This is a genomic window from Escherichia sp. WS33 (assembly GCF_046486385.1).
In the GTDB taxonomy this organism is placed as follows: Bacteria; Pseudomonadota; Gammaproteobacteria; order Enterobacterales; family Enterobacteriaceae; genus ECMA0423.
Window position 1 is genome coordinate 115,344 of record NZ_JBJQLJ010000002.1, and the last position, 57,671, is coordinate 173,014.

Annotated in this window: 57 protein-coding genes and 2 tRNA genes (1 of these 59 only partly in view); 34 read left to right on the forward strand and 25 right to left on the reverse strand. The window is 50.8% G+C overall.

Annotation, left to right across the window (positions count from 1 at the left end; genetic code table 11):
• Together hdhA and malI are read right to left on the reverse strand one after the other, a co-directional pair.
• Positions 1–622, reverse strand: partial view of a 7-alpha-hydroxysteroid dehydrogenase gene (gene hdhA / locus ACJHXA_RS02610; protein ID WP_000483362.1) — the 5' portion only. The gene continues 146 nt to the left of window position 1, outside the view; only the first 622 of its 768 coding nucleotides appear in the window; the start codon lies at positions 620–622; its stop codon lies off the left edge, out of view.
• A gap of 111 nt (positions 623–733) precedes the next feature.
• A complete protein-coding gene (gene malI, locus ACJHXA_RS02615; RefSeq protein ID WP_000179513.1) occupies positions 734–1,762 on the reverse strand; it encodes a mal regulon transcriptional regulator MalI in 1,029 nt (342 codons plus the stop codon).
• A 174-nt stretch (positions 1,763–1,936) separates the two neighbouring features.
• On the opposite strand from malI, the gene malX reads away from it, so the two are divergent.
• The 3 genes from malX to add all read left to right on the forward strand — a co-directional run bounded on the left by malX (position 1,937) and on the right by add (position 5,816).
• Positions 1,937–3,529, forward strand: a complete 1,593-nt coding sequence (gene malX / locus ACJHXA_RS02620; RefSeq protein WP_283512251.1) for a PTS maltose transporter subunit IICB — start codon at positions 1,937–1,939, stop codon at positions 3,527–3,529.
• 9 nt (positions 3,530–3,538) lie between these two features.
• Positions 3,539–4,711 carry a bifunctional maltose regulon transcriptional repressor/cystathionine beta-lyase MalY gene (gene malY, locus ACJHXA_RS02625; RefSeq protein WP_000459406.1) on the forward strand — a complete coding sequence of 391 codons (1,173 nt, stop codon included), beginning with the start codon at positions 3,539–3,541 and terminating at the stop codon, positions 4,709–4,711.
• Between the two features lie 103 nt (positions 4,712–4,814).
• A complete protein-coding gene (gene add, locus ACJHXA_RS02630) occupies positions 4,815–5,816 on the forward strand; it encodes an adenosine deaminase (RefSeq protein ID WP_000567490.1) in 1,002 nt (333 codons plus the stop codon).
• 34 nt (positions 5,817–5,850) lie between these two features.
• Here add and ACJHXA_RS02635 read toward each other — a convergent pair whose 3' ends face one another.
• Positions 5,851–6,891, reverse strand: a complete 1,041-nt coding sequence (locus ACJHXA_RS02635) for an oxidoreductase (protein ID WP_001282516.1) — start codon at positions 6,889–6,891, stop codon at positions 5,851–5,853.
• A 242-nt stretch (positions 6,892–7,133) separates the two neighbouring features.
• Between ACJHXA_RS02635 and blr the strand changes: the two genes are divergently transcribed.
• From blr to gstA, 12 genes are all read left to right on the forward strand, one after another.
• Positions 7,134–7,259: a division septum protein Blr gene (blr, locus tag ACJHXA_RS02640; RefSeq protein ID WP_001300888.1), complete on the forward strand. Its 126-nt coding sequence runs from the start codon at positions 7,134–7,136 to the stop codon at positions 7,257–7,259.
• 272 nt (positions 7,260–7,531) lie between these two features.
• Positions 7,532–7,747, forward strand: coding sequence for a transcription modulator YdgT (ydgT, locus tag ACJHXA_RS02645; RefSeq protein WP_000217950.1), 216 nt, complete (start codon positions 7,532–7,534; stop codon positions 7,745–7,747).
• 85 nt (positions 7,748–7,832) lie between these two features.
• Complete coding sequence (locus tag ACJHXA_RS02650; protein ID WP_000214176.1) at positions 7,833–8,273, forward strand: DUF2569 domain-containing protein; 441 nt, start codon at positions 7,833–7,835, stop codon at positions 8,271–8,273.
• 76 nt (positions 8,274–8,349) lie between these two features.
• Complete coding sequence (gene rsxA, locus ACJHXA_RS02655; protein WP_000133193.1) at positions 8,350–8,931, forward strand: electron transport complex subunit RsxA; 582 nt, start codon at positions 8,350–8,352, stop codon at positions 8,929–8,931.
• Positions 8,931–9,509 carry an electron transport complex subunit RsxB gene (gene rsxB / locus ACJHXA_RS02660; RefSeq protein ID WP_000991809.1) on the forward strand — a complete coding sequence of 193 codons (579 nt, stop codon included), beginning with the start codon at positions 8,931–8,933 and terminating at the stop codon, positions 9,507–9,509. The genes rsxA and rsxB overlap by 1 nt, the downstream gene beginning before the upstream one ends.
• Positions 9,502–11,628 (forward strand): electron transport complex subunit RsxC, encoded by a 2,127-nt coding sequence (gene rsxC / locus ACJHXA_RS02665; RefSeq protein ID WP_000915770.1) that lies wholly within the window; start codon positions 9,502–9,504, stop codon positions 11,626–11,628. Before rsxB ends, rsxC begins: the two co-directional genes overlap by 8 nt.
• Positions 11,629–12,687 (forward strand): electron transport complex subunit RsxD, encoded by a 1,059-nt coding sequence (rsxD, locus tag ACJHXA_RS02670; protein ID WP_000231922.1) that lies wholly within the window; start codon positions 11,629–11,631, stop codon positions 12,685–12,687. It begins immediately after the preceding gene.
• A 3-nt stretch (positions 12,688–12,690) separates the two neighbouring features.
• Positions 12,691–13,311: an electron transport complex subunit RsxG gene (rsxG, locus tag ACJHXA_RS02675; RefSeq protein WP_000920778.1), complete on the forward strand. Its 621-nt coding sequence runs from the start codon at positions 12,691–12,693 to the stop codon at positions 13,309–13,311.
• A 3-nt stretch (positions 13,312–13,314) separates the two neighbouring features.
• A complete protein-coding gene (rsxE, locus tag ACJHXA_RS02680) occupies positions 13,315–14,010 on the forward strand; it encodes an electron transport complex subunit RsxE (RefSeq protein WP_001289664.1) in 696 nt (231 codons plus the stop codon).
• A complete protein-coding gene (nth, locus tag ACJHXA_RS02685; protein WP_001030339.1) occupies positions 14,010–14,645 on the forward strand; it encodes an endonuclease III in 636 nt (211 codons plus the stop codon). Before rsxE ends, nth begins: the two co-directional genes overlap by 1 nt.
• Before the next feature lie 610 nt (positions 14,646–15,255).
• Entirely contained in the window at positions 15,256–16,758 is a 1,503-nt protein-coding gene (gene dtpA / locus ACJHXA_RS02690) for a dipeptide/tripeptide permease DtpA (RefSeq protein ID WP_000100931.1), read from the forward strand.
• 105 nt (positions 16,759–16,863) lie between these two features.
• Positions 16,864–17,469, forward strand: a complete 606-nt coding sequence (gstA, locus tag ACJHXA_RS02695) for a glutathione transferase GstA (RefSeq protein ID WP_000765762.1) — start codon at positions 16,864–16,866, stop codon at positions 17,467–17,469.
• A gap of 43 nt (positions 17,470–17,512) precedes the next feature.
• On the opposite strand, the gene pdxY is transcribed toward gstA, so the two are convergent.
• The 5 genes from pdxY to anmK form a co-directional block, all read right to left on the reverse strand.
• Positions 17,513–18,376, reverse strand: coding sequence for a pyridoxal kinase (pdxY, locus tag ACJHXA_RS02700; protein ID WP_001307229.1), 864 nt, complete (start codon positions 18,374–18,376; stop codon positions 17,513–17,515).
• Positions 18,377–18,434: 58 nt separating this feature from the next.
• Positions 18,435–19,709 carry a tyrosine--tRNA ligase gene (tyrS, locus tag ACJHXA_RS02705; RefSeq protein ID WP_001295400.1) on the reverse strand — a complete coding sequence of 425 codons (1,275 nt, stop codon included), beginning with the start codon at positions 19,707–19,709 and terminating at the stop codon, positions 18,435–18,437.
• Positions 19,710–19,837: 128 nt separating this feature from the next.
• On the reverse strand, positions 19,838–20,494 hold the full coding sequence (gene pdxH, locus ACJHXA_RS02710) for a pyridoxamine 5'-phosphate oxidase (protein WP_001282313.1): 657 nt from the start codon (positions 20,492–20,494) through the stop codon (positions 19,838–19,840).
• Between the two features lie 58 nt (positions 20,495–20,552).
• Entirely contained in the window at positions 20,553–20,882 is a 330-nt protein-coding gene (gene mliC, locus ACJHXA_RS02715) for a C-type lysozyme inhibitor (protein ID WP_000061968.1), read from the reverse strand.
• Between the two features lie 97 nt (positions 20,883–20,979).
• Entirely contained in the window at positions 20,980–22,089 is a 1,110-nt protein-coding gene (anmK, locus tag ACJHXA_RS02720) for an anhydro-N-acetylmuramic acid kinase (RefSeq protein WP_000835094.1), read from the reverse strand.
• Positions 22,090–22,362: 273 nt separating this feature from the next.
• Here anmK and slyB point away from each other — a divergent pair, with 273 nt between their 5' ends.
• Entirely contained in the window at positions 22,363–22,830 is a 468-nt protein-coding gene (gene slyB / locus ACJHXA_RS02725; protein WP_000597196.1) for an outer membrane lipoprotein SlyB, read from the forward strand.
• A 46-nt stretch (positions 22,831–22,876) separates the two neighbouring features.
• Here slyB and slyA read toward each other — a convergent pair whose 3' ends face one another.
• On the reverse strand, positions 22,877–23,311 hold the full coding sequence (slyA, locus tag ACJHXA_RS02730) for a transcriptional regulator SlyA (RefSeq protein WP_001296943.1): 435 nt from the start codon (positions 23,309–23,311) through the stop codon (positions 22,877–22,879).
• Positions 23,312–23,511: 200 nt separating this feature from the next.
• Here slyA and ACJHXA_RS02735 point away from each other — a divergent pair, with 200 nt between their 5' ends.
• Genes ACJHXA_RS02735 through ACJHXA_RS02745 form a run of 3 tightly spaced genes read left to right on the forward strand, consistent with a single transcriptional unit; the run spans position 23,512 to position 26,620 of the window.
• A complete protein-coding gene (locus ACJHXA_RS02735; protein ID WP_000670998.1) occupies positions 23,512–23,748 on the forward strand; it encodes a DUF1656 domain-containing protein in 237 nt (78 codons plus the stop codon).
• Between the two features lie 2 nt (positions 23,749–23,750).
• Complete coding sequence (locus ACJHXA_RS02740; protein WP_001296942.1) at positions 23,751–24,608, forward strand: HlyD family secretion protein; 858 nt, start codon at positions 23,751–23,753, stop codon at positions 24,606–24,608.
• On the forward strand, positions 24,608–26,620 hold the full coding sequence (locus ACJHXA_RS02745; RefSeq protein ID WP_000994280.1) for an FUSC family protein: 2,013 nt from the start codon (positions 24,608–24,610) through the stop codon (positions 26,618–26,620). The genes ACJHXA_RS02740 and ACJHXA_RS02745 overlap by 1 nt, the downstream gene beginning before the upstream one ends.
• On the opposite strand, the gene sodC is transcribed toward ACJHXA_RS02745, so the two are convergent.
• The 3 genes from sodC to ACJHXA_RS02760 form a co-directional block, all read right to left on the reverse strand.
• Positions 26,621–27,142: a superoxide dismutase [Cu-Zn] SodC gene (gene sodC / locus ACJHXA_RS02750; protein ID WP_001296937.1), complete on the reverse strand. Its 522-nt coding sequence runs from the start codon at positions 27,140–27,142 to the stop codon at positions 26,621–26,623.
• A gap of 80 nt (positions 27,143–27,222) precedes the next feature.
• A complete protein-coding gene (locus ACJHXA_RS02755) occupies positions 27,223–28,119 on the reverse strand; it encodes an aldo/keto reductase family oxidoreductase (RefSeq protein WP_000250661.1) in 897 nt (298 codons plus the stop codon).
• A gap of 48 nt (positions 28,120–28,167) precedes the next feature.
• On the reverse strand, positions 28,168–28,407 hold the full coding sequence (locus ACJHXA_RS02760) for a DUF1289 domain-containing protein (RefSeq protein ID WP_000840481.1): 240 nt from the start codon (positions 28,405–28,407) through the stop codon (positions 28,168–28,170).
• A gap of 102 nt (positions 28,408–28,509) precedes the next feature.
• Here ACJHXA_RS02760 and nemR point away from each other — a divergent pair, with 102 nt between their 5' ends.
• The 5 genes from nemR (at position 28,510) to ACJHXA_RS02785 (ending at position 36,190) form a co-directional block, all read left to right on the forward strand.
• A complete protein-coding gene (gene nemR / locus ACJHXA_RS02765) occupies positions 28,510–29,109 on the forward strand; it encodes a DNA-binding transcriptional regulator NemR (RefSeq protein WP_001032936.1) in 600 nt (199 codons plus the stop codon).
• 36 nt (positions 29,110–29,145) lie between these two features.
• A complete protein-coding gene (gene nemA / locus ACJHXA_RS02770) occupies positions 29,146–30,243 on the forward strand; it encodes an N-ethylmaleimide reductase (RefSeq protein WP_000093582.1) in 1,098 nt (365 codons plus the stop codon).
• Between the two features lie 80 nt (positions 30,244–30,323).
• On the forward strand, positions 30,324–30,731 hold the full coding sequence (gloA, locus tag ACJHXA_RS02775) for a lactoylglutathione lyase (protein WP_001237796.1): 408 nt from the start codon (positions 30,324–30,326) through the stop codon (positions 30,729–30,731).
• A 102-nt stretch (positions 30,732–30,833) separates the two neighbouring features.
• Positions 30,834–31,481 (forward strand): ribonuclease T, encoded by a 648-nt coding sequence (gene rnt, locus ACJHXA_RS02780; protein ID WP_001282281.1) that lies wholly within the window; start codon positions 30,834–30,836, stop codon positions 31,479–31,481.
• A gap of 92 nt (positions 31,482–31,573) precedes the next feature.
• The gene (locus ACJHXA_RS02785) at positions 31,574–36,190 is read left to right on the forward strand and encodes an ATP-dependent helicase (RefSeq protein ID WP_001347925.1); all 4,617 of its coding nucleotides are present in this window, start codon (positions 31,574–31,576) and stop codon (positions 36,188–36,190) included.
• Between the two features lie 50 nt (positions 36,191–36,240).
• On the opposite strand, the gene grxD is transcribed toward ACJHXA_RS02785, so the two are convergent.
• Positions 36,241–36,588, reverse strand: a complete 348-nt coding sequence (grxD, locus tag ACJHXA_RS02790) for a monothiol glutaredoxin 4 (RefSeq protein ID WP_000108172.1) — start codon at positions 36,586–36,588, stop codon at positions 36,241–36,243.
• A gap of 334 nt (positions 36,589–36,922) precedes the next feature.
• On the opposite strand from grxD, the gene mepH reads away from it, so the two are divergent.
• Positions 36,923–37,738 carry a peptidoglycan DD-endopeptidase MepH gene (mepH, locus tag ACJHXA_RS02795; RefSeq protein WP_000101193.1) on the forward strand — a complete coding sequence of 272 codons (816 nt, stop codon included), beginning with the start codon at positions 36,923–36,925 and terminating at the stop codon, positions 37,736–37,738.
• Positions 37,739–37,865: 127 nt separating this feature from the next.
• The gene (gene sodB, locus ACJHXA_RS02800; protein WP_000007283.1) at positions 37,866–38,447 is read left to right on the forward strand and encodes a superoxide dismutase [Fe]; all 582 of its coding nucleotides are present in this window, start codon (positions 37,866–37,868) and stop codon (positions 38,445–38,447) included.
• Between the two features lie 145 nt (positions 38,448–38,592).
• On the opposite strand, the gene ACJHXA_RS02805 is transcribed toward sodB, so the two are convergent.
• Both ACJHXA_RS02805 and cydH read right to left on the reverse strand, forming a co-directional pair.
• Positions 38,593–39,762, reverse strand: a complete 1,170-nt coding sequence (locus ACJHXA_RS02805) for an MFS transporter (RefSeq protein WP_000701040.1) — start codon at positions 39,760–39,762, stop codon at positions 38,593–38,595.
• A gap of 165 nt (positions 39,763–39,927) precedes the next feature.
• Entirely contained in the window at positions 39,928–40,017 is a 90-nt protein-coding gene (cydH, locus tag ACJHXA_RS02810; RefSeq protein ID WP_000102278.1) for a cytochrome bd-I accessory subunit CydH, read from the reverse strand.
• A gap of 298 nt (positions 40,018–40,315) precedes the next feature.
• Between cydH and purR the strand changes: the two genes are divergently transcribed.
• Entirely contained in the window at positions 40,316–41,341 is a 1,026-nt protein-coding gene (gene purR, locus ACJHXA_RS02815; RefSeq protein WP_000190982.1) for an HTH-type transcriptional repressor PurR, read from the forward strand.
• On the opposite strand, the gene punR is transcribed toward purR, so the two are convergent.
• A complete protein-coding gene (punR, locus tag ACJHXA_RS02820; RefSeq protein WP_000269501.1) occupies positions 41,338–42,270 on the reverse strand; it encodes a DNA-binding transcriptional activator PunR in 933 nt (310 codons plus the stop codon). The genes purR and punR overlap by 4 nt on opposite strands.
• Positions 42,271–42,382: 112 nt before the next feature.
• On the opposite strand from punR, the gene punC reads away from it, so the two are divergent.
• Together punC and cfa are read left to right on the forward strand one after the other, a co-directional pair.
• Entirely contained in the window at positions 42,383–43,594 is a 1,212-nt protein-coding gene (gene punC / locus ACJHXA_RS02825; RefSeq protein WP_001182362.1) for a purine nucleoside transporter PunC, read from the forward strand.
• A 290-nt stretch (positions 43,595–43,884) separates the two neighbouring features.
• The gene (gene cfa / locus ACJHXA_RS02830) at positions 43,885–45,033 is read left to right on the forward strand and encodes a cyclopropane fatty acyl phospholipid synthase (RefSeq protein ID WP_000098911.1); all 1,149 of its coding nucleotides are present in this window, start codon (positions 43,885–43,887) and stop codon (positions 45,031–45,033) included.
• A 39-nt stretch (positions 45,034–45,072) separates the two neighbouring features.
• On the opposite strand, the gene ribE is transcribed toward cfa, so the two are convergent.
• Positions 45,073–45,714 (reverse strand): riboflavin synthase, encoded by a 642-nt coding sequence (gene ribE, locus ACJHXA_RS02835; protein ID WP_000493947.1) that lies wholly within the window; start codon positions 45,712–45,714, stop codon positions 45,073–45,075.
• 214 nt (positions 45,715–45,928) lie between these two features.
• On the opposite strand from ribE, the gene mdtK reads away from it, so the two are divergent.
• Positions 45,929–47,302: a multidrug efflux MATE transporter MdtK gene (gene mdtK, locus ACJHXA_RS02840; RefSeq protein ID WP_001174942.1), complete on the forward strand. Its 1,374-nt coding sequence runs from the start codon at positions 45,929–45,931 to the stop codon at positions 47,300–47,302.
• Between the two features lie 40 nt (positions 47,303–47,342).
• Here the strand turns inward: mdtK and ACJHXA_RS02845 are convergent, their stop codons facing one another.
• Entirely contained in the window at positions 47,343–48,599 is a 1,257-nt protein-coding gene (locus tag ACJHXA_RS02845; RefSeq protein WP_283512252.1) for an AIDA repeat-containing protein, read from the reverse strand.
• A gap of 307 nt (positions 48,600–48,906) precedes the next feature.
• On the opposite strand from ACJHXA_RS02845, the gene ACJHXA_RS02850 reads away from it, so the two are divergent.
• From ACJHXA_RS02850 to ACJHXA_RS02865, 4 genes are all read left to right on the forward strand, one after another.
• Positions 48,907–48,983: transfer RNA gene (locus ACJHXA_RS02850), tRNA-Val, on the forward strand.
• 4 nt (positions 48,984–48,987) lie between these two features.
• A tRNA-Val gene (locus ACJHXA_RS02855) sits at positions 48,988–49,064 on the forward strand.
• 107 nt (positions 49,065–49,171) lie between these two features.
• Positions 49,172–49,477 (forward strand): monooxygenase, encoded by a 306-nt coding sequence (locus tag ACJHXA_RS02860; RefSeq protein ID WP_000212657.1) that lies wholly within the window; start codon positions 49,172–49,174, stop codon positions 49,475–49,477.
• Positions 49,478–49,602: 125 nt separating this feature from the next.
• Positions 49,603–51,207 carry an FAD-NAD(P)-binding protein gene (locus ACJHXA_RS02865; RefSeq protein WP_000716922.1) on the forward strand — a complete coding sequence of 535 codons (1,605 nt, stop codon included), beginning with the start codon at positions 49,603–49,605 and terminating at the stop codon, positions 51,205–51,207.
• An 11-nt stretch (positions 51,208–51,218) separates the two neighbouring features.
• Here the strand turns inward: ACJHXA_RS02865 and ydhT are convergent, their stop codons facing one another.
• From ydhT to fumD, 7 genes are all read right to left on the reverse strand, one after another.
• The gene (gene ydhT, locus ACJHXA_RS02870; RefSeq protein ID WP_000587560.1) at positions 51,219–52,031 is read right to left on the reverse strand and encodes a protein YdhT; all 813 of its coding nucleotides are present in this window, start codon (positions 52,029–52,031) and stop codon (positions 51,219–51,221) included.
• Positions 52,032–52,034: 3 nt separating this feature from the next.
• Positions 52,035–52,820: a thiosulfate reductase cytochrome B subunit gene (phsC, locus tag ACJHXA_RS02875; protein WP_001069997.1), complete on the reverse strand. Its 786-nt coding sequence runs from the start codon at positions 52,818–52,820 to the stop codon at positions 52,035–52,037.
• Positions 52,817–53,485, reverse strand: coding sequence for a 4Fe-4S dicluster domain-containing protein (locus tag ACJHXA_RS02880; protein WP_001310861.1), 669 nt, complete (start codon positions 53,483–53,485; stop codon positions 52,817–52,819). Before ACJHXA_RS02880 ends, phsC begins: the two co-directional genes overlap by 4 nt.
• A gap of 63 nt (positions 53,486–53,548) precedes the next feature.
• Positions 53,549–54,187, reverse strand: a complete 639-nt coding sequence (locus ACJHXA_RS02885; protein ID WP_001297805.1) for a YdhW family putative oxidoreductase system protein — start codon at positions 54,185–54,187, stop codon at positions 53,549–53,551.
• Between the two features lie 12 nt (positions 54,188–54,199).
• Positions 54,200–56,302 (reverse strand): aldehyde ferredoxin oxidoreductase, encoded by a 2,103-nt coding sequence (locus ACJHXA_RS02890; RefSeq protein ID WP_001273528.1) that lies wholly within the window; start codon positions 56,300–56,302, stop codon positions 54,200–54,202.
• A 20-nt stretch (positions 56,303–56,322) separates the two neighbouring features.
• Complete coding sequence (locus ACJHXA_RS02895) at positions 56,323–56,949, reverse strand: ferredoxin-like protein (protein ID WP_001070230.1); 627 nt, start codon at positions 56,947–56,949, stop codon at positions 56,323–56,325.
• Positions 56,950–57,404: 455 nt separating this feature from the next.
• Complete coding sequence (gene fumD / locus ACJHXA_RS02900; protein ID WP_000528342.1) at positions 57,405–57,614, reverse strand: fumarate hydratase FumD; 210 nt, start codon at positions 57,612–57,614, stop codon at positions 57,405–57,407.
• Positions 57,615–57,671: the final 57 nt, after the last annotated feature.

Genomic DNA, 57,671 nt, shown 5'->3' on the forward strand with positions numbered 1-57,671 from the left:
TTTGTTCAATTTCTGGTGTAATAACGGATTTCAGGGCATCGGTTAATATTGCCCCCGGCGCAATGCCATTCACCCGAATATTTTTTTCACCCAGGTCAAATGCCATATTTCTGACCAGATGACTGGCCGCAGCTTTAGATGATGCATAGGAAGTCATGTTTATATTTTTATTTTCTGCCGCCATAGAAGTGATGGTCAGAATAACGCCACCGCCATTTTTTTCCATTTCTGGCGCAACAAGTTGTGACAGATGGAAAAAAGAAAACACATTCAGTTCATAAGCACGGCGAAAATCTGCCATTGGCATATCAAACGGTTTAGGACCACCGCCACCGGCGTTGTTAACCAGGATATCAACTTTACCCAGCTTACTGACGGCAAAGTCTGCCAGTGCAGAGAGTTCCTGTTCGGAAGTAATATCACAACGGCAGGCAAATGCCTGACCACCCAGTTGTTGAATTTCGTCTACAACATGGTTAGCTGCGTCGGCGTTAATATCACTGACCACCACAGATGCGCCAGCTGTCGCGAATGTAATGGCGATTTCTTTACCAATACCTGCACCCGCACCTGTGATGATGGCGCATTTTCCGTCGAGTCTCAGGTTGTCAGAATTAAACACATAAACCTCCTGTGAACTTCAGTAAAAATAAAAGGCACCGCCTGTGTGCCACATTTTTTATCATTAACCTTGAGGAAAGGACACTACCAGGTATAGCAGATAAAGAGAGGATTATTTCGCCGCAATGAGCCGGGCGGGAATAATAAGATTGCGTGAATGCGTCTCTTCATGGGTGATTTTTTGCATCATGCGATCCGCAAGTGTGGTACCAAGTTCCCGCGCAGGCGTGCTGGCCCAGGTAACGGGTATATCATCAAGTGTGGTTGGTGTCGCATCGGTAAATGCCGCCAGCGAAACTTGTTGCTCAAAGTAACGATCGACTCCGCTTTCCCCGCTTTGCCGCCCTGCTTTGAGCAAACCAAACCATGCCCCCATCGCAATAGTTTCGTTATAGCAAACCACAGCACTGATGGTCGGGTTATGACGTAAAAGCGCCGTGATAGCTTCCGCGGCTTGCTTCTGGCTGGATGTGCACTCCAGCACCCAATCGCTGTGAAACGGCAGGCCAAATTTTAGTAGAGTTGCACAATAGCCCCCCACCCGTTCTGCACGGGTTAATGAGGAACTTTGCCCTCCCAGCCAGGCGATCCGCTGATGCCCATTGCGAATGAGATGCTCCGTCAACAACTGTGCAGCCTGCATGTTGTCCGGGCGAACCGTATCAACATCATCAAGATAACTGGCACGGGAAGCGAAAATCACCGGGATAGCTTTTTCTTCTGCCATCCGTCGCAGGTCATCGCTGCTTCCTGCAGCCCCGGCAATTACCACACCATCCACACCCTGATTCAGTAACAGTGAAAACCGCTGTGCCAGCTGCTCGCCGTCTTTACCGCCGTGAAGCAAAAAAACCATCCGTCCCTGCGCTTCCAGAGCTTCCGTCAATCCGGCCGTCAATTCGGCGTAAAACGGCGCAGATAAATCACGGACGATCAAACCAATGACGCCGCTTTGCCCGCCGCGCAGCGCCGACGCCTGGCGATTGCGCACAAATCCCAGCTCTTCAATGGCGGCGTTAACGCGTTCTCCTGTGGCGGTAGAGATTCGCCCTTTGCCACTAAGCACCAGCGAAACGGTACTTACCGACACGCCCGCAGCCAGCGCAACATCATGAATGGTTATTTTTTTGGCGGTAGCCATGCAGATGACCTACTCCCTGATTATGTGACAGATAAAACGTTTTACCTTTTATTTATCTTATACCCGCTATTATCGTTGCGTAATGTGATTTATGCCTCACTAAAATTTGATAAAACGTTTTATCTTCTCGCGCAATTTACTGAATCCAGATTGTTCTCTACGAGGAGTCGTTTTATGACGGCGAAAACAGCACCGAAAGTCACGCTGTGGGAGTTCTTCCAGCAGTTAGGCAAAACCTTCATGTTACCCGTGGCATTATTGTCGTTCTGCGGCATTATGCTCGGCATTGGTAGTTCTCTTAGCAGCCATGATGTCATAACCCTGATCCCGGTCCTGGGCAACCCCGTGTTGCAGGCTATCTTTACCTGGATGAGTAAGATTGGCTCGTTTGCTTTTAGTTTCCTGCCTATCATGTTCTGTATCGCCATCCCGCTGGGCCTGGCACGCGAAAATAAAGGCGTAGCGGCATTCGCTGGCTTCGTCGGTTATGCGGTAATGAACCTCGCGGTAAACTTCTGGTTGACCAATAAAGGCATTATGCCAACCACGGATGCCGCGGTTCTGAAAGCCAATAACATCCAGAGCATTCTTGGGATCCAGTCGATCGATACCGGGATCCTCGGTGCGGTGATCGCCGGTATTATCGTCTGGATGCTGCATGAGCGTTTCCATAATATCCGCCTGCCGGATGCGCTGGCATTCTTCGGCGGTACGCGCTTCGTACCAATTATCTCCTCGCTGGTGATGGGCCTTATCGGCCTGGTGATTCCATTAGTCTGGCCGATTTTCGCCATGGGTATTAGCGGCTTGGGCCATATGATAAACAGCGCGGGTGATTTCGGACCGATGCTGTTTGGTACCGGTGAACGTCTGCTGTTGCCGTTTGGTCTGCATCACATTCTGGTGGCATTAATTCGCTTTACCGACGCAGGCGGCACGCAGGAAGTCTGCGGTCAAACCGTCAGCGGCGCACTGACCATCTTCCAGGCGCAATTGAGTTGCCCGACCACTCACGGTTTTTCTGAAAGCGCCACGCGTTTCCTTTCGCAAGGTAAAATGCCTGCGTTTCTCGGCGGTCTGCCAGGTGCAGCGTTAGCTATGTATCACTGCGCGCGCCCGGAAAATCGCCATAAAATTAAAGGTCTGCTGATTTCTGGCCTGATCGCCTGTGTCGTTGGCGGCACGACCGAACCGCTGGAATTCCTGTTCCTGTTCGTGGCGCCAGTTCTGTATGTCATCCACGCGCTGTTAACCGGCCTCGGCTTCACTGTCATGTCTGTGCTCGGCGTCACCATCGGTAATACCGACGGCAATATCATCGACTTCGTGGTGTTCGGTATTTTGCATGGTCTGTCAACCAAGTGGTACATGGTGCCAGTGGTGGCGGCAATCTGGTTTGTCGTTTACTACGTCATCTTCCGTTTCGCTATCACCCGCTTCAATCTGAAAACCCCGGGGCGCGATAGCGAAGTTGCCAGCTCAATCGAAAAAGCCGTTGCCGGTGCGCCGGGTAAATCAGGTTACAACGTTCCTGCAATCCTCGAAGCATTAGGCGGTGCCGACAATATTGTCAGCCTCGATAACTGCATTACCCGTCTGCGTTTGTCTGTGAAAGATATGTCGCTTGTTAATGTGCAGGCACTGAAGGACAATCGGGCAATTGGCGTAGTACAACTTAATCAACATAACCTGCAGGTTGTTATCGGGCCACAAGTTCAGTCAGTAAAAGATGAAATGGCCGGTCTGATGCATACTGTCCAGGCATAAGGATAAGATATGTTCGATTTTTCAAAGGTCGTGGATCGTCATGGCACATGGTGTACACAGTGGGATTATGTCGCTGACCGTTTCGGCACTGCTGACCTGTTACCGTTCACGATTTCAGACATGGATTTTGCCACTGCCCCCTGCATTATCGAGGCGCTGAATCAGCGCCTGATGCACGGCGTATTTGGCTACAGCCGCTGGAAAAACGATGAGTTTCTCGCGGCTATTGCCCACTGGTTTTCCACCCAGCATTACACCGCAATTGATACGCAGACGGTGGTGTATGGCCCTTCTGTCATCTATATGGTTTCAGAACTGATTCGTCAGTGGTCTGAAACAGGTGAAGGCGTGGTGATCCACACGCCCGCCTATGACGCATTTTACAAGGCCATTGAAGGTAACCAGCGCACAGTAATGCCCGTTGCTTTAGAGAAGCAGGCTGACGACTGGTTTTGCGATATGGGCAAGCTGGAAGCCGTGTTGGCGAAACCAGAATGTAAAATTATGCTCCTGTGTAGCCCACAGAATCCTACCGGGAAAGTGTGGACGTGCGATGAGCTGGAGATCATGGCTGACCTGTGCGAGCGTCATGGTGTGCGGGTTATTTCCGATGAAATCCATATGGATATGGTCTGGGGCGAGCAGCCGCATATTCCCTGGAGTAATGTGGCGCGGGGAGACTGGGCGTTGCTGACGTCGGGCTCGAAAAGTTTCAATATTCCCGCGCTGACCGGTGCTTACGGGATTATAGAAAATAGCAGCAGCCGTGATGCCTATTTATCGGCACTGAAAGGACGTGATGGGCTTTCTTCCCCTTCGGTACTGGCGTTAACTGCCCATATCGCCGCCTATCAGCAAGGTGCACCGTGGCTGGATGCCTTACGAGTCTATCTGAAAGATAACCTGACGTATATCTCAGATAAAATGAACGCCGCGTTTCCTGAACTCAACTGGCAGATCCCGCAATCCACTTATCTGGCCTGGCTTGATCTACGTCCGTTGAATATTGACGACAACGCGTTGCAAAAAGCGCTTATCGAGCAAGAAAAAGTCGCGATCATGCCGGGGTATACCTATGGTGAAGAAGGTCGTGGTTTTGTCCGTCTCAATGCCGGCTGCCCACGTTCGAAACTGGAAAAAGGTGTGGCTGGATTAATAAACGCCATCCGCGCTGTTCGCTAACCCCAATTGCGCAACGTAAAAAATCGTTGCGCAATCGTGGATTTTTACCCTGCTTTGTTTTTATAATGGTGCGCACTTTTATATTCAGAAAAAGAGTGCGACCATGATTGATACCACCCTGCCATTAACTGATATCCATCGCCACCTTGATGGCAACATTCGTCCCCAGACCATTCTTGAACTTGGCCGCCAGTATAATATCTCGCTTCCTGCACAATCCCTGGAAACACTGATTCCCCACGTTCAGGTCATTGCCAACGAACCCGATCTGGTGAGCTTTCTGACCAAACTTGACTGGGGCGTTAAAGTTCTCGCCTCTCTTGATGCCTGTCGCCGCGTGGCATTTGAAAACATTGAAGATGCAGCCCGTCACGGCCTGCACTATGTCGAGCTGCGTTTTTCACCAGGCTACATGGCAATGGCACATCAGCTGCCTGTAGCGGGTGTTGTCGAAGCGGTGATCGATGGCGTACGTGAAGGTTGCCGCACCTTTGGTGTGCAGGCGAAGCTTATCGGCATTATGAGCCGGACCTTCGGCGAAGCCGCCTGTCAGCAAGAGCTGGAGGCCTTTTTAGCCCACCGTGACCAGATTACCGCACTTGATTTAGCCGGTGATGAACTTGGTTTCCCGGGAAGTCTGTTCCTTTCTCACTTCAACCGCGCGCGTGATGCGGGCTGGCATATTACCGTCCATGCAGGCGAAGCTGCCGGGCCGGAAAGCATCTGGCAGGCGATTCGTGAACTGGGTGCGGAGCGTATTGGACATGGCGTAAAAGCCATTGAAGATCGGGCGCTGATGGATTTTCTCGCCGAGCAACAAATTGGTATTGAATCCTGTCTGACCTCCAATATTCAGACCAGCACCGTAGCAGAGCTGGCTGCACATCCGCTGAAAACGTTCCTTGAGCATGGCATTCGTGCCAGCATTAACACTGACGATCCCGGCGTACAGGGAGTGGATATCATTCACGAATATACCGTTGCCGCGCCAGCTGCTGGGTTATCCCGCGAGCAAATCCGCCAGGCACAGATTAATGGTCTGGAAATGGCTTTCCTCAGCGCTGAGGAAAAACGCGCACTGCGAGAAAAAGTCGCCGCGAAGTAACAAAATGGATGGTGCAAATTGCACCATCCATTTTTCATGCAAGGCACAAAGTCGCGCGATGTTTGGCGGATTCGATGCCCAGCTCAATCAACTCCATTACCTGGATTGCCTGGCTTGCCGGAACCGGATTTTCACCATCGCCATTTAACGCATCACGAATAGCCGCATAGTAAGCCGGATAATTCCCAGGCACCGTCAACAGCGTTTCTTCGACACGTTCCTCACCTTCCACGCGGGTAAGTACGCCATCACGCATATCGTAGCCCCAGTCTTCCTGCGGTAGACGCTCGCCATTTTTCAGACGTTCTTCCTGTGGATCGAGGCCATATTTCACATAACTGCCTCGGGATCCATGCACGATATACCGTGCTGACTCAGCGGCTGCCAGCATGGTACCGTGTAAAATGACTCGCCGCTGTGGATAGGACAAGATGGCGTGGAAATAATCGGTCGACTGCGCTCCGGGCCGTAACTGTGCCAAATCTACCGTCATGCTGACCGGTAAACCAAAAAGCGTAATGGCCTGATCAAGAAGATGTGGTGCTAAATCGTACCAGATACCGCTGCCTGGGCCGCCCTGTTCACGCCAACGATCGCGCACCTGCGGACGGAAGCGGTCAAAATGAGACTCAAAGTAAGCAACTTCACCCAGCACGCCTTCCGCGAGTAAACCTTTTAGCGTCAAGAAATCGCTATCCCAGCGACGGTTATGGAATACAGACAGCACACGCCCCAGGCTTTTTGCCAGCGCATCCAGCTCTCGCGCTTGTGACAGTGTCACGGTAAAGGGTTTATCAACGACCACATGTTTACCCGCCTCAAGCGCCGCTTTGGCTAACGGGAAATGGGTATCGTTGGGTGTAGGAATGACAATCAGGTCTATGTTGGGATCGTTAAACAGATGCTTCGGCTCAGAGACAACCGTAACCGTTGGCCAGTCGGCTTTTACTTTTGTTTCATCACTGCTGGAGATTACCGCCAGTTCCAGCCCGGGCGTGCCCGCAATCAGGGGCGCATGGAAGGTTTTGCTCGCATAACCATACCCAATCAACCCAACACGGATGTTGTCGCTCATGTCATTGCCTCTCATTGAAGTATGATGGCTATTTGACACTATCCTTTACCCACGCTCAACAGTTTAATAACCTGCCAGCAATAAGGGATGTTGTTTAACTTAAGTCAAAAAAATAGCGAATTTTCCAACGACAAAAGCTAAATATCGCAAAAACCTCAGTAAAAATCTTGCTGGAGCTATTATTGCTAAGTAACATTTACCCCCTGAAGTTAATGGATCAATCAAGAGAGATGTGGGCTGTAATGAATCGTCTTATTGAATTAACAGGTTGGATCGTTCTTGTCGTTTCAGTCATTCTTCTTGGCGTGGCGAGTCACATTGACAACTATCAGCCACCTGAACAGAGTGCTTCGGTACAACACAAGTAAGCTCTGCACTTGTGGAGCGACATGCTGCCCGTCCGGGTGCATGTTTTCACTTGTCGGATATTAAACCAGGAATTTATTATCTTGTTCGATGTTGTTGGTGATTGTCAGGGATAGTAAAGCGCGTTACTCTTTTCAGAGCAGTTTTTCATCCCTGAATATTTGCCATCAGCGCATTCTTATTATTGTAATAACACAAGCGTTCACTTTTGGTGAAATTTTATCATCACTAATAATACCTACCCCTTTGGTATTAATTATTTTATGGACCTTTTATGACTGTTCAGGACTACTTATTAAAATTTCGCAAAATCAGTTCACTCGAAAGTCTGGAAAAACTCTACGACCATCTTAATTACACCCTGACGGACGATCAGGAACTGATCAATATGTATCGTGCTGCCGATCACCGTCGCGCAGAGCTGGTTTCTGGCGGGCGTTTGTTTGACCTCGGCCAGGTACCGAAGTCCGTCTGGCACTATGTCCAATAAAGAAAGTAGCGATCGGTTATAAAAGCCTTATAATAACGCCCCTAAAATTAGATTTGCCTGTTTGCGTCGCTATTCTGGAGAACCTATGACCACCACAACGCCACAACGTATTGGAGGCTGGTTGCTTGGCCCGTTGGCCTGGCTTTTAGTCGCTCTGTTGAGTACGACGCTGGCGTTGTTGCTGTATACCGCTGCGTTATCTTCTCCGCAAACATTTCAAACGCTCGGCGGACAAGCACTGACGACACAAATCTTATGGGGCGTTTCTTTTATTACCGCTATCGCCATGTGGTATTACACACTGTGGTTGACCATCGCTTTCTTTAAACGTCGGCGTTGTGTTCCTAAACACTATATTATCTGGCTGCTTATTTCCGTATTGCTGGCAGTAAAAGCATTCGCTTTTTCACCCGTGGAAGATGGCATAGCCGTTCGCCAGTTGCTGTTTACTTTGTTGGCAACCGCATTGATCGTCCCCTATTTCAAACGCTCGTCGCGGGTAAAAGCGACGTTTGTGAATCCGTAATAACCTTACAGTTAACCTGTTGTCGCCTGCTCTGGATTAACGGATAATAGGCGGCTTTTTTATTTCAGGCCGAAAAATGACTGACTACCTGTTACTGTTTGTCGGAACTGTACTGGTCAATAACTTTGTACTGGTCAAGTTTCTCGGTCTCTGTCCGTTTATGGGGGTTTCCAAAAAACTGGAAACCGCGATGGGCATGGGGCTGGCAACAACGTTTGTGATGACGCTGGCGTCTATTTGCGCCTGGCTTATCGATACGTGGATTTTGATCCCACTTAATCTGATTTACCTGCGCACCCTGGCATTTATTCTGGTGATTGCTGTGGTCGTGCAGTTCACCGAGATGGTGGTGCGCAAAACCAGCCCGGTGCTTTACCGTCTGCTGGGGATTTTTTTGCCGCTTATCACCACCAACTGTGCAGTGCTCGGCGTGGCGTTGCTGAATATCAATCTCGGGCACAATTTCTTGCAGTCGGCGCTGTACGGTTTTTCCGCCGCTGTCGGTTTCTCGCTGGTGATGGTGCTCTTCGCCGCCATCCGCGAACGCCTTGCTGTGGCTGATGTCCCGGCACCTTTTCGCGGTAATGCCATTGCGTTAATTACCGCAGGTCTTATGTCTCTGGCCTTTATGGGCTTTAGTGGTTTGGTGAAGTTGTAATGAATGCTATCTGGATTGCCGTTGCCGCCGTGAGCCTGCTGGGCCTGGCGTTTGGCGCCATTCTGGGTTATGCCTCCCGCCGTTTTGCGGTGGAAGACGATCCGGTCGTTGAGAAAATTGACGAAATCTTACCGCAGAGCCAGTGTGGTCAGTGCGGTTATCCCGGCTGTCGCCCCTACGCGGAAGCCATCAGCTGTAACGGTGAAAAAATCAACCGTTGCGCCCCAGGTGGCGAAGCTGTGATGCTAAAAATTGCCGAGTTGCTTAATGTCGAGCCGCAGCCGCTGGATGGCGAAGCGCAAGAGCTAACGCCTGCGCGGATGGTGGCGGTTATTGATGAAAATAACTGTATTGGCTGCACTAAATGTATTCAGGCTTGTCCGGTAGACGCCATCGTTGGCGCTACCCGTGCCATGCATACGGTAATGAGTGATCTCTGTACGGGCTGCAATTTATGTGTTGATCCGTGCCCGACGCACTGCATCTCGTTGCAACCGGTCGCAGAAACACCTGACTCCTGGAAATGGGATCTGAACACCATTCCCGTGCGTATCATTCCCGTGGAACACCATGCTTAAGTTATTCTCTGCATTCAGAAAAAATAAAATCTGGGATTTCAACGGCGGCATCCATCCACCGGAGATGAAAACCCAGTCCAACGGTACACCCCTGCGCCAGGTACCACTGGCGCAGCGTTTTGTTATTCCACTGAAACAGCATATTGGCGCTGAAGGTGAGTTGTGCGTTAGCGTCGGCGATAAAGTATTGCGCGGCCAGCCGCTTACCCGTGGTCGCGGCAAAATGCTGCCTGTTCACGCGCCCACCTCGGGTACCGTTACGGCTATTGCGCCCCACTCTACGGCTCATCCTTCAGCTTTAGCTGAATTAAGCGTGATTATTGATGCCGATGGTGAAGACTGCTGGATCCCGCGCGACGGCTGGGCCGATTATCGCACTCGCAGTCGCGAAGAGTTAATCGAGCGCATACATCAGTTTGGTGTAGCCGGGCTGGGCGGTGCAGGATTCCCGACAGGCGTTAAATTGCAGGGTGGCGGAGATAAGATTGAAACGTTGATTATCAACGCGGCTGAGTGCGAGCCGTACATTACCGCCGATGACCGTTTGATGCAGGATTGCGCGGCTCAGGTCGTAGAGGGTATTCGCATTCTTGCGCATATTCTGCAGCCACGCGAAATTCTTATCGGCATTGAAGATAACAAACCGCAGGCGATTTCCATGCTGCGCGCGGTGCTGGCGGACTCTAACGATATTTCTCTGCGGGTGATTCCAACCAAATATCCTTCTGGCGGTGCTAAACAATTAACCTACATTCTGACCGGGAAGCAGGTTCCACATGGCGGGCGTTCATCCGATATCGGCGTATTAATGCAAAACGTCGGCACTGCTTATGCAGTGAAACGTGCCGTTATTGATGGCGAGCCGATTACCGAGCGTGTTGTAACCCTGACTGGCGAAGCAATCGCTCGCCCGGGCAACGTCTGGGCACGGCTGGGGACGCCAGTGCGTCATTTATTGAATGATGCCGGATTCTGCCCCTCTGCCGATCAAATGGTGATTATGGGTGGCCCGCTAATGGGCTTTACCTTGCCATGGCTGGATGTCCCGGTCGTAAAGATTACCAACTGTCTGTTGGCTCCCTCTGCCAATGAACTTGGCGAACCACAGGAAGAACAAAGCTGCATCCGGTGTAGCGCCTGTGCTGACGCCTGCCCTGCGGATCTTTTGCCGCAACAGTTGTACTGGTTCAGCAAAGGTCAGCAACACGATAAAGCTACCACGCATAACATTGCTGATTGCATTGAATGTGGGGCTTGCGCGTGGGTTTGCCCGAGCAATATTCCCCTGGTGCAATATTTCCGTCAGGAAAAAGCTGAAATTGCGGCTATTCGTCAGGAAGAAAAGCGCGCCGCAGAAGCCAAAGCGCGTTTCGAAGCGCGCCAGGCTCGTCTGGAGCGCGAAAAAGCGGCTCGCCTTGAACGACATAAGAGCGCAGCCGTTCAACCTGCAGCCAAAGATAAAGATGCGATTGCTGCCGCTCTGGCGCGGGTGAAAGAGAAACAGGCCCAGGCTACACAGCCTATTGTGATTAAAGCGGGCGAACGCCCGGATAACAGTGCAATTATTGCAGCACGGGAAGCCCGTAAAGCGCAAGCCAGAGCGAAACAGGCAGAACTGCAGCAAACTAACGACGCAGCAACCGTTGCTGATCCACGTAAAACTGCCGTTGAAGCAGCTATCGCCCGCGCCAAAGCGCGCAAGCTGGAACAGCAACAGGCTAATGCGGAACCAGAAGAACAGGTCGATCCGCGCAAAGCCGCCGTCGAAGCCGCTATTGCCCGTGCCAAAGCGCGCAAGCTGGAACAGCAACAGTCTAATGCGGAACCAGAAGAACAGGTTGATCCGCGCAAAGCCGCCGTCGAAGCCGCTATTGCCCGAGCCAAAGCGCGCAAACTGGAACAGCAACAGGCTAATGCGGAACCAGAAGAACAGGTTGATCCGCGCAAAGCCGCCGTCGAAGCCGCTATTGCCCGTGCCAAAGCGCGCAAGCTGGAACAGCAACAGACTAACGCAGAACCAGAAGAACAGGTTGATCCGCGCAAAGCGGCAGTTGCCGCGGCTATTGCCCGCGCTCAGGCCAAAAAAGCCGCCCAGCAGAAGGTTGTAAACGAGGACTAAATGGTATTCAGAATAGCTAGCTCCCCTTATACCCATAACCAGCGCCAGACATCGCGCATTATGCTGTTGGTGTTGCTCGCAGCCGTGCCAGGAATCGCAGCGCAACTGTGGTTTTTTGGTTGGGGTACTCTCGTTCAGATCCTGTTGGCATCGGTTAGTGCTCTGTTAGCCGAAGCTCTCGTACTCAAACTACGCAAGCAGTCGGTAGCCGCAACGTTGAAAGATAACTCAGCATTGCTGACAGGCTTATTGCTGGCGGTAAGTATTCCCCCCCTCGCGCCATGGTGGATGGTCGTGCTGGGTACGGTGTTTGCGGTGATCATCGCTAAACAGTTGTATGGCGGTCTGGGGCAAAACCCGTTTAATCCGGCAATGATTGGTTATGTGGTCTTACTGATCTCCTTCCCGGTGCAGATGACCAGCTGGTTACCGCCACATGAAATTGCGGTCAACATCCCTGGTTTTATCGACGCCATACAGGTTATTTTCAGCGGACATACCGCCAGTGGTGGTGATATGAACACACTACGCTTAGGTATTGATGGCATTAGTCAGGCGACACCGCTGGATACATTTAAAACCTCTGTCCGTGCCGGTCATTCGGTTGAACAGATTATGCAATATCCGATCTACAGCGGTATTCTGGCGGGCGCTGGTTGGCAATGGGTAAATCTCGCCTGGCTGGCTGGCGGCCTGTGGTTGCTATGGCAGAAAGCGATTCGCTGGCATATTCCCCTCAGCTTCTTAGTAACGCTGGCGTTATGCGCAACGTTGGGCTGGTTGTTCTCACCAGAAACACTGGCAGCACCGCAAATTCATCTGCTGTCTGGTGCGACCATGCTCGGCGCATTCTTTATTTTGACTGACCCGGTTACCGCTTCTACGACCAATCGTGGTCGTCTTATTTTCGGCGCGCTGGCGGGCTTATTAGTCTGGTTGATCCGCAGTTTCGGCGGCTATCCTGACGGCGTGGCTTTTGCCGTCCTGCTGGCGAACATCACGGTTCCTCTGATCGATTACTACACGCGTCCGCGCGTCTACGGCCATCGCAAAGGGTAAACCATGCTGAAAACTATCCGAAAACACGGCATTACGTTAGCGCTATTTGCAGCGGGTTCAACAGGGTTAACTGCGGCCATCAACCAGATGACCAAAACGACGATTGCTGAACAGGCCAGTCTGCAACAAGAGGCATTATTTGATCAGGTGCTGCCAGCCGAACGCTATAACAATGCGCTGGCACAGAGTTGCTATCTGGTAACTGCGCCAGAGTTAGGTAAAGGTGAGCATCGGGTTTACATCGCCAAACAGGATGACAAACCGGTAGCCGCCGTTCTGGAAGCAACCGCGCCAGATGGCTATTCCGGTGCGATTCAGCTGCTGGTGGGAGCCGATTTTAACGGCACGGTACTTGGCACGCGCGTGACAGAGCACCACGAAACGCCAGGGCTTGGCGATAAAATCGAACTGCGCCTTTCTGACTGGATCACCCATTTTGCGGGTAAAAAAATCAGTGGTGCGGATGATGCGCACTGGGCGGTGAAGAAAGATGGTGGTGATTTCGACCAGTTCACCGGCGCGACGATTACTCCCCGCGCGGTGGTTAATGCGGTAAAACGCGCCGGATTGTACGCTCAGACGTTACCGGCACAACTTTCTCAACTTCCTGCCTGTGGAGAATAAAGCGTGAGCGAAATTAAAGACGTTATTGTTCAGGGGTTGTGGAAAAACAACTCTGCGCTGGTCCAGTTGCTCGGCCTTTGTCCTCTGTTGGCGGTCACGTCCACTGCCACTAACGCTCTGGGTTTAGGACTTGCGACTACGCTGGTACTGACGCTGACCAACCTGACCATTTCGACGCTGCGTCACTGGACGCCAGCCGAGATCCGCATTCCCATTTACGTGATGATCATCGCCTCGGTGGTCAGCGCTGTACAGATGCTGATCAACGCCTACGCCTTTGGCCTGTATCAATCATTAGGGATTTTTATTCCGCTGATTGTCACTAACTGTATCGTTGTGGGCCGCGCTGAAGCCTTCGCCTCCAAAAAAGGTCCGGCGCTTTCGGCACTGGACGGCTTTTCAATTGGTATGGGCGCAACCTGCGCCATGTTCGTGCTGGGTTCACTACGCGAAATTATCGGCAATGGCACATTGTTTGACGGTGCAGATGCGCTGTTAGGTAGCTGGGCAAAAGTATTACGCGTGGAAATTTTCCACACCGACTCCCCTTTCCTGCTGGCGATGCTGCCTCCAGGTGCATTTATTGGCCTGGGACTGATGCTGGCAGGAAAATACCTGATTGATGAAAGAATGAAAAAGCGCCGTGCTGAAGCAACTGCCGAACGTGCATTGCCAAACGGTGAAACAGGGAATGTCTGATGAACAAAGCAAAACGCCTGGAGATCCTCACTCGCCTGCGTGAGAACAATCCTCATCCCACCACCGAGCTTAATTTCAGTTCGCCTTTTGAATTGCTGATTGCCGTACTGCTTTCCGCTCAGGCGACCGATGTCAGTGTTAATAAGGCGACGGCGAAACTCTACCCGGTGGCGAATACGCCTGCAGCGATGCTTGAACTGGGCGTTGAAGGGGTGAAAACCTATATCAAAACGATTGGGCTTTATAACAGCAAAGCAGAAAATATCATCAAAACCTGCCGTATCTTGCTGGAGCAGCATAATGGCGAGGTTCCGGAAGATCGTGCTGCGCTTGAAGCCCTGCCCGGCGTAGGTCGTAAAACAGCCAACGTCGTATTAAACACTGCATTCGGCTGGCCGACTATTGCTGTCGACACGCACATTTTCCGCGTTTGTAATCGTACTCAATTTGCGCCGGGGAAAAACGTCGAACAGGTAGAAGAAAAGCTACTGAAAGTGGTTCCGGCAGAGTTTAAAGTCGACTGCCACCATTGGTTGATCCTGCACGGGCGTTATACCTGCATTGCCCGCAAGCCCCGCTGTGGCTCTTGTATTATTGAAGATCTTTGTGAATACAAAGAGAAAGTTGACATCTGAAGAAAAGGGGTAACACCGATTACCCCATTGATAACCTTTCTTTATCCTCTTTTAAAACATCTTTTTAACGTGAATGATGCCATTGCTTAGCGTTATCATCAGGTAATCCGTTTGCGGATAACCAAAAATGCAGGTTAATTGTTTTTTTAATAGCGAAATTTTCTATTCATTCGTGATCAAGATCACGATGCTGTCGCAATGTAAAAACATTGCAAGAATCAGGTTAAAATCATTTAAATTTACACACGCAACAAATATTGACCTACAAAACATTACACTGGCTATTTTTCAGAAACTGGACTATCTCACTAGTAAAAACGCTAAATAGCAGAACATATCGCCGTTAAGCCATCACCCCCCTCTCAGTGCAGTGAAAAAATCTGCCGTTACGTTTTTTGAAAAATTTAACGCTGGATAACATTTCCCGGAATGGTTGAATTCCCCGCCTCAGTTATATGTAACAGATTATTACAAAGGACTTGTCTGAAAGTGCAAGATAGTGAACATTACCTGCCGTTTCCCCTCCCACTATAACAATTGCGCGTATGTTTTTTAGACATAACGCGAGAAAGCACCCCCGTTAATATGGGATGTAAAAAAAGAGGTAAAAGTGTCCACTGCAAACCAAAAACCAACTGAAAGCGTCAGTTTGAACGCTTTCAAACAACCGAAGGCGTTCTATCTCATCTTCTCGATTGAGTTATGGGAACGTTTTGGTTATTACGGCCTACAAGGAATTATGGCTGTTTACCTGGTTAAACAACTGGGTATGTCTGAAGCGGATTCAATCACCCTTTTCTCTTCCTTTAGTGCCCTGGTTTATGGTCTGGTCGCTATCGGCGGCTGGTTAGGTGACAAGGTACTGGGTACTAAACGCGTAATTATGCTCGGCGCTATTGTGCTGGCGATTGGTTATGCTCTGGTTGCCTGGTCTGGTCACGACGCCGGTATCGTTTATATGGGTATGGCGGCTATTGCGGTCGGTAACGGCCTGTTTAAAGCTAACCCGTCTTCTCTGCTTTCTACATGCTATGAGAAAAACGACCCGCGTCTGGACGGTGCATTCACCATGTACTACATGTCCGTCAACATCGGCTCTTTCTTCTCTATGATTGCTACGCCGTGGCTGGCCGCGAAATACGGCTGGAGTGTTGCGTTTGCGTTGAGCGTTGTAGGCCTGCTGATCACTATCGTTAACTTCGCCTTCTGCCAACGCTGGGTTAAACAGTACGGTTCAAAACCAGACTTCGAGCCTATCAACTACCGTAACCTGCTGCTGACCATTATTGGTGTTGTGGCACTGATCGCTATCGCCACCTGGCTGCTGCACAATCAGGAAGTTGCGCGTATGGCGCTGGGCGTTGTTGCCTTCGGTATCGTGGTTATCTTCGGTAAAGAAGCCTTCGCGATGAAAGGTGCTGCGCGTCGTAAAATGATCGTTGCCTTCATCCTGATGCTCGAAGCCATTATCTTCTTCGTGCTGTACAGCCAGATGCCAACGTCACTGAACTTCTTTGCGATTCGTAACGTTGAGCACTCCATTCTGGGTCTGGCCGTAGAACCTGAGCAGTATCAGGCACTGAACCCGTTCTGGATCATCATCGGTAGTCCGATTCTGGCCGCTATCTATAACAAGATGGGCGATACCCTGCCGATGCCAACCAAGTTTGCAATCGGCATGGTGATGTGTTCTGGTGCGTTCCTGATTCTGCCGCTGGGTGCGAAATTCGCGTCTGACGCTGGTATCGTGTCTGTAAGCTGGCTGGTCGCAAGCTATGGCCTGCAGAGCATCGGGGAACTGATGATCTCTGGTCTGGGTCTGGCAATGGTTGCACAACTCGTTCCGCAGCGTCTGATGGGCTTCATTATGGGTAGCTGGTTCCTGACCACTGCCGGTGCAAACCTGATTGGTGGTTATGTTGCGGGTATGATGGCTGTGCCGGATAACGTTACCGACCCGCTGATGTCACTGGAAGTTTATGGTCGCGTATTCTTGCAGATTGGTGTCGCTACTGCCATTATTGCAGTACTGATGCTGCTGACCGCGCCTAAACTGCACCGTATGACGCAGGATGACGCTGCAGACAAAGCGGCGAAAGCTGCTGTAGCGTAAAATTCAGGGAAACTCTTTTACAAGCCGCTAACTTTTCGTTAGCGGCTTTTTTTTTGTTCAGCAACGCACTACCATACTTTAAACCACAGACAAAAGGAGTTACCGATGAAATTGTTCTACAAACCGGGTGCCTGCTCTCTCGCTTCCCATATCACCCTGCGTGAGAGCGGAAAGGATTTTACCCTCGTCAGTGTGGATTTAATGAAAAAACGTCTCGAAAACGGTGACGATTACTTTGTCGTTAACCCTAAGGGGCAGGTGCCTGCATTGCTGCTGGATGACGGTACTTTGCTGACGGAAGGCGTAGCGATTATGCAGTATCTTGCCGACAGCGTCCCCGACCGCCAGTTGCTGGCACCGGTAAACAGTATTTCCCGCTATAAAACCATCGAATGGCTGAATTACATCGCCACCGAGCTGCATAAAGGTTTCACACCTCTGTTTCGCCCTGATACACCGGAAGAGTACAAACCGACAGTTCGCGCGCAGCTGGAGAAGAAGCTGCAATATGTGAACGAGGCACTGAAGGATGAGCACTGGATCTGCGGGCAAAGATTTACAATTGCTGATGCCTATCTGTTTACGGTTCTGCGCTGGGCATACGCGGTGAAACTGAATCTGGAAGGGTTAGAGCACATTGCAGCATTTATGCAACGTATGGCTGAACGTCCGGAAGTACAAGACGCGCTGTCAGCGGAAGGCTTAAAGTAATATCCATCGGCCCACAGGTCGTTGTGGGCCGAAATGAGATATTTCAGAGCTTTGTTGCGCTGAAGTAATGTTCTGGTTTGGCAATACGATCCTGAGCAGCCACCACTTGCAGCTCATATTCCTGCATTGCTTTGGTGGTCACCATGATTTCGTAGACTGCAGCGGTCACATGTTCCAGCGCCTCCTGCAGCGTTGCCCCCTGAAGCAGTTTCACCAGCAGTAAACCGCTCGTCACATCACCAACACCTACCGGCTGGCGCATACCAAAATCCACCAGCGGACGGCTGATATGCCAGGCTTCATCGGCGGTGACCAGCAGCATTTCAAAACGGTCACGGCTGTAGCCAGCTCGCGCCAGGTGTTTAACCAACACAATTTGTGGCCCTTGCGCAATGAGTTCGCGCGCTGCCAGAACCGCTTCTTCGACGTTATTTACCGCATGCTCACAGAGTATTTCCAGCTCAACCAGATTCGGCGCAATGATATCGCTGGCAGGCAAACCGTGCCGCACATGAAACTCTGCGACACCCGGTGCAACGATACAGCCTTTTTCCGGATGACCCATTACCGGATCGCAAAAATATTTCGCCTGCGGATTCGCGGCTTTCACCTGACGGACGATACCGAGGATATGTTCACCCTGCTCCGCCGATCCCAGATAGCCACTTAACACGGCATCACAGGTGTGTAATTTATCAATGGCGGCAATGCCTTGCACAATTTCGGTTAAATGGCTGGGCGGCATCACGCAGCCAGTCCATTTGCCGTATTGGGTGTGATTAGAAAATTGAACGGTGTTCAGTGGCCAGACGTTCGCGCCCAGACGGCGCATCGGAAACTCTGCCGCACTGTTACCCGCATGACCATAAACAACGTGAGACTGGATAGCGAGAATATTTTTCATCATGTTCCCTGTATAAAAACCAGGGGGAGTGATTTCTCACTCCCCCTTTCCACTTAATGCATTATTTCCAGCAAATCAGACAGTAATTCTTTTTACCGCGACGCAGTAAGGTAAAACGACCAAACAGACGATCTTCTTCTTTAAAGAAGTATTCAGGATCGGACTGTTTTTCACCGTTAATGGTGATGGCATTGGAGGCGATAGTTTTACGTGCCTGACCACGGGAAGGTTGCAGTTCAGAATCGACCAGTGCCTGCATCAGGTCTGCGCCCTTTTCCATCTCAACCATCGGTACGCCGTCCTGCGCCAGCTGTTCGAAGTCCGCTTCACTCAGCGCACTCAAAGAACCGCTGAACAGGCATTCGGTAATACGTTTTGCCGCCTGTAAACCTTCTTCACCGTGAACCAGACGAGTCACCTGCTCCGCCAGTACATACTGGGCGCGCGGTGCTTTACCGCTGTTTTTATCTTCTTCTTCCAGGGCGTTGATCTCTTCAATGCTCATAAAGGTGAAGAACTTCAGGAAGCGGTAAACGTCGGCATCCGCAGTGTTGATCCAGAACTGGTAGAATTTGTACGGGCTGGTTTTCTTCGGATCCAACCAGACTGCGCCGCCTTCAGTTTTACCAAATTTGGTGCCATCTGCTTTAGTGATCAGCGGAACGGTCAGGCCAAACACCTGATTCTGATGCAGACGACGGGTCAGGTCGATACCAGAAGTGATGTTACCCCACTGGTCAGAACCACCAATTTGCAGCACCACACCGTACTGTTTGTTCAGACAGGCGAAGTCATAACCCTGCAACAGGTTGTAGGAAAACTCAGTGAACGAAATCCCCTGATCTTCACGGTTGAGACGCTGCTTAACCGCTTCTTTGTTGATCATCTGGTTAACGGAGAAGTGTTTGCCAATATCGCGCAGGAAGGTCAGCACATTCATATTGCCGAACCAGTCATAGTTGTTCGCCGCGATAGCAGAGTTTTCTCCACAGTCGAAATCGAGGAACGGGGCAACCTGCTTACGGATTTTGTCCACCCACTCCTGAACAGTTTCTTCGGTGTTCAGCTTACGCTCGGCAGCTTTGAAGCTCGGGTCGCCAATCAGACCCGTCGCGCCGCCTACCAGCGCAACCGGCTTGTGGCCCGCCTGCTGGAAGCGTTTCAGGCATAACAATGGAACAAGATGCCCCAAATGCAAGCTGTCAGCGGTAGGATCGAAGCCGCAATAGAGCGCGATCGGGCCTTGCGCCAGTCGCTCTGCTAACGCTTCCTCGTCCGTCACCTGGGCTACCAGCCCCCGCTCTTGCAATTGTTTAATCAAGTTACTGCTTGCCATCAAAATCTCCATGTATATAACGACTGCACCTTTGCCGGTACACGACTTTTCGCCAGATGCGAAAGAGACATAGAATAAAGTGCCAGAATCAGGAGTACCAGCGATTAAAGCAAGATTTTTGCATCTTTTCAGGGTGCAAGACGATCAATCTTCCACGCATCATTTTCTCGCTGGTACAAAAAGCGGTCATGCAGGCGATGCTCACCGCCCTGCCAGAACTCAATCTGTTCAAGGCTGACGCGAAAACCGCCCCAAAAGCTCGGCAATGGCACTTCGCCCTGTTGAAACTTCTGCTTCAGCTCCAGGAATTTACTTTCAAGGATACCGCGGGCAGAAATGCGACTGGACTGCTTCGAAACCCATGCACCAATCTGGCTATCACGCGGGCGGCTATGAAAATATTTCATCACTTCGAGAGTCGAAAGTCGTTCTGCTTTACCGATCACCATCACCTGGCGTTCAAGGGTATGCCACGGGAACAGCAGGCTAACGCGCGGATTATTTTCAATTTGATGTGCTTTACGGCTACCGAGGTTGGTGTAAAACACCATGCCTTTTTCGTCGTAATGTTTGAGTAAAACGATGCGTTGATAAGGCTGAGCATGTTCATCCACGGTAGCGACCACCATCGCGGTAGGGTCTGCCAGTTTGGCTTCACACGCCTGAGAGAGCCAACGTTCAAAAAGGGTTAATGGATCGGCGGGAAGATCGCGACGGCGTAACCCGCCTTTGGTGTATTCACGGCGCAGATGCGCGATTTGCTGCAATTCGTCGTTATCAGACATGGTTTTCTTTACGGATTGTCAGTGGGTGACGCTATTGTGCGCCGCCCCTGGAAAAATCTCAACGCTGTGGATTTTGTAACTGACAGTTATTCAATACGATGCGGTCGCGTTTATAGACAGTCGCTTCATCGCCTTTCGACCAGAAAACATAGATTCCGTCAGTGTAACGTGCACCAGACGCTGAAATGCCCTGTTTGAGATGCAGTAGTTGATTATCGTAAACAAAACTGACTTCCTGGCGCGGATTATTCAGTTTGACCGTCAACGGTTTTTCATCACACTGGTATTCCAGCGTAGCGGTTTGCATGTGCTCAACCAGTTGATTGAACGCGCTACAGCCGGTGAGAAGCACCGGCAAACAGATCAGTAACAGTTTTTTCATAGACATTTCCCGAAGACTTTCCTGGTCTGGAGGGCAATACGCCCTCCCTAACGTTCCAAGTGTAACGGCAGACGCGGTAAGAAAAATTCAGTTAACTCTGATATCACGGGTTAGCAGGGAAAATAGCCCCCAGTACCGTCTCCTGGCTTGCGCCAGTGACGGAAGGCAGATTTCCTGGTAATCCCGCCAGCGTCCGCCAGGCAAGCCAGGCGAAAGCCAATGCTTCCATGTCATCGCCACTAATGCCAACGGCATCGGTGGTGGTGACTTCTGTGCCTGGCAGTAATGCCGCCAGACGCGCCATGAGTAGCGGATTACGACTACCTCCACCACATACCATCAATCGTTCGCAGCCACCGCTCAACAAAACTTGTTCAGAAATGGTCACGGCGGTGAGTTCTGCCAGTGTGGCCTGAACATCACGGGGATCAACACCCGGAAAATGGCGTAAATGGCGCTCCAGCCAGCCGTAGTTAAAGTATTCGCGTCCGGTGCTTTTCGGTGCAGGTTGCGAGAAATATGGGTCGCTGAGCATATTTTGCAGCAGTGGGAGAATAACTTTACCCGCCCGTGCCCACTCGGCATCTTTATCGTAAGGTTTACCGGCCTGACGCCAGATCCAGGCATCCATCAGCATGTTACCAGGACCGGTATCGTAGCCGCCAACCGGCTGCCCAGGAATGAGCAGTGACAGATTGGCGATGCCGCCAATATTGAGCACCATTCGTCGCTCGGTTGAGTGAGCCAGCAAGGCATGATGGAACGCAGGTACCAGCGGTGCGCCTTGTCCTCCCAAGGCAATATCGCGACGGCGAAAATCACCGACAACCGTAATTCCGGTGCGTGCCACAATTTGATTGTTATCGCCAATCTGTAAAGTGTGTGGTGCCACGCCCGTCGGTTCATGCCAGACGGTTTGACCGTGACAGCCGATCGCAACTATATCTCTCGCCTGCAGGTTTTGTTCCTTAAGCAAGGCATTGACCGCATCAGCAAAAAGTCGCCCGAGTTGAGTATCAAGCTGTCCAAACTGCGAAAGTGTAAGCTGCTGGCCCTGGCAAATATCCAGTACAGCCTGTTTCAGAGACACCGGGATCGGCCAGCTCAAGCTTGCCAGCTGTGCGACCCGGTGTTCATCTATTGTCGCCAACACAACATCAACACCATCAAGGCTGGTGCCTGACATAACGCCAATAAAGCGGCCCGATTTCATAGTTCATCCTTTTTCAATCTGACGTTTGCGCACCACTCAAACATAAACTTTTCGTGAATACCATGCGGAATGACCGATTTTTACCGTTGGTAGTAAAACATTATCTTCAAATCAATAATCATCATGAATGTTTTGTTTATAATTGGTTGATCCTACTTTCATTATGATTTGCTCATATTTGGTAGAACATGTAACCATGGATTCACATATGCCATATACTTTGACCATGAGGGATGCTTGCGTGGCGTTTCATGGTGAACAGGAGATTTTTCAATGATTAAACGCGTATTGGTTGTTTCAATGGTAGGTCTGTCTCTTGTCGGTTGTGTTAATAACGACACCCTGTCAGGGGATGTTTATACCGCTTCTGAAGCGAAACAAGTACAGAATGTCAGCTATGGCACCATCGTTAACGTACGTCCGGTACAGATTCAGGGCGGTGATGATTCCAACGTTATCGGTGCAATTGGCGGTGCTGTTCTTGGTGGTTTCCTGGGGAATACTGTTGGTGGCGGAACCGGGCGTTCTCTGGCTACTGCAGCAGGCGCTGTTGCAGGTGGCGTAGCTGGTCAGGGCGTACAGAGTGCAATGAACAAAACGCAGGGTGTCGAGCTGGAAATTCGTAAAGACGATGGTAATACCATCATGGTGGTACAGAAACAAGGCAACACTCGTTTCTCTCCGGGCCAACGTGTCGTACTGGCCAGCAATGGCAGTCAGGTGACCGTTTCTCCGCGCTAAATAAGTTTGCGTGTGGTCAGGTTACTGACCACACGCCCCCTTCATTTCACCCTTTGGCCTGTAACTCAATGATATTATGCTCAAGTTTTGCGATGAGCGTAATCAGTTGCTCCAGTTCCTCTGCGGAGATGCCATGTAATATTTCCGCGCGGGTTTTGTTAATAACAGCTTCCATTTCGCTGATCAGTGGCTCTGCCTTTTCCGTCAGTTTAATACGTTTAGCCCGACGATCGCTGGCACAAGTTTGACGCGAAATTAACCCTTTTTCTTCCAGTTGGTCCAGAGTACGGACCAGTGATGGCTGCTCGATGCCAATCGCTTTTGCCAGTTGAATTTGCGACTGGTCTGGAGGTAACTGATGGATATTGTGTAACGTAACCCAATGGGTTTGTGTTAACTCCAGCGGTTTCAGGCGATGGTCTATCAGAGCACGCCATATGCGCACCAACCGTGCCAGATCAGAACCTAGTGGCGATTCCAATTTCATCTCCTTATAATTAGCTTGCTAAGATATTATGCGGCTTTTAGAATAGTGTGCAGCAATTGTATTGCTAAAACAAATGTATTGCTGCATTTGGTTACCGTCAGACATATTTTTCAGAAATTGCGCGTAAATTTTTCGCACTTAAAGAATATTTATTAATCTAACGCAATATATTCGGTCGTAAAGGAATCTACTTTGTGAAGTTTATGCTCAATGCAACAGGATTGCCCTTACAAGATCTGGTGTTCGGTGCGTCCGTCTATTTTCCTCCGTTTTTCAAAGCCTTCGCGTTTGGATTCGTCATCTGGCTTGTCGTACACCGCCTGCTTCGTGGCTGGATCTACGCCGGTGACATCTGGCATCCCTTGTTAATGGATTTATCGCTGTTTGCGATTTGCGTTTGCCTTGCTCTGGCAATACTGATTGCGTGGTAACTATGTCAATTAAAACAATTAAGTATTTCTCAACAATCATTGTAGCGATAGTTGCGGTTCTTGCCGGATGGTGGCTGTGGAATTATTACATGCAATCTCCGTGGACACGCGACGGGAAAATACGCGCAGAAAAGGTTTCTATCACCCCACAGGTGTCGGGACGTATTGTTGAGCTGAATATAAAAGACAACCAACTGGTTAACGCGGGGGATCTTCTGCTCACGATCGATAAAACGCCCTTTCAGATCGCCGAGCTGAACGCACAGGCTCAGCTGGCGAAAGCGCAATCTGACCTCGCAAAAGCCAATAACGAAGCGAATCGTCGTCGTCATCTCTCACAAAATTTTATTTCTGCCGAAGAACTCGATACCGCTAACCTCAATGTTAAAGCGATGCAGGCCAGTGTTAATGCCGCACAGGCCACGCTGAAACAGACACAATGGCAACTGGCGCAAACGGAAATTCGCGCCCCGGTGAGTGGTTGGGTGACTAACCTCACTACCCGCATCGGCGATTACGCTGACACCGGGAAACCGCTGTTTGCCCTTGTCGACAGCCACTCGTTTTACGTCATTGGTTATTTTGAAGAAACCAAGTTGCGCCATATCCGCGAAGGTGCACCAGCACAAATTACCCTCTATAGTGATAACAAAACGTTACGGGGTCACGTTTCCAGTATCGGTCGGGCGATTTATGATCAAAGCGTTGAAAGTGACTCAAGCCTTATTCCGGATGTGAAACCTAACGTCCCCTGGGTTCGTCTCGCCCAACGCGTTCCCGTCCGCTTTGCGCTGGATAAAGTTCCAGGCGATGTCACGCTGGTGTCGGGCACCACCTGTAGCATTGCCGTAGGTCAATAATGAACGCATCGTCATGGTCCTTGCGCAATTTGCCCTGGTTCAAGGCCACGCTGGCGCAATGGCGTTATGCGTTACGCAATACCATTGCCATGTGTCTGGCGCTGACGGTTGCCTATTATTTGAATCTGGATGAACCCTATTGGGCGATGACCTCGGCTGCAGTGGTTAGCTTTCCCACCGTTGGCGGTGTCATCAGCAAAAGCCTCGGACGCATCGCTGGCAGTTTACTGGGAGCCATTGCGGCACTGCTTCTTGCCGGGCATACGCTCAATGAGCCGTGGTTTTTTCTATTGAGCATGTCGGCGTGGCTTGGCTTTTGTACCTGGGCCTGTGCGCACTTCACGAATAACGTCGCGTATGCATTTCAACTGGCGGGCTACACGGCTGCCATCATCGCCTTTCCGATGGTTAATATTACTGAGGCCAGCCAGCTGTGGGATATCGCTCAGGCGCGCGTTTGCGAGGTGATAGTCGGTATTTTGTGCGGCGGAATGATGATGATGATCCTGCCTAGCAGTTCCGATGCTACAGCCCTTTTAACCGCATTGAAAAACATGCACGCCCGATTACTGGAACATGCCAGTTTACTCTGGCAGCCTGAAACAAACGATGCCATTCGTGCAGCACATGAGGGGGTGATTGGGCAGATACTGACCATGAATTTGCTGCGTATCCAGGCTTTCTGGAGCCACTATCGTTTTCGCCAGCAAAACGCGCGCCTTAATGCGCTACTCCACCAGCAATTACGTATGACCAGTGTCATCTCCAGCCTGCGACGTATGTTGCTCAACTGGCCCTCACCGCCAGGTGCCACGCGAGAAATTCTCGAACAATTGCTGACGGCGCTCGCCAGTTCGCAAACAGATGCTTACACCGTCGCACGTATTATCGCCCCGCTACGCCCGACCAACGTCGCCGACTACCGGCACGTCGCCTTCTGGCAGCGACTACGTTATTTTTGCCGCCTTTATCTGCAAAGTAGTCAGGAATTACATCGTCTGCAAAGCGGTGTAGATGATCATGCCAGACTCGCACGGACATCCGCTCTGGCTCGTCATACCGACAACGCCGAAGCTATGTGGAGCGGGCTGCGTACATTTTGTACGTTGATGATGATTGGCGCATGGAGTATTGCATCGCAATGGGATGCCGGTGCCAATGCATTAACGCTGGCAGCAATTAGCTGCGTACTCTACTCCGCCGTCGCAGCACCGTTTAAGTCGTTGTCACTGCTGATGCGCACGCTGGTGTTACTTTCGCTATTCAGCTTTGTGGTCAAATTTGGCCTGATGGTCCAGATTAGCGATCTGTGGCAATTTTTACTGTTTCTCTTTCCACTGCTGGCGACAATGCAGCTTCTTAAATTGCAGATGCCCAAATTTGCCGCACTGTGGGGGCAACTGATTGTTTTTATGGGTTCGTTTATCGCTGTCACTAATCCCCCGGTGTATGATTTTGCTGATTTTCTTAACGATAATCTGGCAAAAATCGTTGGCGTTGCGCTGGCTTGGCTAGCGTTCGCCATTCTGCGTCCAGGATCGGATGCTCGTAAAAGCCGCCGCCATATTCGCGCGCTGCGCCGGGATTTTGTCGATCAGCTAAGCCGCCATCCAACACTGAGTGAAAGCGAATTTGAATCGCTCACTTATCATCACGTCAGTCAGTTGAGTAACAGCCAGGATGCGCTGGCTCGCCGTTGGTTATTACGCTGGGGTGTAGTGCTGCTGAACTGTTCTCATGTTGTCTGGCAATTGCGCGACTGGGAATCGCGTTCCGATCCGTTATCGCGAGTACGGGATAACTGTATTTCACTGTTGCGGGGAGTGATGAGTGAGCGTGGCGTTCAGCAAAAATCACTGGCGGCCACACTTGAAGAATTACAGCGGATTTGCGACAGCCTTGCCCGTCATCATCAACCTGCCGCCCGTGAGCTGGCGGCAATTGTCTGGCGGCTGTACTGCTCGCTTTCGCAACTTGAGCAAGCACCACCGCAAGGTACGCTGGCCTCGTAATTACTTAATTACACCACAGGCATAGCGTTCACCGCCACCGCCCAGCGGTTTAGGTTGATCGGACATATTATCGCCGCCAACGTGGACCATCAGCGCTTTGTCTTTGATTTCATCCAGTGATTTCAGACGAGGCGCGATGACGGCATCGGTAGCTTTGCCGTCATTATTGACGACCAGTGCAGGCAGATCGCCTAAATGCCCGGCACCTTCTGGCCCTTCATGTTTACCGGTATTTTGTGGATCAAGATGCCCGCCTGCGGATTCCGCGGCGCTGGCTTTGCCATCTTTGGTGGCTGGCTGGCAGCTTCCTTTGGCATGAATATGGAAGCCATGTTCACCGGGGGGTAATGCTTTCAGATCGGGCGAAAACTCCAGACCTTTATCGGTTTCAGTAATGGTGACGCTACCAATTGACTGCCCTACCCCTTGCGACGTGACGAGGTTCATCTCGACTTTTTCACTGGCAGCTTGTGCGCCGGTTGCAACAACCAGCGCCAGAATAGCCAGACTAAAACGTTTCATAGGACCTCCGTTCATTGTGCATTCCTGAATAAGTGTAAACCAGTGACACATTTTTGAACGGCGGCTATTCCTAAAAGTGCTTACGGTACGTCGTACCCCAGTGCCGCTTTACGGATACGAAACCATTGTTGACGGGTCATTTTCAGTGTTTCTGCTTCGACAGCTGCCCGTACGCGCTCAATTTTACCTGAACCGATAATTGGCAGCGGCTGCGATGGTAAACGTAATACCCAGGCGTAAACCACCTGTTCAATCGAGCCCGCGTTTAACTCCTCTGCCACCACAGCCAGTTCATCACGCAGCTGCTGGAAATAATCATCATTAAACAGACGACCACCACCAAGGCAGGACCACGCCATCGGACGAACACGCAGTTGTTGTAGTTGGTCGAGCGTGCCATCCAGCAGTAACGGCTGATGCACCGGGGATATTTCCACCTGATTAGTGGCAAGGGTAAACGGCAGACGTGATTGCAACAGGGCAAATTGCGCAGGCGTAAAGTTCGATACGCCAAAATGACGCACTTTGCCGCTCTGATGCAGATGTTTGAACGCGTCCGCCACTTCATCGGCATCCATTAACGGGTCTGGTCGGTGGATTAACAGCAGATCCAGATGATCGGTCGCGAGATTAATTAGCGACTGTTCGGCGCTCTTAATGATGTGATCGCGGTCAGTGATGTAATGACCAATGACGTTTTCTTCACGCGCGGTCGTCGCGATACCGCATTTACTGACGATTTCCATCCGTTCACGCAGGTGAGGTGCCAGTTTCAGTGCCTCGCCAAACGCCGCTTCGCACTGATAGCCACCATAAATATCAGCATGGTCCACGGTGGTCACGCCGAGATCCAGATGCTCTTCAATAAAACTGACCAGCTGGCGGGCGGACATATTCCAGTCCATCAATCGCCAGTAGCCCATCACAAAACGGGAAAACTCCGGGCCTTGCGGCGCAATAGTAATACGCTGAACCATAATCGCTTCCTCTTATCAGATATGAGAGGAGTATACGCAAGATTAGGTTCAAAAGAGTGATGGTTGCTCCGGTTCGTCTGATGACGCTGGCTTATTTGCGCGTAATTTGCGCATTAATCGCTGCCGACAAAGGCGCAGCACCTCTTGTTTTTCGCCATCGCTCATTTTATTCCAGTTAAAACGCTCATCCCGACTACGAAAACAGCCGCGACAAAACCCGCGTTCGTCAGACTGGCAAATTCCCCGGCACGGGCTCTGGACGGGAAAGAACTCTAATTGCTCCGCCACTTCGCCCTCCTCAGATAAGATTATTACCATTATTGAAGCTGTTAATGTCCAAAGTAGCAACTTTGCTTGCACTAGACCGACTGGTCTACTACACTCCAACGCATGAACAAACACACCGAACATGATACTCGCGAACATCTCCTGGCGACGGGCGAGCAACTTTGCCTGCAACGTGGATTCACCGGGATGGGGCTAAGCGAATTACTAAAAACCGCTGAAGTGCCGAAAGGGTCCTTCTATCACTACTTTCGCTCTAAAGAAGCGTTTGGCGTTGCCATGCTTGAGCGTCATTACGCCGCATATCACCAGCGACTGACTGAGTTGCTGCAATCCGGCGAAGGTAACTACCGCGACCGCATACTGGCTTATTACCAGCAAACACTGAACCAGTTTTGCCAACATGGAACCATCAGTGGTTGCCTGACAGTAAAACTCTCTGCCGAAGTGTGCGATCTGTCAGAAGATATGCGCAGCGCGATGGATAAAGGTGCTCGCGGCGTGATCGCCCTGCTCTCTCAGGCGCTGGAAAATGGCCGTGAGAACCATTGTTTAACCTTTTGTGGCGAACCGCTACAACAGGCACAAGTGCTTTACGCACTATGGCTGGGTGCGAATCTGCAGGCCAAAATTTCGCGCAGTTTCGAGCCACTGGAAAACGCGCTGGCCCATGTAAAAAACATTATTGCGACGCCTGCCGTTTAGCAGGCATTTTTTATCACCAGACGACCGGGAGCCTTTATGTCATCTGAAAAACTGTATTCCCCACTGAAAGTGGGCGCGATCACGGCGGCAAACCGTATTTTTATGGCACCGCTGACGCGTCTGCGCAGTATTGAACCGGGTGACATTCCTACCCCGTTGATGGCGGAATACTATCGCCAACGTGCCAGTGCCGGTTTGATTATTAGTGAAGCCACGCAAATTTCTGCCCAGGCAAAAGGATATGCAGGTGCGCCTGGCATCCATAGTCCGGAGCAAATTGCCGCATGGAAAAAAATCACCGCTGGCGTTCATGCTGAAAATGGTCATATGGCCGTGCAGCTGTGGCACACCGGACGCATTTCTCACGCCAGCCTGCAACCTGGCGGTCAGGCACCGGTAGCGCCTTCAGCACTTAGCGCGGGAACACGTACTTCTCTGCGCGATGAAAATGGTCAGGCGATCCGTGTTGAAACATCCATGCCGCGTGCGCTTGAACTGGAAGAGATTCCAGGTATCGTCAATGATTTCCGTCAGGCCATTGCTAACGCGCGTGAAGCCGGTTTTGATCTGGTAGAGCTCCACTCTGCTCACGGTTATTTGCTGCATCAGTTCCTTTCTCCTTCTTCAAACCATCGTACCGATCAGTACGGCGGCAGCGTGGAAAATCGCGCACGTCTGGTACTGGAAGTGGTCGATGCCGGGATTGAAGAATGGGGTGCCGATCGCATTGGCATTCGCATTTCGCCAATCGGTACTTTCCAGAACACGGATAACGGCCCGAATGAAGAAGCCGATGCACTGTATCTGATTGAACAACTGGGTAAACGCGGCATTGCTTATCTGCATATGTCAGAACCAGATTGGGCGGGGGGTGAACCGTATACTGATGCGTTCCGCGAAAAAGTACGCGCCCGTTTCCACGGTCCGATTATCGGCGCAGGTGCATACACAGTAGAAAAAGCTGAAACGCTGATCGGCAAAGGGTTAATTGATGCGGTGGCATTTGGTCGTGACTGGATTGCGAACCCGGATCTGGTCGCCCGCTTGCAGCGCAAAGCTGAGCTTAACCCACAGCGTGCCGAAAGTTTCTACGGTGGCGGCGCGGAAGGCTATACCGATTACCCGACGTTGTAATCCAACATTGCGAGCGGCGTAAAGCCGCCGCTATACTAAAACAACATTTTGAATCTGTTAGCCATTTTGAGGATAAAAAGATGCGTCTTCTTCATACCATGCTGCGCGTTGGCGATCTGCAACGCTCCATCGATTTTTATACCAAAGTGCTGGGCATGAAACTGCTGCGTACCAGCGAAAACCCGGAATACAAATACTCACTGGCGTTTGTTGGCTACGGCCCGGAAACCGAAGAAGCGGTGATTGAACTGACCTACAACTGGGGCGTGGATAAATACGAACTCGGCACTGCTTATGGTCACATCGCGCTTAGCGTAGATAACGCCGCTGAAGCGTGCGAAAAAATCCGTCAAAACGGGGGTAACGTGACCCGTGAAGCGGGTCCGGTAAAAGGCGGTACTACGGTTATCGCGTTTGTGGAAGATCCGGACGGTTACAAAATTGAGTTAATCGAAGAGAAAGACGCCGGTCGCGGTCTGGGCAACTAATCTCCTGCCGGGCGTGAACTCATCGCGCCCGCATCTTTACTGCATCGACAAGTAATATTTGTCATAATGCGCGCTGCAATTTATCCGTATTAAGAGAATCAGATGTCCGATAACGCTCAACTTACCGGTCTGTGCGACCGTTTTCGTGGTTTTTATCCTGTTGTGATCGATGTTGAAACAGCCGGATTTAACGCCAAAACCGATGCGCTGCTTGAGATTGCCGCCATCACCCTGAAAATGGATGAACAAGGCTGGCTGATGCCGGACACCACATTACATTTCCACGTCGAACCATTTGTCGGCGCAAATTTGCAGCCAGAGGCCCTCGCCTTCAACGGCATTGACCCGAACGATCCCGATCGCGGCGCGGTCAGCGAATACGAGGCGCTGCACGAAATTTTTAAAGTTGTACGTAAAGGTATTAAAGCGAGCGGCTGTAACCGCGCCATTATGGTGGCGCACAATGCCAATTTTGATCACAGCTTTATGATGGCCGCCGCAGAACGCGCCTCACTGAAACGTAACCCGTTCCACCCTTTCGCCACTTTTGACACTGCTGCACTGGCCGGGCTGGCACTCGGACAAACCGTATTGTCAAAGGCTTGCCAGACCGCTGGCATGGACTTCGACAGCACCCAGGCGCACTCCGCGCTGTACGACACCGAACGCACTGCTGTGCTGTTTTGTGAAATCGTCAACCGCTGGAAACGTCTGGGAGGCTGGCCGCTACCTGCCGCCGAAGAGGTGTAATCGAGTCGATGCCTGATGACATGCAATGATTCAGGCATCTATAGTGAGGCTATTCCACGCATCCTGCATGATATTCACGGGGAATAGCGTTAATGGCAGATAATCCAGACCCTTCATCGCTCCTGCCGGACGTGTTTTCACCGGCGACCCGCGACTGGTTTCTTCGCGCCTTTAAACAGCCGACCGCTGTCCAGTCGCAAACCTGGCATGTGGCGGCGCGAAGCGAACATGCGCTGGTGATTGCACCGACCGGCTCCGGGAAAACGCTGGCAGCATTTCTCTACGCCCTCGATCGGCTCTTCCGCGAAGGCGGCGAAGATACCCGCGAGGCGCATAAGCGTAAAACCTCACGCATCCTCTATATTTCACCGATAAAAGCTCTGGGCACCGACGTTCAGCGCAACTTGCAGCTCCCGTTGAAGGGTATTGCCGATGAACGGCGGCGGCGCGGCGAAACGGAAGTCAATCTTCGCGTAGGGATCCGTACTGGCGATACGCCTGCACAGGAACGCAGCAAACTCACCCGTAATCCGCCGGATATTCTGATCACCACACCCGAATCACTCTATCTGATGCTGACCTCCCGCGCGCGCGAAACGCTACGCGGCGTCGAAACGGTAATTATTGATGAAGTCCACGCGGTAGCGGGCAGTAAACGTGGTGCGCATCTGGCGTTAAGTCTGGAGCGGCTCGATGCGCTGCTCCACACCTCAGCACAGCGAATTGGCCTTTCTGCCACTGTGCGCTCAGCCAGCGATGTGGCAGCATTTCTTGGTGGCGATCGCCCGGTTACGGTAGTCAACCCGCCCGCAATGCGCCATCCGCAGATACGAATTGTCGTACCGGTCGCCAATATGGATGATGTCTCATCGGTCGCCAGCAGCACCGGCGAAGACAGCCATGCCGGCCGGGAAGGCTCCATCTGGCCATATATTGAAACGGGTATCCTTGATGAAGTGTTGCGCCATCGCTCGACCATTGTCTTTACTAATTCACGTGGGCTGGCGGAAAAACTGACGGCACGATTAAATGAGCTTTACGCCGCACGCTTACAGCGTTCCCCGTCTATCGCCGTTGATGCGGCCCATTTCGAGTCGACCTCCGGCGCAACCTCTAACCGTGTACAAAGTAGCGACGTTTTTATTGCCCGCTCACACCACGGCTCCGTCTCTAAAGAACAACGAGCAATCACCGAGCAGGCGCTGAAATCGGGTGAGTTACGCTGCGTGGTCGCAACCTCCAGTCTCGAACTGGGGATTGATATGGGCGCAGTGGATCTGGTGATTCAGGTGGCAACGCCGCTTTCTGTTGCCAGTGGGTTACAACGCATTGGTCGCGCCGGACATCAGGTTGGCGGTGTATCTAAAGGGCTGTTTTTCCCTCGTACCCGGCGTGACTTAGTCGATTCCGCAGTCATTGTAGAGTGTATGTTCGCAGGCAGGCTGGAAAACCTGACACCGCCGCATAATCCACTCGACGTCCTTGCGCAGCAAACCGTTGCCGCCGCGGCGATGGAGGCATTACAGGTAGACGAATGGTACTCCCGCGTACGCCGTGCCGCACCGTGGAAAGATCTGCCAAGACGTGTTTTTGACGCCACGCTGGATATGCTTTCCGGGCGCTATCCCTCTGGCGATTTTTCTGCTTTTCGCCCCAAACTGGTCTGGAACAGGGAGACCGGGATATTGACCGCCCGACCTGGCGCTCAATTGTTGGCGGTTACCAGCGGCGGCACCATTCCGGATCGTGGCATGTATAGCGTGTTATTACCCGAAGGTGAAGAAAAGGCCGGTTCGCGGCGGGTGGGTGAACTGGATGAGGAGATGGTATATGAGTCGCGGGTGAACGACATTATCACTCTCGGCGCTACCTCATGGCGGATCCAGCAAATCACCCGCGATCAGGTGATTGTGACTCCTGCTCCGGGTCGTTCTGCCCGGCTCCCCTTCTGGCGTGGTGAAGGTAACGGACGTCCGGCTGAATTAGGCGAGATGATCGGCGATTTTCTTCATTTGCTGGCGGATGGCGCGTTCTTTTCCGGGACTATTCCCCCGTGGCTGGCAGAAGAAAATACGAACGCCAATATTCAGGGGTTGATTGACGAGCAACGCAACGCGACGGGCATCGTTCCGGGGAGTCGCCATCTGGTCCTCGAACGGTGCCGTGATGAAATTGGCGACTGGCGTATTATTTTGCACTCTCCCTATGGAAGACGGGTGCATGAACCCTGGGCGCTGGCGATTACCGGGCGAATACATGCCCTATGGGGCGCTGACGCGTCTGTGGTCGCCAGTGATGACGGCATTGTTGCGCGCATTCCTGACACTGATGGTAAATTGCCCGACGCCGCGATTTTTTTGTTTGAACCAGAAAAGTTGCTGCAAATTGTCCGCGAGGCGGTAGGCAGCTCGGCACTTTTCGCCGCCCGTTTTCGCGAATGCGCCGCGCGGGCATTATTAATGCCGGGGCGCACTCCGGGCCATCGCACCCCGCTTTGGCAACAACGGCTGCGCGCCAGTCAGTTGCTGGAAATCGCTCAGGGATATCCGGATTTTCCGGTCATTCTCGAAACCCTGCGCGAATGTCTGCAAGATGTTTATGATCTTCCCGCACTGGAACGTTTGATGCGTCGCCTGAACGGTGGCGAAATTCAAATATCCGATGTAACGACCACTACGCCCTCGCCTTTCGCCACAAGTTTATTGTTCGGCTATGTCGCGGAATTTATGTACCAGAGCGACGCCCCGCTGGCAGAGCGCCGGGCATCCGTACTGTCGCTGGACAGCGAGTTACTGCGCAATCTACTCGGACAGGTCGATCCGGGGGAATTACTCGACCCGCAGGTCATTCGCCAGGTGGAAGAAGAGTTGCAACGACTGGCTCCTGGCAGAAGAGCGAAAGGTGAAGAAGGATTGTTCGACCTGCTGCGCGAACTGGGGCCAATGACCGTTGAAGACCTGGCGCAACGGCATACAGGCAGCAGTGAAGAGGTTGCGTCGTATCTGGAAAATCTTCTTGCAGTAAAACGAATCTTCCCAGCGATGATTAGCGGACAGGAGCGTCTTGCCTGTATGGATGATGCCGCCAGGCTGCGTGATGCCCTCGGCGTACGACTACCAGAGTCATTGCCAGAGATTTATTTACATAGAGTCAGTTACCCGCTTCGCGACCTCTTTCTGCGCTATCTCCGGGCTCATGCTCTGGTCACGGCTGAACAACTGGCTCATGAGTTTAGTCTCGGTATTGCCATTGTCGAAGAGCAGCTTCAGCAACTGCGTGAACAGGGTCTGGTGATGAATCTGCAACAAGACATCTGGGTGAGCGATGAAGTATTTCGTCGTCTGCGTTTGCGCTCGCTGCAAGCCGCCAGAGAAGCGACGCGTCCCGTTGCAGCCACGACCTATGCGCGATTGCTGCTGGAACGTCAGGGCGTATTACCCGCCACCGATGGTAGCCCGGCGCTCTTTGCCTCAACATCGCCAGGCGTTTATGAGGGCGTAGATGGCGTGATGCGGGTGATCGAACAGCTTGCCGGAGTCGGTTTACCCGCCTCACTCTGGGAAAGCCAGATCCTGCCTGCCCGCGTACGCGACTATTCGTCAGAAATGCTCGATGAATTACTGGCAACCGGTGCAGTTATCTGGTCGGGGCAAAAAAAACTGGGTGAAGATGACGGCCTGGTGGCACTGCATCTACAGGAATATGCTGCAGAATCGTTCACTCCCGCCGAAGCGGATCAGGCGAATCGTTCGGCGCTGCAACAAGCGATAGTCGCTGTTCTGGCTGACGGAGGAGCCTGGTTTGCACAACAAATCAGCCAACGGATACGCGACAAAATCGGCGAATCGGTTGATCTCTCTGCCCTGCAAGAGGCGTTATGGGCGCTGGTCTGGCAAGGCGTCATCACCAGCGACATTTGGGCACCGTTACGCGCCCTCACCCGCAGCAGTTCCAACGCACGCACCTCAACTCGCCGCAGTCACCGGGCTCGTCGTGGACGTCCTGTCTATGCGCAACCCGTCTCGCCGCTGGTATCTTACAACACACCAAATCTGGCTGGACGCTGGTCGTTATTGCAGGTGGAGCCACTAAACGATACCGAAAGGATGCTGGCGCTGGCGGAAAATATGCTCGACCGCTACGGCATCATCAGTCGTCAGGCGGTGATAGCCGAAAATATCCCTGGCGGGTTTCCATCGATGCAAACGCTTTGTCGAAGTATGGAAGACTCCGGGCGAATTATGCGAGGTCGTTTTGTAGAAGGTCTGGGTGGCGCGCAATTCGCTGAACGTCTGACTATTGACCGATTGCGCGATCTGGCGACACAAGCCACGCAAACGCGCCACTATACACCAGTGGCGCTCTCTGCCAACGATCCGGCTAATGTGTGGGGAAATCTTCTGCCCTGGCCTGCACATCCGGCAACGCTGGTTCCAACGCGTCGGGCGGGTGCGCTGGTGGTCGTTTCTGGCGGCAAATTGTTACTCTATCTGGCGCAAGGTGGCAAAAAAATGCTGGTCTGGCAGGAAAAAGAGGAATTACTCGCCCCAGAGGTTTTCCACGCGCTGACTACCGCACTGCGTCGCGAACCACGGCTGCGCTTTACGCTAACAGAAGTGAATGATCTACCGGTCCGGCAAACGCCGATGTTTACGCTGCTGCGTGAGGCGGGATTTTCAAGTTCGCCACAAGGGCTGGATTGGGGATAGAGAAAGGACTGACGGATGCCCGTTCGCATCCGTCAGTATTGCAGGACGGATTATTCCGCGTCCGGCTCTTCAGACTTGTATTTAGCGGCAGTTTCTTTGATCAGCTGCTGCAGTTCGCCACGCTGATACATTTCGATCACGATATCACAACCGCCGACCAGCTCGCCGTCAACCCACAGTTGCGGGAAGGTCGGCCAGTTAGCATATTTCGGCAGTTCCGCACGAATGTCCGGATTCTGCAGAATATCAACATAGGCAAAACGTTCGCCACATGCGGCAAGCGCCTGGACTGCCTGGGCAGAGAAACCGCAGCTCGGCAGTTTCGGTGAACCTTTCATGTACAGCAGGATCGGGTTTTCAGCAATCTGGCGTTGGATTTTTTCGATAGTGGTGCTCATTGTCTTGCTTCCTCAAACTTCTTTACGGCAGTAATCTGACATTGTAGCGGGTCAGTGCGGCATCGGAAAATAACATTTTCATCACGCTTTTGCTATTTTATCCCTTTGCTCTATTTGTTGCATTTCAAATATTCGTTTCTTCTCTGATGCGCGGCAAACTGGCGTATTTATAACCATTTTTAGCTTTCACTGCTGCATTTTTTTGCGCTCGCCAACGAAACGTATTTTTTAACAATAAAAGCTATTAACTTTCTCTTCTTCTATGCATTAGAATCATCAAGTTTTGTAAATCAGACGCAGGCATGATAGACCTGCCTTAACAGAGGGACGCTCAGTGGCGCGGATAAACCGTATTTCGATCACGCTCTGTGCTTTACTTTTTACCACCCTGCCTTTAACGCCTATGGCCCATGCTTCAAAGCAAGCCAGGGAGAGTTCTGCTACCACTCATATCACCAAAAAAGCAGATAAAAAGAAAAGCACGGCAACCACCAAAAAGACCCAGAAAACAGCGAAAAAAGCCGCCAGTAAAAGTACGACCAAAAGCAAAACCGCTTCTTCCGTTAAAAAATCTTCCATTACCGCTTCTAAAAACGCCAAAACTCGCAGCAAACACGCCGTCAATAAAACGGCCTCAGCCAGCTTTACCGAAAAGTGTACCAAACGTAAGGGCTATAAATCGCATTGTGTGAAAGTCAAAAATGCCGCGTCAGGAACTCTTGCCGACGCGCACAAAGCGAAGGTGCAAAAAGCTACGAAAGTGGCAATGAATAAACTGATGCAGCAAATTGGTAAGCCATATCGTTGGGGTGGCAGCTCACCGCGTACCGGTTTTGATTGCAGCGGCCTGGTTTATTACGCTTATAAAGATTTGGTGAAAATTCGTATTCCGCGTACGGCGAATGAAATGTATCACCTGCGTGATGCAGCGCCAATCGAACGTAGTGAACTGAAAAACGGCGACCTGGTCTTTTTCCGTACTCAGGGACGCGGCACAGCCGATCATGTCGGCGTGTATGTCGGCAACGGCAAATTTATTCAGTCACCGCGCACAGGTCAGGAAATTCAAATCACTTCTCTCAGTGAAGACTACTGGCAGCGCCACTATGTTGGCGCTCGTCGGGTAATGACCCCAAAAACACTTCGCTAAAACTTTACCCTGTTGTTACGGCAACAGGGTAAGTTCATCTTTTGTCTCACCTTTTAATTTGCTACCCTATCCATACGCACAATAAGGCTATTGTACGTATGCAAATTAATAATAAAGGAGAGTAGCAATGTCATTCGAATTACCTGCACTACCATATGCTAAAGATGCTCTGGCACCGCACATTTCTGCGGAAACTATCGAGTATCACTACGGCAAGCATCATCAGACTTATGTCACTAACCTGAACAACCTGATTAAAGGTACCGCGTTTGAAGGTAAATCACTGGAAGAGATTATTCGCAGCTCTGAAGGTGGCGTATTCAACAACGCAGCTCAGGTCTGGAACCATACTTTCTACTGGAACTGCCTGGCACCGAACGCCGGTGGCGAACCGACTGGAAAAGTCGCTGAAGCTATCGCCGCATCTTTTGGCAGCTTTGCCGATTTCAAAGCGCAGTTTACTGATGCAGCGATCAAAAACTTTGGTTCTGGCTGGACCTGGCTGGTGAAAAACAGCGATGGCAAACTGGCTATCGTTTCAACCTCTAACGCGGGTACTCCGCTGACCACCGATGCGACTCCGCTGCTGACCGTTGATGTCTGGGAACACGCTTATTACATCGACTATCGCAATGCACGTCCTGGCTATCTGGAGCACTTCTGGGCGCTGGTGAACTGGGAATTCGTAGCGAAAAATCTCGCTGCATAATAACTGATGGCAAATGCAGCATTGCCTGATGCGCTTCGCTTACCATGCCAACGCGGATGAGGCGTTAACAGCGCATTCGGCAAGATAAATCGCACGTTGTCAGCAACTGTAACGCAGAAGGTTATCCTTCTGCGTTTTTGTTTAATTAGCTGTTAGCAACGCAAACTGTTTCAGGTTGTTTTCTGGCTGACATAAACACCAGCAATAATGCCAGTCCCGCGACAATCGCTCCCATCACCGGCACAAAGCTGTATCCCAGCCCAGCGGAAATTACCGCACCACCAGCAGCTGCTCCCAGCGCATTTCCAAGATTAAAGGCACCAATATTGACTGATGAAGACAGACCCGGCGCTTCACTGGCGACACGCATCACGCGCATCTGTAACGGCGGTACGACCGCAAAGGTTGCTGCGCCCCACACCACCATGCTAATAGCTGCGCCGAACTCATTGCGGGCCAGGAACGGGATTGCCAGCATAATCACCATCAACAACAACAAAAAGCCTTTCAACGTGCCGTTAACTGAACGATCTGCCAGTTTGCCGCCGAGATAGTTACCGATAGAGAATCCGACACCAATCAGCACCAGCATTGCCGTGACGAACACTGGTGTTGCGTGGGTAATACTTTGTAGTACCGGAGAGATATAGGTGTAGAGAGTAAACATTGCACCAGCTCCCAGTACCGTCGTCAGCAATGCAGACAGCACCTGCGGACGCATTAATACCGCCAGCTCTTTTTTCACTTCAGGTCGTGCCCCTGCACCACCTTTAGGTAATGAGAAGAACAGACTTACCATTGAAATCACTCCCAGCCCCGCCGTTGCCAGAAATGACATCCGCCAGCCGATGGTTTCACCCAACCAGGTCGCCGCCGGCACGCCACCGATATTTGCCAGGGTTAACCCCATAAACATAGTGGCAACTGCGCTGGCCTGTTTATGTTTTGGCACCACGCTTGCGGCCACGACTGAACCCAAACCAAAAAATGCTCCGTGATTCAGGCTGGTCAAAATGCGTGAAAGCATCAGGGTCATATAATCCGGCGCGATGGCGGAAAGTACGTTGCCGAGCGTGAAAATTGCCATCAGGAAAATCAACGCACTGCGGCGGGCACGATGAGAAAGTAGAAGCGTCATCAGCGGCGCGCCAACCATTACGCCAACTGCATAGGCACTGATTAACATTCCGGCAGCGGGAATCGAGACATCCACACCGCGCGCAATGACGGGCAACAAACCCATTGGCGAGAACTCCGTTGTCCCGATACCAAACGCGCCAATCGCCAGCGCCAGCAACGGATAGTTAATTTTCATGCCTTATCTCCACCTCTTCGCGTCATTACGCGATATTCATTAAAGTGGCGAAAGCATGACAGCAATCACAAAAAAATGAAAATAACAAAAAGAGAAAACACTTTTGCCATTTTGCTAACAAACAGGAAGGAGATGCGAGGGAGAACGCGCTCCCTCGAGAGGAAATCAGTGCAGCGCGGCAGTCAAACCCACGGCTACGATCAAACCGAGGACGATAATCGTTGTTACCAGTGAAAATTTAAGGTCGGTGCTCATCAAGTTTTCTCCTTTTTTATTACCACACAAAAAGTGATATTACGCATTTTTACACACTGTGATGAAAAAATCTCCCGTCATTTATAATGATAAGTGTTTTTACCACTTCCCCTTTTCGTCAAGATCGGCCAAAATTCCACGCTTACACTATTTGCGTACTGGCCATTGACCCCTTCCTGACGCTCCGTGTCGTTTTTCCGGCGTACCGCAACACTTTTGTTGTGCGTAAGGTGTGTAAAGGCAAACGTTTACCTTGCGATTTTGCAGGAGCTGAAGTTAGGGTCTGGAGTGAAATGGAATGGCAACAATAAAAGATGTAGCGAAACGAGCAAACGTTTCCACTACAACTGTGTCACACGTAATCAACAAAACACGTTTCGTCGCTGAAGAAACGCGCAACGCCGTGTGGGCAGCGATTAAAGAATTACACTACTCCCCTAGCGCGGTGGCGCGTAGCCTGAAGGTTAACCACACCAAGTCTATCGGTTTGCTGGCGACCAGCAGCGAAGCGGCCTATTTTGCCGAGATCATTGAAGCGGTTGAAAAAAATTGCTTCCAGAAAGGTTACACCCTGATTCTGGGTAATGCGTGGAACAATCTTGAGAAACAGCGGGCTTATCTGTCGATGATGGCGCAAAAACGCGTCGATGGTCTGCTGGTGATGTGTTCTGAGTACCCAGAGCCGTTGCTGGCGATGCTGGAAGAGTATCGCCATATCCCAATGGTGGTGATGGACTGGGGTGAAGCAAAAGCTGACTTCACCGATGCGGTCATTGATAACGCGTTCGAAGGCGGCTACATGGCCGGGCGTTATCTGATTGAACGCGGTCACCGCGAAATCGGCGTCATCCCTGGCCCGCTGGAACGTAACACCGGCGCAGGCCGCCTTGCCGGTTTTATGAAGGCGATGGAAGAAGCGATGATCAAGGTGCCGGAAAGCTGGATTGTTCAGGGTGACTTTGAACCCGAATCTGGTTATCGCGCCATGCAGCAAATACTGTCGCAGCCGCATCGCCCTACTGCCGTCTTCTGTGGTGGCGATATCATGGCAATGGGCGCACTTTGTGCTGCTGATGAAATGGGTCTGCGCGTCCCGCAGGATGTTTCGCTGATCGGTTATGATAACGTGCGCAACGCCCGCTATTTTACGCCGGCGCTGACCACGATCCACCAGCCAAAAGATTCGCTGGGTGAAACAGCGTTCAACATGCTGTTGGATCGTATCGTCAACAAACGTGAAGAACCGCAGTCCATTGAAGTGCATCCGCGCTTGATTGAACGCCGCTCCGTGGCTGACGGCCCGTTCCGCGACTATCGTCGTTAATCACCCGTTGCGGGAGTCTCTTCCGGCTCCCGCAGCCACTCCTTATTCAGCGTCTCACTATCGCCGAGATACTCAAGCAGCCAGGTTAACGCAGGCGACATATCATTTTGCTGCCATGTCAGACAACATGCCGAATCCGGGAAGGGGTTTTCCAATTCAAGTGCTACCCACTTCCCCTCATTAAGCCACGGTTTGGCGAAATGTGTTGGCACCATCCCTATGCATAATCCTGCCGAGATACAGGTTGCCGATGATTCCCAGTCAGGCACGACAACTCTTTTTTGGTTATCCAGCAACCAGGTAATACGTTTAGGTAGCGTTCGCGAGGTGTCTTCGCGCACCAACGACGGCCAGTTGCGCAACGTATCATCGCTGAATGGGCCATCCATCAACGCCAGCGGGTGGTGGCTGGCAACAACGCAACTCCAGCTTAGCATCCCCATATCCCGGAAGGCATAACGACCGCCTACCGGAATCGCGCGTGTTGCGCCAATCGCCAGTTCCACGCGCCCGTCGGAAAGCGCATCCCAGACACCGTTGAACACTTCCTGAAAGACAAGAAGTTCTACATCATCAAAATGGCGATAAAAATCAACGATCATCTGCCGTGTACGTTCTGGCCTGACAATATTATCCACTGCGATAGCTAACTGACCGCGCCAGCCGTTCGCTATCTGCTGACATTGCTGGCGGGTGATCTGCATTTTTTTGACAACAGAGCGCCCTTCTTTGAGAAACCACGCTCCAGCAGCGGTCAGCTCCACATCACGGTGCCGTCGTTCAAAGAGCGGCACCGCCAGCCACTCTTCCAGCTGACGCACGGTATAGCTGACCGCAGAAGGAACGCGATGCAGCTCCTGTGCCGCAGCGCTAAAACTACCATTACGCGCTACCGCATCAACAACTTCGAGTGAATATTCTGACCACATAGTCTGCCTGCAAAATTTTTGAAACCAGTCATCAAATATTACCGTTTCACAACACTAATTTCACTCCCTACACTTTGCGGCGGTGTTTAATTGAGAGATTTAGAGAATATACATGCAACCTGGGAAAAGATTTTTAGTCTGGCTGGCGGGTTTGAGCGTACTCGGTTTTCTGGCAACCGATATGTATCTGCCTGCTTTCGCCGCCATACAGGCCGACCTGCAAACGCCTGCGTCTGCTGTCAGTGCCAGCCTTAGTCTGTTCCTTGCCGGTTTTGCCGCAGCCCAGCTTCTGTGGGGGCCACTCTCCGACCGTTATGGTCGTAAACCGGTGTTATTAATCGGCCTGACAATTTTTGCGTTAGGTAGTCTGGGGATGCTGTGGGTAGAAAACGCCGCTACGCTGCTGGTATTGCGTTTTGTACAGGCTGTGGGTGTCTGCGCCGCGGCGGTTATCTGGCAAGCGTTAGTGACGGATTATTATCCTTCACAGAAAGTTAACCGAATTTTTGCGACCATCATGCCGCTGGTGGGTCTATCTCCGGCCCTGGCTCCTCTGTTAGGAAGCTGGCTGCTGGTCCATTTTTCCTGGCAGGCGATTTTCGCCACCCTGTTTGCCATTACCGTGGTGCTGATTCTGCCTATTTTCTGGCTCAAACCCACGACGAAGGCCCGTAACAATAGTCAGGATGGTCTGACCTTTACCGACCTGCTACGTTCTAAAACCTATCGCGGCAACGTGCTGATATACGCGGCCTGTTCAGCCAGTTTTTTTGCATGGCTGACCGGTTCACCGTTCATCCTTAGTGAAATGGGCTACAGCCCGGCAGTTATTGGTTTAAGTTATGTCCCGCAAACTATCGCGTTTCTGATTGGTGGTTATGGCTGTCGCGCCGCGCTGCAGAAATGGCAAGGCAAGCAGTTATTACCGTGGTTGCTGGTGCTGTTTGCAGTCAGCGTCATTGCGACCTGGGCTGCAGGCTTCATTAGCCATGTGTCGCTGGTCGAAATCCTGATCCCATTCTGTGTGATGGCGATTGCCAATGGCGCGATCTACCCGATTGTTGTCGCCCAGGCGCTGCGTCCCTTCCCACACGCAACTGGTCGCGCCGCAGCGTTGCAGAACACTCTACAACTGGGTCTGTGCTTCCTCGCAAGTCTGGTAGTTTCCTGGCTGATCAGTATCAGCACGCCATTGCTCACCACCACCAGCGTGATGTTATCAACAGTAGTGCTGGTCGCTCTGGGTTACATGATGCAACGTTGTGAAGAAGTTGACTGCCAGAATCATGGCAATGCCGAAGTCGCTCATAGCGAATCACACTGATCTATATCGATATACTTATACTTAGGCTGCTAACAAAATTTTGTTGTATGATTGAAATTAGCGGCCTATACTAATTTCGAGTTGTTAAAGCTACGATAAATATTATGTTTTTACGGGGACAGGATCGTTCCCGACTCACTATGGATGGTCATTTCGGCAAGGGTTCCTCCTTTCCCTCTGTTCTACGTCGGATTATAGACTCGCGGTTTTTTCTGCGAGATTTCTCACAAAGCCCAAAAAGCGTCTACGCTGTTTTAAGGTTCTGATCACCGACCAGTGATGGAGAAACTATGAGTTCATCGTGTATAGAAGAAGTCAGTGTACCGGATGACAACTGGTACCGTATCGCCAACGAATTACTTAGCCGTGCCGGTATAGCCATTAACGGTTCTGCCCCGGCGGATATTCGTGTGAAAAACCCCGATTTTTTTAAACGCGTTCTGCAAGAAGGCTCTTTGGGGTTAGGCGAAAGTTATATGGATGGCTGGTGGGAATGTGACCGACTGGATATGTTTTTTAGCAAAGTCTTACGCGCAGGTCTCGAGAACCAACTCCCCCATCATTTCAAAGACACGCTGCGTATTGCCAGCGCTCGTCTCTTCAATCTGCAGAGTAAAAAACGTGCCTGGATAGTCGGCAAGGAGCATTACGATTTGGGTAATGACTTGTTCAGCCGCATGCTTGATCCCTTCATGCAATATTCCTGCGCTTACTGGAAAGATGCCGATAATCTGGAATCTGCCCAGCAGGCGAAGCTCAAAATGATTTGTGAAAAATTGCAGTTAAAACCAGGGATGCGCGTACTGGATATTGGCTGCGGCTGGGGCGGACTGGCGCACTACATGGCATCTAACTATGACGTAAGCGTGGTCGGCGTCACCATTTCTGCCGAACAGCAAAAAATGGCTCAGGAACGCTGTGAAGGCCTGGATGTCACCATTTTGCTGCAAGATTATCGTGACCTGAACGACCAGTTTGATCGTATTGTTTCTGTGGGGATGTTCGAGCACGTCGGACCGAAAAATTACGATACCTATTTTGCGGTGGTGGATCGTAATTTGAAACCGGAAGGTATATTCCTGCTCCATACTATCGGTTCGAAAAAAACCGATCTGAATGTTGATCCCTGGATTAATAAATATATTTTTCCGAACGGTTGCCTGCCCTCTGTACGCCAGATTGCTCAATCCAGCGAACCCCACTTCGTGATGGAAGACTGGCATAACTTCGGTGCTGATTACGATACTACGTTGATGGCGTGGTATGAACGATTCCTCGCCGCATGGCCAGAAATTGCGGATAACTACAGTGAACGCTTTAAACGAATGTTTACCTATTATCTGAATGCCTGTGCAGGTGCTTTCCGCGCCCGTGATATTCAGCTCTGGCAGGTCGTGTTCTCACGCGGTGTTGAAAACGGCCTTCGAGTCGCTCGCTAAAGGCTATTCTATCGCCCCCTCTCCGGGGGCGATTTCAGATCAGGCTTCTGTACCTGGTTGATTCATGGCATTTTCTCGTGCCGCCAGCACACGTTCTACCGTATCTACCACTGCCTGAGTTTGTGGATCAATTTCAATGTTGACGCGTGCGCCGAGTTTTTTCTTCCCAAGAGTCGTGCGTTCCAGAGTTTCCGGAATTAAATGGACGCAAAAACGCGTTGGCGTGACTTCGCCGACGGTCAGGCTAATACCGTCGATGCCAATAAATCCTTTGTACAGGATATATTTCATCAACTGACTATCCTGGACTTTAAACCAGATCTGGCGATTATTTTCCGAGGTTAATATTTTCGCCACTTCAGCGGTGGTCATAATATGACCTGACATTAAGTGTCCGCCAATTTCATCACTGAATTTCGCCGCACGCTCAACGTTTACCCAATCCCCCACTTTTAAATCGCCAAGATTGGTAATGCGTAACGTTTCTTTCATCAGGTCAAAACTGACATGGTTGCCGTTAATTTCCGTCACGGTCAGGCAGCAACCGTTATGCGCCACGGAAGCACCTGTTTCCAGGCCGTCCAGCATGTGGTCGGGTAACTCCACCACATGCGTACGAAAATTTGGTTTCTCGTCAATCGACACCAGTTTTGCGGTGCCCTGTACAATCCCCGTAAACATACTTACAACTCCTGAAATCAGTTAAGACATTCTGTTCAGCACAATAGCAGGTGGCAAACGCCCTTACCAGTGAAGGGGTAAGAATGACTATTTTTTCACTGGAGAATTAATAAATCCTCGCTACAATAGACTGAATTTCCCCTGCTTCTTCTTTTTGCTGCCCATTCAGGCGGCTTTTTAGTCTCTCATATAACTACAAATAAAAGGTGTTCACGTGCAGAAGTATATCAGTGAAGCGCGTCTGTTATTAGCATTAGCAATCCCGGTGATTCTCGCGCAAATCGCCCAAACTGCGATGGGTTTTGTCGATACCGTGATGGCGGGCGGCTATAGTGCCACCGACATGGCGGCGGTCGCTATCGGTACTTCTATCTGGCTTCCGGCGATCCTCTTTGGTCACGGACTGCTGCTGGCATTAACGCCGGTTATCGCGCAATTAAATGGTTCCGGTCGACGTGAGCGCATTGCGCATCAGGTGCGACAAGGTTTCTGGCTGGCAGGTTTTGTTTCCGTTCTCATTATGCTTGTGCTGTGGAATGCAGGTTACATTATCCGCTCCATGGAAAACATCGATCCGGCTCTGGCGGACAAAGCCGTGGGTTATCTGCGTGCGTTGTTGTGGGGCGCGCCGGGCTATCTGTTCTTCCAGGTTGCCCGTAACCAATGTGAAGGTCTGGCAAAAACCAAGCCGGGTATGGTAATGGGCTTTATCGGCCTGCTGGTGAACATTCCGGTGAACTATATCTTTATTTATGGTCATTTCGGTATGCCTGAGCTCGGTGGCGTTGGTTGTGGCGTGGCTACTGCGGCGGTGTATTGGGTCATGTTCCTTGCCATGGTTTCTTACATTAAACGCGCCCGCTCCATGCGCGATATTCGTAACGAAAAAGGCACCGCGAAACCCGATCCTGCGGTGATGAAACGACTGATTCAACTCGGTTTGCCGATTGCGCTGGCACTATTCTTTGAAGTGACACTGTTTGCCGTCGTGGCTCTGTTAGTGTCTCCGCTCGGTATTGTTGATGTCGCAGGACACCAGATTGCCCTGAACTTTAGTTCACTGATGTTTGTGCTTCCAATGTCGCTGGCGGCAGCGGTAACTATCCGCGTAGGTTATCGTCTGGGTCAGGGCTCAACGCTGGATGCGCAAACCGCTGCGCGGACCGGGCTTATGGTGGGTGTCTGTATGGCAACCCTGACGGCCATATTCACGGTTTCACTGCGGGAGCAAATCGCCCTGTTGTACAACGACAATCCCGAGGTTGTAACGCTGGCTGCGCATTTGATGTTGCTGGCGGCGGTATATCAGATTTCTGACTCAATCCAGGTGATTGGCAGTGGGATTTTGCGTGGTTATAAAGATACGCGTTCCATTTTCTATATCACCTTTACGGCTTACTGGGTGCTGGGCTTGCCAAGCGGCTATATTCTGGCACTGACCGATCTGGTCGTTGAACCTATGGGGCCAGCAGGCTTCTGGATAGGCTTTATTATTGGCCTGACGTCGGCAGCCATTATGATGATGCTGCGTATGCGGTTCCTGCAACGTCTGCCGTCAGTTATCATTCTGCAACGAGCATCCCGCTAATAAAGACAAGGCGCAACCTTCACGGGTTGCGCCTGTGTTTTTACGCAGGCTGGAGCGTTGCGCCAATCCCGTCTTCGTCTGGCTGTAATTTCAGAGCGTTGCACAGAGTTTGCCGACTGGCATCTGTTATCTCAACGTGTATATCCCCGGTAACTTCCCCTTTCACATTGATGAAGTCAGGTGAGATTTCTTTCGCACTGGTTTGCAGGAAAATCGCTCCCTCTCCGCGCAGGCGTTTCACTTTCAGTTGCACATGCGTTGCCGCACCAGTGATCAGCCACAGTTTTCCGCCATTCAGATTGATGTTACCAACAATAAAAGTGACACCGTCACCTTTTACCGTACTGCCGTCGAGAATCAACACACCGCCCTGCTGTACAGTAATCGTTGATTGTTGCAGATCTGCGCCATAGCCAATAATCATTGAAGCGCCGTCCAGTAATGCAACACTCCCGGTCAGTTCAACCGGTGCACGATCTTCCTCTACGACAAAATTTTCGTCCGCGCTGGTGGGTGACAACAGGATCACTGTTCCACCTTGTATTACCGCATTTTCCAGCGTACCGGCATGCACTTCAGCCCGACCACCCACATTCACGGACAGGTTTTGCGTCTTACCGGAACTGTAGAGCTGAAGGCCATCCGTCCCCAGACGATAAATGGATCCATTCTCAACAATAGTGTCAGAGTCTTCACCACCGAGATTATTCATGGTGCCACCAGCAAGCAACGTATCACTGGCTTTCCCGGCCAGCATAAAAACGCCGCCCTGATTAATCTCACAATTGCTGGCTTCCCCACCTGGATACACCAACAATTCACCACCTTCATCTACCACGACCGCTGAGGTTGTCCCATTAACCAACAGGCCGCCCTCTTGATCGAGAATGATTTTTTCCGCGCGATGTCCTTCCAGTACACGCAGGTTACCGCCATTTTCCAGCAACAAACCGCAGGCATAACCCTGATCAACGCTGAATTCACCTTCGGGATGGCGGCCATTAACCGTAGCGAGCGTAGAGAGACTAATTGCGCCTCCCTCGGACTGAACAATATCTGTGGCAATGGCACCGTCGCTGACCGATAGCGTGCCATTGTTACCGTACTGTGTGCATTTGGCGATCCCACCGGTTGCCACTTTCAACCAGCCAGCCCCCGTGACCACGGTATTTTCGGCTCTTCCGCCAGCTTCAACAATCAACTCGCCTTCAGTAAGTTGCGTCGCGCCAATGACCTCGCCGGTCTTAACAATTTGCACATTCCCGTCGCTCATCAAGTTTTTCGCATCAGATCCCATGATTTATTCCTTTGCTGCATCTGTGTGCCTTTATTGCTACCTAAGTGTAAAGGCTACGGAGGATTTATCCACGACAGATTTGAGATGGTGGCAAACAACTCTGTTTAAACTCTGATACACGAATTATTGGGTTGTATCAGATGTAAATGCGATCCTGAATAAAAATCGCCCTTGCAAATCAACAAAATATAGCCAATTTGCTTAAAAGCTCTGCAAACGGTCGAAATAGCGCAGAAAATTACGTTTTGCCTCTTGCCACCTTCCCACTCTGCCGCTAATATTCGTCCCCGTTGTCACCTACAACGTTGCGTTCATAGCTCAGTTGGTTAGAGCACCACCTTGACATGGTGGGGGTCGTTGGTTCGAGTCCAATTGAACGCACCATCCTGCGTCCGTAGCTCAGTTGGTTAGAGCACCACCTTGACATGGTGGGGGTCGGTGGTTCGAGTCCACTCGGACGCACCAGATTTTCTTAATCTGGTCTTCTCCTTTTTCCCTCTGTTTCTTCTCTGTATCCAATACGTTAAAAGATTTACACTGTCTTCGTATGCGTTATCAGAAGGAGAATCGCTATGGCAACTTTGTTACAACTTCATTTTGCTTTTAATGGCCCATTTGGCGACGCAATGGCTGAGCAGCTTAAACCGCTTGCTGAGTCGATTAATCAGGAACCTGGTTTTCTGTGGAAGGTATGGACAGAAAGTGAAAAGAACCACGAAGCCGGTGGGATCTATCTTTTTACTGATGAAAAAAGCGCCCTTGCCTATCTGGAAAAACATACTGCCCGACTTAAAAATCTCGGCGTTGAGGAAGTTGTCGCCAAAGTTTTCGATGTCAATGAGCCACTGAGTCAAATCAATCAGGCAAAACTCGCCTGACAGAATTTAATCAAGGGCGGTTAGCGCCCTTTTCATCCCTGTCTGAAATTTCTCAAATTCTAAAAATCTCAACCAAACTTATCTGATAACACTAAATTCGAAAGAATGCGTACAGGTAAGTAACAATGAAAAAAATTGCTATTGTGGGTGCCGGGCCTACGGGGATCTACACCTTATTCTCGCTTCTACAGCAACAAACTCCACTTTCTATTTCTATCTTCGAGCAGGCTGACGAGGCCGGTGTCGGGATGCCATACAGTGATGAGGAAAACTCAAAAATGATGCTGGCAAATATTGCCAGTATTGAAATACCGCCGATTAATTGTACGTATCTCGAATGGCTACAAAAGCAAGAAGCCAGCCATCTCCAGCGTTATGGCGTTAAAAAAGAAACCTTGCACGATCGTCAGTTTTTACCGCGAATTCTGCTGGGCGAATATTTCCGCGATCAATTTTTACGATTAGTAGACCAGGCACGACAGCAAAAATTTGCAGTGGCTGTTTATGAATCATGCCAGGTTACCGATCTGCAAATTACAAATGCTGGCGTCATGCTCGCTACAAATCAGGATTTACCCAGCGAGACGTTTGATTTAGCGGTGATTGCCACGGGTCACGTCTGGCCTGATGAAGAAGAAGCAACCAGAACGTATTTTCCCAGTCCGTGGTCAGGCCTGATGGAAGCAAAGGTCGATGCGTGTAACGTGGGTATTATGGGAACATCCTTGAGCGGACTGGATGCGGCAATGGCAGTGGCTATTCAGCATGGTTCGTTCATTGAAGATGATAAACAACACGTCGTTTTTAACCGCGATAACGCAAGTGAAAAGCTAAATATTACGTTGATGTCGCGCACGGGTATTTTACCCGAAGCCGATTTCTATTGCCCTATTCCCTACGAGCCCTTACACATCGTCACCGATCAGGCATTAAATGCTGAGATTCAAAAAGGTGAAGAGGGCCTTTTGGATCGGGTATTTAGATTGATAGTAGAGGAAATCAAGTTTGCTGATCCAGACTGGAGCCAACGCATAGCCTTAGAGAGCCTGAATGTCGATTCCTTTGCTCAAGCCTGGTTTGCCGAGCGCAAACAACGCGACCCATTTGACTGGGCAGAAAAAAATCTCCAGGAAGTCGAACGCAATAAACGAGAAAAACATACTGTTCCCTGGCGTTATGTCATTCTGCGCCTGCATGAAGCCGTACAGGAAATTGTTCCTCATCTGAATGAACACGACCATAAACGGTTCAGTAAAGGCCTTGCCAGGGTTTTCATCGATAATTATGCGGCAATCCCTTCAGAGTCTATTCGTCGCCTACTTGCCTTACGTGAAGCGGGAATCATTCATATTCTCGCCCTCGGTGAAGACTACAAAATGGAAATTAATGAGTCGCGCACCGTCCTGAAAACGGAAGACAACAGCTACTCGTTTGACGTTTTTATTGATGCCCGCGGACAGCGTCCGCTTAAAGTGAAAGATATTCCTTTCCCTGGGCTACGCGAGCAATTACAGAAAACAGGGGATGAAATCCCTGATGTTGGCGAAGATTATACGTTACAGCAACCCGAAGATATTCGTGGACGCGTAGCGTTCGGCGCGTTGCCCTGGTTGATGCACGACCAGCCTTTCGTTCAGGGACTTACGGCATGTGCAGAAATTGGTGAGGCGATGGCTCGGGCGGTCGTAAAGCCTGCATCCCGTGCTCGTCGGCGTCTTTCGTTTGATTAAAGGTAAAGCTATCAGCACTCAACAAACTGATGCTGTTCATTAAGACGATAGCGGACTCCGGTTCGAATATTGTTTTCACCTTCAATGGCGACGGCGAAGCGAACTCTTTCGCCGTCATGATATGCCAGTGCGGCGCTTCCCCCTGGCCCGAGAATAATTGAGTCGACCACGCCCGTGCTCACTACCGTTGAATTTTCACCGCTGGCAATGATGTGTACATTGTCGCCGCTGTTGGCAATTCTGGCGTTTGCGCCAAAGCTGGCGATTTGCACCAGGTCACCATTACTGGCGACATGACACCGTTCACCCAATGTACAAACGCGTACTCGCATTCCGGTATTCGCAATCCGACTACTATCTCCAGCGCTGCTTATCCGCGAAGAATTACCGGTTACAGCAACCCGTGCGCGTTCACCGGAGCTGCCAATGTGACTGTTAAAGCCGACACTTCCAATCCGCACGCTATAACCCATACTGGCAATTTGCGCGGCATACCCAGCGGTTGCGATTCGGGCGTTATCCTCACAACAGCCGATGCGAGCATGATCGTCGCTGCGGGCAAACTGACTGCAAAATGGTATCTCTCCGGGGTCTGTGGCCAGTTTTTGCATAGAGGAAACTTCCTGATGCGCGAAGTTTTCATCCGCCAGCCATTTTTTCCACGCATACTCAACCAGACTCTCCGCCCAGTCCGTATATCCTTCCTCAATCAGTGCATGATGAATATCGGCATAACTACCGCCGCGTGGGAAATGGCGCAGGAACCAGCGATACATCACCGCTCCGATACGCCATTCTCGCAGGTCTGCTCGTGTAATGATCATTCGTTAGTGCCGGTGATAGCCATCGACCATGCTTTTAAAGGTTTCGTGTGGCGTACGCCCCGTGGTGCAAAGATAAAGATGACCGAAGATAAAAAAGAGGCTTATAAATGCCAGAGCAAAATGCGCCTGCAATAACCAGTATCTTACGCCAGGAAACACATCTCCCACGGCTTGCGGATAGAGACACAGCAGCCCCGTCAATAGTAACAACGGCAGCAATCCATACATAACACCAACATAGGCGACCTGCTGTAAGGGATTAAATTTAGACTGGGTTGTTGCCGGGAAAGGATGTTCTTCCCCCTGCATAATGCCAAACAAATAAAATCGCGTTTGTTTTGCCGCTCGCTCCAGCCACCCCTGACGACGAATGCGATAGTGGTGACCATTACCCCCAACGGCATTGATCAGCACAAAGCCGAGCCAGCATGCGAGTAACAAAAATCCGCAAACTTCATGCACCGCAACCAGACTTTTAACCGCAGTTGCGCCCACCAGCGCAAAGTGATTTATCAGCCCACTTGCCAGCAACAATACAAAGAGTAACGCATTCGACCAGTGCCATAATCTGACCGCTTTGCAGTAAAGATAAATCTTCTCACCATAATCGGTGACTGATTTCTTCACGCCACGAGCACGAAGCAAGGCATGCAGCCCCAGCACCAACCACATCCCAACCAGCAATACTCCGGCAATGATCAACCACACCGGCCAAAATTCGGGAGTGAACTGTGGCACATAGTTCGCTAACTGGCTCTGAAACTGTTCAGCATGTTGCGACGGGTTCATACATTTTCCTTTTTAATCAAATGTTGACCGAACCGGCGATACAGATGCGGTTTCCCGGCACCAGGTAGCTGATATTGATAGTATTTATTTTGCTGCAACCACGCCTGAATTTCTGGGCTATCTTCGCGACCAAAGATCAATGCGTGTTCCGGGCAGGCGCTGACGCAAATGGGCGGAAAGCCTTTTGCCAGTCGGGACTCAGCGCAGAAATCACATTTATCTGCCACTTTAGTGACAGGGTTAAGGTAGCGAACCTGGTACGGACAAGCGCCAATGCAATAACTGCAGCCGATGCACTGCGATTTTTCTACCCGCACGATCCCCTGCTCATCACGCCACGACGCCCCTGTCGGGCATACGTCGATGCACGGAGCATCTTCGCAGTGCTGACATGACTGGCGAAAAAAGTGATACTGCGTTTCGTTATCGTTATCGGTGACTGGAATGTGTGCTATCGATAAACGGCTTCCCTGAGCGGGGACGTGGTTAGTTTTACGGCATGCGCGGGCGCAAATATTACAGCCATTGCACCGTGACTCGTCATGAATCATGGCATACCGAACTTCCTTTTCTTGCCTCGTGTTCGCTAACAGAGAAGACGCAGAACCAGTAAAAAAGATTACTGTTCCCATCCCCAGAACAAATTTGCGTCGAGTGAAGGACATCTGATTATCCCCTAATGCAGTGGCTGCAACTGTCCACCCTATCCATGACATCTCCCTGAAATTTCAGGGGTTCTGAAACTGCTCTACCTCGAACCATTCGCATAAGCCATAAGCCTTGCCATAGGTCATAAATCGCTCGCTAAACAAGTACAACACCGCCGTCGATGACTCCACCTGCCGTATATCGGCATATTCAGGTGCAACATCCATCGCGGCGATCGCGGCTTCAATCTGCGCTTCCTGGAAGTAATATGGCGCTTGCATCAGCATGGCGACTTTGTAAGGACGAGGATATGTCTGGCACTCAAAACGAACGGCGTGTGCAATGGCGCGACAAATGTCCTGCTCCACAACTTGCAAAGACATCGCCGCGTAGTTTTCACTCATGGCCTGCGTTGAGTAATAGTAATCATCCTGACTTCCCGTCATACAAGCGATATCCGCGTAGTCTCCGTTCTGCTTAATGCTTTCCAGCAAAACTGACAGCTCCTCTTCTGCAACCGAATAGGGTGGCGAGAGAAACACGGCGCGCGCCACCAGCTGCCCAGCCGCAGAATGCTGGCGAATGAACTCTGCCAGGATTTCAGCCGGTTCTGGTTCGGTTACCGTATCAACGGGGTGACGCATCCCCTGTAACCATTGCCGCTTCGCCTCGTCAACTTCGCTGACTTTCGCTAACGGCAATTCATCCCGATGGTTCATCTCACCCATTCCTTACACAGGCAGTAGATTGTGTGCTGCCAGATCGGCGGCAATATCTTCCAGCCCCAGACGCTGCAATGTTTCGCGGGTCGGACAACCAAGCTGTGGGTCCCAGCCCATTTCTTTGTAGAACATCGTGAGCGAAGCATGCATATCGTCACGATCCATTTTGTCAGTACCTTCAGTAAAGACCGGGATCTGCGGATCCTTGTCGAATACCCAGGAACAGATAAGATCGTGTTCATTACGCATATCTTTGGTTTGCATCAGTTTTACCGTGTAGGCACGATGCAACGTAAAGATACGCTCTGCAGCTAAATCTAATTTTTCCTGAGTCATCTCTTCGCCGGTGATCGCTTTGAAGAATTTGGCTTCAAGCGCCAGATCGCCCCGGTAATTACGGCTTTTCAGCGGCGAAACGGTCATTGGCCAGACCCAGTTGCACAGGGTGACGGCGTTATGCAAACAGACCCGCAACAGCGACCACTTTGCATATTTAATTTTTGCGTCATTGATTGGCGTGTAGTTTTTGGTTTCATCGTAGGCATCTTCAGAACCAAAAAGCTCTTTCGCCACTTCACGCTGCAGTTTCAATGGCAAACCCGAACCAATAAAATTGATATGGGTATGCGTCATGCAGTCACGGTTGAACATACAGTTAACAATGGAACCGACCTGCGCTGACGCTTCATTGGCATGGTGAACCGGATAGCCAAACGGCGACCAGAGTTTATTTTTCGCGTAGCCCCAGTACTCTTCACCCAAATTCCAGCGTTCTGCGATGGCATATGAACCATCAGCCAGGTGACTCAGCTCACCCACACGATGCGCCAGACGGTAGTAAAAATCTTTAATGAAGTTAACGTCACCCGCTTCCAGTTGATCCCAGCGAATTTCCGCATACTCTTCAGCAGGCAGAACACGCTTGAACACCCCTTTGCTGTAACAATAGGTAAAGTCGCGATGCAACTGCCCGTAGTTACACCATAGGCCGTAGTCATCGAACAAATTCAGACCCACCAGGTTACCAATCACACGACCATCGTCTTTATCTTCAAAATCTTTCGGCCCGTTCGGGAAGATGGTGGTATGGACAAAGTTGGCTACACAAGTGTTACCACCTGTGCTGGGCACGCCAAACTCTTTCACCCGAGGAATATTCATTTGGGTCATACAACGGATCGGGCAAGAGTGGCAGCCACTCATTTTTACTGTGTATTTCTCTGCCGCCGGACCTAAGTCAAAAACGGATTTATAGGTACGAAAGCCGACCGTGTTCTGATTGCCTGGCGGAATTTCCCCCGTTTCAATCGGACCACCTTCAGCCGCGCCCCAAAACAGCCCTTTACGTGCTGTCCAACGTGACTTGGGATCTGAATACTCTGCCCACGATTGCGGCGTACTTGGCACGACATGGTTGTTATTCGCACCAATAAGTTCAGTCATCATGTAATCGTTGAGACGCTTCATCTCCTGACGATCGGCAATGTTGACCCCTTTCGTCCCTTCAACCGCAATCGCTTTCAGGTTTTTCGAACCCATAATTGCGCCAGTTCCCGCACCGCCGCTGTGGTTACGGCTATTCAACATGCCAGAGAGAGGAACAAGGTTTTCCCCAGCCTGACCAATAGCCGCCACACAGGTTTCCGGACTGGTCAATCGACAAATTTCTTCCGTCGTTGCGCGCGTCCCTTTTCCCCATAAGAAATCGGCTTTTTCCAGGCTAACTTTGTCATCTTTAATCTTCAGCCATACCGGTGATTTCGCCTTCCCTTCGATAATAATGACGTCGTATCCAGCGAATTTCATTTGCGCTGCAAAAAAGCCACCCATATGGGCATCGACAACTAAATTTCCTTTGGTAAAAGTAGAAAGTGAGGTGATATTTACGCGAGAACTACAGGGGGCACCAGATCCAGTTAATGGGCCGGTAGCAAAGACTAATTTATTCGCTTCATCGAAAGGTTTCGTGCCTGGCGGTACTTCGTCATACATAATTTTGTAGCCGAAGCCCATGCCACCGACAAAACTTTTAAACTTACTGGAATCTTCGAGGGTAATATTTCCTGTCGTGAGATTGACTCTTAATATATTACCTGTCCAACCGTTAGCCATGATTTTTTCCTTTGCAAGATTCACACAGTAATATCTTTCCACTCGATAATTTTTAACGCCCCTGTTGGGCAGGCGTTTGCGCATTCACCGCATAACACACATTTCGAGGATTTTTTACTTTCGGTATTTACGGTGGCCATCATCCACGGGCATGCCGTAGTACAGGCGCTACAGCCAATACAGCGTTTATGATCGACGGTAATACAGCCTTCTTTCTGCTGCCAGGTAATCGCACCAATCGGGCAGACGTTCATGCATTGCGGCTCTTTGCATTGACGGCAGGTGTCCGCGGTATAGTTGAGATCGCCATACAGGCCGCCGCCAGAGCCAACCCCGTTGTCGCCAAAGAAATAATTACGATGGATTTTGATACGGGAGAAGAATGTCCCTACTGAGCCATCGTTGAAGTTGGTACAAGAGATTTCACAGCGGTGGCAACCCGTGCATCGCGCTCGCTGGGTCACCAGCACCCCTTTGGGTGTATTTATCAACCCTACTGTGCCGCTATCAATATCTTCCTGTTTGCAACCCAAAAGTGACAGTAACGCAGGGGCAATTGTTAGACCAGCAAGGCCTTTTCCTGATATACGCAAGAATTCTAATCGCGTTAAGCCAATATCTAATAGTGGACGATCAACCGGGTTCATTTATTTCGCATCCTCTTCGCAAACACAGTGCTGACAATTCAGCAGCCTGATATTAAGCATTCAACTAATACGCTGCTGACTCTGTCCCCAACACCAGATATTTTCCCTAACCCGATAGTGTATGAGAAAAGATTTAACGCCGATAAACTAATCCTTTATGGTTAGGAGAAAAAATAATGTGATTATTCTGAGCCCTTAACATTGATCGTTATCAATTAAAATTACAAAGCAAGAAATTATAAGTGAACTGATATTTATTATCATTTGAAATAAATTTAACTTAAGCGACAATTATTTGTGACGTTCATTGCAGAAAATAAAAATAACATTATCGCTATAAATTAAAATACATACCGCAATTCGTATAATTTCAGCAGTTGTTATTTAGAATGATTAACTGGACCGCAACTGAAGCAAGAATATCAGGATGAAGCTTACCGCCTCATCCTGAATGGTCATTTTACCAGTGCGTTAATGACGGTTTCCATCGCCTGCTTTTCCAGCTCACTGCGCTGAATGCGTTTATTGGCTAATGCTGTACGTAATACGCCTGCGATAACAATATGCTTTGGTTCCTGCCCCAGATCGCGCATTTCCAGCACAACTTTACCGACAACTCTGCACATTTCTCGGTACAGTTCATCCTCTTTTGTCCGATTTCCCATTCTTTATACCTATTTATCATGCCAACTATCAGCATATATCAATCTAACCAATTAAAC

Bases quoted from the DNA above. Each gene is read 5' to 3' on its own strand.
- malI (WP_000179513.1), bottom strand. From the start codon at position 1,762: ATGGCTACCGCCAAAAAAATAACCATTCATGATGTTGCGCTGGCTGCG.
- malX (WP_283512251.1), top strand. From the start codon at position 1,937: ATGACGGCGAAAACAGCACCGAAAGTCACGCTGTGGGAGTTCTTCCAG.
- malY (WP_000459406.1), top strand. From the start codon at position 3,539: ATGTTCGATTTTTCAAAGGTCGTGGATCGTCATGGCACATGGTGTACA.
- add (WP_000567490.1), top strand. From the start codon at position 4,815: ATGATTGATACCACCCTGCCATTAACTGATATCCATCGCCACCTTGAT.
- ACJHXA_RS02635 (WP_001282516.1), bottom strand. From the start codon at position 6,891: ATGAGCGACAACATCCGTGTTGGGTTGATTGGGTATGGTTATGCGAGC.
- blr (WP_001300888.1), top strand. From the start codon at position 7,134: ATGAATCGTCTTATTGAATTAACAGGTTGGATCGTTCTTGTCGTTTCA.
- ydgT (WP_000217950.1), top strand. From the start codon at position 7,532: ATGACTGTTCAGGACTACTTATTAAAATTTCGCAAAATCAGTTCACTC.
- ACJHXA_RS02650 (WP_000214176.1), top strand. From the start codon at position 7,833: ATGACCACCACAACGCCACAACGTATTGGAGGCTGGTTGCTTGGCCCG.
- rsxA (WP_000133193.1), top strand. From the start codon at position 8,350: ATGACTGACTACCTGTTACTGTTTGTCGGAACTGTACTGGTCAATAAC.
- rsxB (WP_000991809.1), top strand. From the start codon at position 8,931: ATGAATGCTATCTGGATTGCCGTTGCCGCCGTGAGCCTGCTGGGCCTG.
- rsxC (WP_000915770.1), top strand. From the start codon at position 9,502: ATGCTTAAGTTATTCTCTGCATTCAGAAAAAATAAAATCTGGGATTTC.
- rsxD (WP_000231922.1), top strand. From the start codon at position 11,629: ATGGTATTCAGAATAGCTAGCTCCCCTTATACCCATAACCAGCGCCAG.
- rsxG (WP_000920778.1), top strand. From the start codon at position 12,691: ATGCTGAAAACTATCCGAAAACACGGCATTACGTTAGCGCTATTTGCA.
- nth (WP_001030339.1), top strand. From the start codon at position 14,010: ATGAACAAAGCAAAACGCCTGGAGATCCTCACTCGCCTGCGTGAGAAC.
- gstA (WP_000765762.1), top strand. From the start codon at position 16,864: ATGAAATTGTTCTACAAACCGGGTGCCTGCTCTCTCGCTTCCCATATC.
- pdxY (WP_001307229.1), bottom strand. From the start codon at position 18,376: ATGATGAAAAATATTCTCGCTATCCAGTCTCACGTTGTTTATGGTCAT.
- tyrS (WP_001295400.1), bottom strand. From the start codon at position 19,709: ATGGCAAGCAGTAACTTGATTAAACAATTGCAAGAGCGGGGGCTGGTA.
- pdxH (WP_001282313.1), bottom strand. From the start codon at position 20,494: ATGTCTGATAACGACGAATTGCAGCAAATCGCGCATCTGCGCCGTGAA.
- mliC (WP_000061968.1), bottom strand. From the start codon at position 20,882: ATGTCTATGAAAAAACTGTTACTGATCTGTTTGCCGGTGCTTCTCACC.
- anmK (WP_000835094.1), bottom strand. From the start codon at position 22,089: ATGAAATCGGGCCGCTTTATTGGCGTTATGTCAGGCACCAGCCTTGAT.
- slyB (WP_000597196.1), top strand. From the start codon at position 22,363: ATGATTAAACGCGTATTGGTTGTTTCAATGGTAGGTCTGTCTCTTGTC.
- ACJHXA_RS02740 (WP_001296942.1), top strand. From the start codon at position 23,751: ATGTCAATTAAAACAATTAAGTATTTCTCAACAATCATTGTAGCGATA.
- ACJHXA_RS02745 (WP_000994280.1), top strand. From the start codon at position 24,608: ATGAACGCATCGTCATGGTCCTTGCGCAATTTGCCCTGGTTCAAGGCC.
- sodC (WP_001296937.1), bottom strand. From the start codon at position 27,142: ATGAAACGTTTTAGTCTGGCTATTCTGGCGCTGGTTGTTGCAACCGGC.
- ACJHXA_RS02755 (WP_000250661.1), bottom strand. From the start codon at position 28,119: ATGGTTCAGCGTATTACTATTGCGCCGCAAGGCCCGGAGTTTTCCCGT.
- nemR (WP_001032936.1), top strand. From the start codon at position 28,510: ATGAACAAACACACCGAACATGATACTCGCGAACATCTCCTGGCGACG.
- nemA (WP_000093582.1), top strand. From the start codon at position 29,146: ATGTCATCTGAAAAACTGTATTCCCCACTGAAAGTGGGCGCGATCACG.
- gloA (WP_001237796.1), top strand. From the start codon at position 30,324: ATGCGTCTTCTTCATACCATGCTGCGCGTTGGCGATCTGCAACGCTCC.
- rnt (WP_001282281.1), top strand. From the start codon at position 30,834: ATGTCCGATAACGCTCAACTTACCGGTCTGTGCGACCGTTTTCGTGGT.
- ACJHXA_RS02785 (WP_001347925.1), top strand. From the start codon at position 31,574: ATGGCAGATAATCCAGACCCTTCATCGCTCCTGCCGGACGTGTTTTCA.
- grxD (WP_000108172.1), bottom strand. From the start codon at position 36,588: ATGAGCACCACTATCGAAAAAATCCAACGCCAGATTGCTGAAAACCCG.
- sodB (WP_000007283.1), top strand. From the start codon at position 37,866: ATGTCATTCGAATTACCTGCACTACCATATGCTAAAGATGCTCTGGCA.
- ACJHXA_RS02805 (WP_000701040.1), bottom strand. From the start codon at position 39,762: ATGAAAATTAACTATCCGTTGCTGGCGCTGGCGATTGGCGCGTTTGGT.
- cydH (WP_000102278.1), bottom strand. From the start codon at position 40,017: ATGAGCACCGACCTTAAATTTTCACTGGTAACAACGATTATCGTCCTC.
- purR (WP_000190982.1), top strand. From the start codon at position 40,316: ATGGCAACAATAAAAGATGTAGCGAAACGAGCAAACGTTTCCACTACA.
- punR (WP_000269501.1), bottom strand. From the start codon at position 42,270: ATGTGGTCAGAATATTCACTCGAAGTTGTTGATGCGGTAGCGCGTAAT.
- punC (WP_001182362.1), top strand. From the start codon at position 42,383: ATGCAACCTGGGAAAAGATTTTTAGTCTGGCTGGCGGGTTTGAGCGTA.
- cfa (WP_000098911.1), top strand. From the start codon at position 43,885: ATGAGTTCATCGTGTATAGAAGAAGTCAGTGTACCGGATGACAACTGG.
- ribE (WP_000493947.1), bottom strand. From the start codon at position 45,714: ATGTTTACGGGGATTGTACAGGGCACCGCAAAACTGGTGTCGATTGAC.
- ACJHXA_RS02845 (WP_283512252.1), bottom strand. From the start codon at position 48,599: ATGGGATCTGATGCGAAAAACTTGATGAGCGACGGGAATGTGCAAATT.
- ACJHXA_RS02860 (WP_000212657.1), top strand. From the start codon at position 49,172: ATGGCAACTTTGTTACAACTTCATTTTGCTTTTAATGGCCCATTTGGC.
- ACJHXA_RS02865 (WP_000716922.1), top strand. From the start codon at position 49,603: ATGAAAAAAATTGCTATTGTGGGTGCCGGGCCTACGGGGATCTACACC.
- ydhT (WP_000587560.1), bottom strand. From the start codon at position 52,031: ATGATCATTACACGAGCAGACCTGCGAGAATGGCGTATCGGAGCGGTG.
- phsC (WP_001069997.1), bottom strand. From the start codon at position 52,820: ATGAACCCGTCGCAACATGCTGAACAGTTTCAGAGCCAGTTAGCGAAC.
- ACJHXA_RS02880 (WP_001310861.1), bottom strand. From the start codon at position 53,485: ATGTCCTTCACTCGACGCAAATTTGTTCTGGGGATGGGAACAGTAATC.
- ACJHXA_RS02885 (WP_001297805.1), bottom strand. From the start codon at position 54,187: ATGAACCATCGGGATGAATTGCCGTTAGCGAAAGTCAGCGAAGTTGAC.
- ACJHXA_RS02890 (WP_001273528.1), bottom strand. From the start codon at position 56,302: ATGGCTAACGGTTGGACAGGTAATATATTAAGAGTCAATCTCACGACA.
- ACJHXA_RS02895 (WP_001070230.1), bottom strand. From the start codon at position 56,949: ATGAACCCGGTTGATCGTCCACTATTAGATATTGGCTTAACGCGATTA.
- fumD (WP_000528342.1), bottom strand. From the start codon at position 57,614: ATGGGAAATCGGACAAAAGAGGATGAACTGTACCGAGAAATGTGCAGA.